Here is a 56,538-nt window from a genome sequence, read left to right on the forward strand (position 1 = left end):
TCGGAGCTGCTCGCCGTGAGCATCCTCAACGTGCCGAAAGATGCCGTGCTCTCCCACGGCACCAGGCAACCGGACGGGACATGGACCGTGCCGGCCGGAGATCTGACGGGCCTCAAGCTGTTGCCTCCGGCGGACTGGAGCGGCACGATGCACCTGACGGTTCAGGCCACCAGCACCGAGACAGGTTCCGGAGGCAGCGCCACAAGCAGCAAGCCGTTCACGGTCACGGTCGAACCCGTGAACGATGCGCCCGAGCTGTCCCTGACGGCTGCGGAGCATGCGGAGTCGGGTGCACATCACGCCGAGGCCATCGGCATTGCGCATGCACAGGACGTCGACAGCACCCAGCTCGGCGGCGCCGTCATCACGCTCTCAGGTGCGCAGCCGGGCGACAGGCTGGATCTCGACGGCTTTACCCTGCACAGCGAGAATGGCCGCACGATGATCGGCGATACGGGCATCGAGCTGGTGGGAGGAGCCGGGGCCGGCGATGCGGGCACGCTGACCCTCAGCGGCCATGCCTCCCCCGAAACATACGCGGCCGTGCTGCAGTCCCTCGTGCTCGAGAGCGGCGATCCGTCAGGGCTGGGCGCCGGCACCCGAAACATCGGGGTTGTGCTGATCGACAGCGACGGAGCCGCCTCGACCCGCCAATCCGTGGACGTGGTCGTCGACCAAGTGGAGTCCGCGGAGGCAGGCAATCACAACATCGGTGCGGCCGCATACGAGCCGACGCAGAACGACGCCGGATCGGACGTCATTCTCCTGATGGCCGATGAGAGCGCCGATACGAGCCACGGTGCGACCGGTTCATGGACGGAGCAGATCGATGGCGATCCATCCTCGACCTCTTCGGATCCCGTGGCTGCTTTCGACCAGCCGACGGCTGACAACATCCAGACTGTCGACGATCTCCACGCCGACGCATCCCGGATGCACTGGTCCTGAAGACAGGGCGGCACCTTTGCGCGCCGTCCTGCCGGAGCCGTCTCACTGGGTGCCCGGAGGCGGCACGTAGGGAACATCCGTAGGATCGGGACGCTCGTCAGAGGGCCGGTCGTTCTCGGTGGGCTCCACAGGGTCCAGTGAGGGAAGTTCGGGCAAGGGACCCGGAATATCGGGCGGCTGATCGGGCGGCTTCGGCGTGTCGGACATGGGAACTCCATTCGCTGGGTCGCTCCTTTGGGAAAGCGCAGGCGCCCGATGCGTTCCCTTGTGAATGGCAGATCCCCGCCGGTCGATGGGGAGCCGGCGTCAAGGCGCTGATGGATGGCGCTCACCGATCCTTGGAATTCGCAGGATCGTGATCTGGCCCGGTCAGGCCGCCCACACCTGTCCCGGCCGCATGGCCGTGAAGCGCCGTGCGGGGATGCTCCGGGCCTGCAGGGCCCGGGCGAGATCCCGGGGAGGCTGGTCGGCGCCCTCATCCGTGAGCCTGAAGGTTCCCCAGTGATAGCCCAAGGCGCTCTTGGCCTTGAGAATGCGGAAAGCTTGAACCGCATCCTCGGGGTTCATGTGGTTCGACTTCATGAACCAGCGCGGCTCATAGGCGCCGATGGGCAGCAGGGCGACGTCCGGCGCGGCATGGCGCGCAGCGATGGCCTGAAAATGCCTGCCGCCGCCAAAGCCCGTATCGCCGCCGAAATAGACGGAACGGCTGCCGCCGCGCAGCATGAAGGAGGCCCAGAGCGCATGATTGCGGTCGTTCGTGGCGCGGGCGGACCAGTGGTGCGCCGGCTCGGCGAAAACCTGAAGACCGGGCGCGAGCGAAACGCGCTCGCCCCAGTCCACGGTCGTGACGGCGATGCCCGGATCGTGCGCCCGGATGATGGCATCGTTGCCGAGCGGCGCCACGATCCGCGGGCGGTCGCGCTGCCACAGCCGCGCGAGGGTGGGCAGGTCCATGTGGTCGTAATGGTTGTGCGAGACGAGCACCGCATCGATCCGGGGCAACTGATCGAACGTGATGCCCGGCGGGTTGTAGCGCCGCGGCCCGGCGAAGGGCACGGGGCTGGCGCGCTCGGACCAGATCGGGTCCGTCAGAATGTTGTGGCCGGCGATCTGGATCAGGAAGGATGCGTGCCCGACGAAGCTGATGCGCAGGTTGCGCCCTCCGACGCGCACCGGAGGCGTGTCCTGGAACGGGCTCGGGTTAGGCTCGGGCCATGGCGCCGCGCTCTTGGTGAGCCGCCAGCGCAGGAAGTCGCCGAAGCCGCGGGAGGGCTCCCCGCCGGGATTGAAGAAGCGTTGTCCATCGAAGTGATCGCTGGGCGGGCCACTGTAATTGAAGCCGCCCTCCCGGGCCTTCGCGCCCGAAGCGGCGCCGATGAACGGGAGGGATCCGATCAGGTGTACGACTTGTCTGCGCGACAGCACGTCCTGCTCCAGCGGGAATGCGAGGGAGGCGGGAGCTTACGGCTTGGCTGAGGCCTGCACAATCACAAGTCGGAGATCAAGGCTCTGCCGCTCCTGAGCCTCGCGAACCGAGCCCTTGAGCCCGGCGGTCCCGCCTGTCCGGATATCATCCGGGTCTACTGTCGTGGCGTGTTCGCCGGCGCGTTTCCGGGAGTGTTCACGGTCTGCGGAGGCGGATTGGTGTTGCCTGCGGCGCCTGCGCGGCCGGCATCCATGCTGTAGCGGAATTCGGGGGCGTTCCGCAGGTCGGCCTTGGTCATTCTCACCATGGCACGGGCAGGGATGTTCGGATCGCGTGCAGTGCCAACCGTACTGCCGGTGCTTCCAGTGGTGGATGGCTGTGCCAAGCCGCCGGTTGCGGTGCTAGGCACAGCCGGATCGGCCGTGTTCGCGCCGCGCTGGCCGGCACCGGCGGAGGCCTGAACCTCCTGGCTCGACATCCACTGCACCTGATCGAAGGGGATCGCCACGTCCTTCCGGCCGATGCCCAGGAAGCCGCCGACCCCCACGACAAGGCCGTGGATTCGGCCCTGCCGGTCCACAAGAACCTCGTCGATGTCGCCGATCTTTTGGTTGTCGGCGCCATAGACGTCGGTGCCGATCAGCTGCGAGCCGCGCATCAGGCCGGGGGGCATCTTGGTCATGACTTGGCCGGGCGCGGTGGGCTGGGCCGGAGCGGCTGTCTGGGCCAGGGCTGCTCCAGTCAACAGGGCGGTGGCTGCAAGGCCCGCTGCAAGCTGCATCCTCAACATGGTGCTCTCCTTCGAACGGGCGTCCCGGGACGCTCGCAAGGGGAACGGATGAGCGCGGGCAAGGTTCTGCCGCTCCAGCGCCGCGCTCTTCCCGAAGGTTCAAGGGGCTCCCTTGAGCGCAAGCCTTGCCAGCTCGGTGGCCGTTCTGCGGACGTCATCGTCAGCATAGTCGCTCGCGTTCGTCTGGGCAGGGGAGACGGTGGGCTCCGAGACCTGATTTTCATGGACCGGGAAGGTGTAGGACCGGCCGTCCGGCGTGAAGGTCACGATGATGGTTCCGTCGCCCTGCTCAAGGCGGAAGTCGTCTGTCTTCGGAGACTGCATCTCTCCCCCTTCGATGGTGATTCGGGCGGGATCGTGAACCCCGCCCTGCATCGGCTGACAATCGAAGTCAGCCCGCCATGCTGCCAAGGGCAGCCTGACAGGCCTGCTCGCAGCGGCGGCACGACTCCGCGCAGATACGGCAATGCTCATGCATGCCGGCGTGACGCTCGCATTCCTCGCCGCACAGGCGGCAGGCGGTGGCGCACGCCTCCAGCATGCGGCGAATGACTTCCTCGTTCGACCCGGTCCGGCGCGTGGCCACGGAGCCGGTGGCGGCGCAGACGTCGGCGCAATCCAGATTCAGCCGGATGCACTGGGTGAGCTTCTGCACCATGTCCTCGCCCAGGCACGCATCGGCGCAGGACGTGCAGGTCTGGGCGCAGGAATAGCACTCTTCGATGCAGCGAATGAGCGCGTCGTTCGTATTGCCCTTCACATGGGGGTGGGTGCTGATCATCTGCTGAACGTGCATCACACAATCTCCAGGTTAAGCGTCGTGTCTCCGCTCGAGCAACCTTGCAGGACGTTTCGTTCTCGAGCGGGTGTGTAGACGGCGGACGCCGAGGCGGGCCATGCAAGTGTCGGAGCAACCTGTGTGCGGATGTCCTGTTCCAGGCCCTGTTCCTGATGAACGCCGATGCGCGTACGCTGGCGTACCAAGGGAGGTCGCGTCTGCCGCCAAGCCTTTGCCGGTCATTGACGCCGGCGCGTCGGCCGGAAGCCCGTATCCGATGACTCCTCCTCGTCTCCGCGCTCGATGGAGATTTCGTTCAGGTGACGGGCGGCGGGCGGGTTGTCGCCCGCAGGCCATCCTTCACGCTGACGCGAGCGATCCCCGTCTGCCTCCTCGGTCTGGTCGTGGAGGAGAACGACATTGGTCGGGAACGGCAGGTCGATCCCGGCTTCGCCCAGCGCCTGCCTGACAGCAAGGATCACGGAGCCGCGCACACTCACCACGTCGGCGCGATGCGGCTGTGTCCACCAGCGGACCTTGATGTTGATGCTCGATCCTGCCAGTTCCCATGGAATGGCCTCGGGCGCCGGGTTCTGCACGACTCCCGGCAGATCCTTCAGAGCATTGCGGATCACCTCGCAGGCTTTCCTGACATCGTCGCCATAGCCGACGCCAACGTCGTATTCGCTCCGACGCCGCTCGAAGGCGGTGTTGACCGTCACGGACTCGGTGTAGACGGAGCTGTTCGGGATGATCACCCGCCGGCCGTCATAGGTTCTGATCAGGGTCGCCCGCGCTTCGATCCGCTCGACCGTGCCTTCGTGCGTGCCGATCATGATCTGGTCTCCCTGACGGAACGGCTGACGCAGCAGGATCAGCAGACCGGCCAGCCAGTTCTGCAGAATGTCCTTGAAGGCAAAGCCCACGGCGATCGAGCCGATACCCAGGGTTGCCAGGACATCGGCGGGCTTGACCGAGGGAAACACGATGGTGGCGACGACCAGGAGGCCCAGGGCGATGGTCGACCAGCGCGCAAAGCCGGCGAGCAGGGCGGCGAGGTCCGGGCGGCCTCGGTGGTTGAAGAACCTGGATATTCCGATCCGCACGGCCCAGGCGGCGCCGAGGAAGAGCAGGAAGACGGCCAGCGCAATGCCAAGGTTGGGCAGGATCCACCAGAAACCCTGGATGAAGCTCTCGATCCGCTCCAATGTGATCCCCGGATCCGTTTCCATGGCACGCTCTCCCTCGCCGCAACTCGCACGATTCTGGCGAACGTGCGCAGGCGTAGGGTGTTCCCGGAATGTTGCTCGATCGGCCGTGGCGTTCGGGTTTCCGCAGCGATGACATAGCTACATCGTGATCTGCCGGCGGTGCAGGTTGAAGCTTGGGAGCCAAATGCGGGCTTTTCTTCTGTCCGCTGGTGTACCGCGTTACAGCGCGCGCCCGGAACGGGGAGATAGGCGCCCGGTTAGCCGTCCATAGGTTGACCCGAGGGTGCATAATGCTTCTGCGGATTTCGAGCTTGAAAGGCCTTTCGATCCAAGCCAGCGACGGTGAGATCGGGAGCATCAGCGATGTTCTGTTCGAGGATGACACCTGGCGCGCCCGCTGGCTCGTGGTCGATACCGGGCCGTGGCTGATGGGGCGCTCGGTTCTGCTTCCTGTCTCCCACACCGAGGCGCCGGAAGCTGGCGCTGCATCGATAACGGTCGATCTCACCAAGAAGCAGGTCGAAGACAGCCCGGGCACCGGCGTCGATCTGCCTGTGTCACGGCAGACTGAGACGTCGCTCTATGAGTCCTACGGATGGACTCCCTACTGGTCGGCCCCGGGAATTACCATCGTTCCGGCGACTGCATATCCTGTCATGCCGGTAGCGCCGGTCGCGGCAACCGGTGGTGTAGCCGGCATGGGCGCGGCTCCGGTGTCGTCGACAGCCGATGCAAATTTGACGGGGGCAGAGAGCAAGGAGCGTGGCGATCCCCATCTGCGCAGCGCCAAAGAGGTGATCGGCTACTATGCCCACGCCCGGAACGGAGACATTGGCCACGTGGAGGACATCCTGGTGGAGGGTCGCGACTGGTCCATCGGCTATTTCATCATCGACACGAAGAACTGGTGGCCCGGCAAGATGGTCCTCATACGGCCGGACTGGATCGATTCGATTTCATGGGGCCAGCGTCTCGTTCATCTCTCCCGGTCCAGAGAAGAGGTGAAGACGGCGCCGGAATACGATCAATCACAACCGATCGACAGCCGCTCCGGGTGACGCGACCGACGGCCCGGAGAGCACATGCAGCCCTCGGTCGGAGCCCAGTTTCAAATCATGCCCAATCCAATTGCCGATTGGGAGAGGAAGTGAAAGAGGAGGGTACCCGATGCCAACACGAGTATCGCTGGGGCTGCTTCTGGTAGCCGGATGCACGGCATTGTCTTCGAGCTGGGTCCATGCCCAGCTGAATCAGGAGAAGACGGAGTGCGACAGACTGATCAGCGTTCTGCAGGGCAAGACGCCTGCTGAAGCGCATGACGCGCTTCAGAAGATGCAGATTCATCGTCAGGAAGGTCAGTACCAAGCCTGCATCGCTGCCGCACAGGCGCAAGGGAGCCAGTCTTCACCGGGCGCGCTGAAGGTTGAACAGGCCGCCGGCATGGACGTCTTCAACGAGAAGGGGGAGCAGGTCGGGAATGTCGACCGCCTTGCCCGGGGAAGCGACCAGCGGGTCTTCGTGCTCATGACGTATCGCGGCCCGCGCTGGCCGGGAAACAAGCAGGTCGCCATTCCGCTCGACAACATGGCGATGCACGCCGGAAGGCTGCTGCTGCCCGGCATCGGGGAAAAGGACATTCTGGCGATGCCCGCGGTTCCGGAGGATGGCGGCACGTACCGTCCTCTGGATCAGAGCGCGACTGTGACTCTGCGGCAGCTCGATGCGTCGCCAAGTCAAACGGGAACGGTGAGGTAGCGGGGAACGAACGGGAGCGGTCAGGCTCGCCTGCGCAGCGATCTCAGGCATACCATGGCCGCGCCCCGATGCCACGGGATCTCCCCGCCTGCTCGTCGTCTCTGCTCTCTCGAGCATCGTCTCCATGAAGGCGCGACCGTTCGAGCCGTTGAATTCCGAGAAGTCGGAGTGCTGAAAGAAAACTGCTCCACCTGAAGGATCTCCAGGTGGAGCAGAGGCTAAGGATCTCTGACTTTTCTTCGTGAACCAATCGAGATTTCAACTGGACATCAGATGAGTTGCAGCAGCCACCTGATCAACTTCGGTCAGTTCAACAAGGCAACGCGGGAGCGTGCCTGCAGTTCGTAGGTGCGCCGATTGCTCTGTACGCCGGCGTACTTATCGGTGAGACAGATCAGGAGAGGAGCTCTCAGTGCCCCTCCAGGTCCGCGAGCCAGCCATGGGATGCCCCATACCGGACGATATCCGCTCGCGTCCTGAGCCCCAGCTTCTCCGCGGCTCGCGTCTTGTATGTCTCGACGGTCTTGATGCTGACGTCGAGGCGGGCAGCAATTTCCTTGTTGCTGTAGCCCTGGGCCGTCAGGCGCAGAACCTCGTCCTCGCGCTGGCTCAGCGATTCCGGATTGCTCAGCTGCGTGCTGCCCGATCTGCCGCCCCGCGCCGCATCGGAGATCGCCCGGTCGGCAATGGCCGGATCGAGATAGGTGCCCCCGGACGCAATGGCCCGTATGGCGCGCACGAGGTCCTCCGCGGCGGAACGCTTCAGAAGGTAGCCTCGCGCGCCTGCTTTCAGAAGGGGTTGGATATAGGCCCGGTCCTCATGCACCGTGAGAGCCAGGAGCTTGACGCTCGGGCAAGCCGTTCCGACCTTCGAGGCGAGATCGATGCCGTTCAGGTCCGGCATGGAAATATCGATGACCGCCACATCCGGCTGTCGGTCACAGATCATCTCCAGGGCTGCAGATCCTGTCGTGGCCTCGCCGATCAGCGTGATCTCGGGTGCTTCCTGCAGCAGCGCCTTGATCCCGGCTAGGACGACGGGGTGATCGTCCGCAAGAGTGACTCGGATCTGGGTCATGAGATGAGCTCGTGTTCAGGGAGCGGAATCTGGATGAAGAGGGTCGTGCCCTCTCCCGGCTGGGATTCGATCCACATGGTGCCGTTGACCAGAGACAACCGCTCGCGCATTCCGGACAGACCGAGAGGAGGTCGGCTGCGCCGCTCCTCGCTGGTCGCAACATCGATGTCGCTGATGGATTCAGGCCTGCATCCAACGCCATCGTCCTCGACGATGATATGGAGGCGCCGGCCGCGCTGCTCAAGGACGATGCTCAGGTTGTGAGCCTGAGCATGCTTCAGGACGTTGGTGAGGGCCTCCTGGAGAACCCGGTAGACCACCGTTTCGATTTCGGGCGCAAGCCTGTTGTAGACTCCGACGAACTGGATATCGACCACGAAACCGAAGCGGTCGCTCCAGTCGGATGCGAAGGCCAGGAGCGCATCCTTGAGGCCGAGATCGTCAAGCGCCGTCGGCCTCAGATCGGCCGCCGCACGATGGATGTCCCGGCCCAGTTCGGACGTCAGGGAGCGGAGCCAGTGCACCTGCTCCTGGCCCGGGAGCCCCTGCAGTTTCTGTTCGAGGGCCTTCAGGCCGAGCGAGAGGCCCGTCACCGTCTGGCCGACCTGATCGTGAAGTTCCCGCGCGATCCTGCGCTGCTCGTTCTCCTGAGCCTCCGCGAGACGCCTCAACAGATCGAGACGTTCCGCCTCTGCCAGCTTCTGAGCCCCGATATCGGCGATCACCCCGTGGATCACTTTCGGCGCGGGGCCGGCGAGTTGCGGGATGCGCCCTGTCACGCGCACCCAGTGCATGCTCTTGTCCGGGTGAACGGATCGGAAGGCCACGTTGACGGAGCGGCCCTCTTTGAGACAGCGCTCTATCGCGGCCTGAACGGTTGCGCGATCCTCGGCATGTACAGCTTCGAGGAAGTTTTTGACGGAGGTGCGGGATTCCGTTGCGCCGGCCAAGCCGTGCGGCAGGCCGAGCAGGTCCCAGGTGCGCCCCGATCCGATAACCTCGCCGTTTTCGGCATCCCAGCGCCACGTCCCGAGTTCCGCTGCCCCAATGGCGACAGCGCCACGCTCCTCGCTGACCGCAAGAGCGAGCGCAGCTCTTTCCGATTCGCTCCGTCTCCGATGGGCGATGTCCCGGGCCGTCAGGAATGCCAGGGCCAGGGCGAGGAGCAGGCTCACCACCCCGCCTCCTGCCAGAACATAGATGGAGCGCAATACGGGTGCGTTCAGGGTCTCGCTCGGCCCCCCGAGATGAACCGACCAGCCGCCGGTGTAGGGAAGCGACTGGTAGACCGTTTCGACCTCCACCCCCTCCAGGGTCCGGGCCACGTAGGAACCTGATGGGGCCTGCGCAATCGCCTGGCGAAGCCCCGGCGAGGCGGGGCGCCCAAGCTCGAATTCCTCGGCGAGGGTCCGTGCAATGATGTTCCCCTTGGCGTCGACAACAGCTCCGACCCAATCCTTCGGGGTGCCGGCGCCCTTCAGGATCGAGCTGATCGCATTCGGCACGAAGGAGACCGTGAGGACATAGCGCAGGCGGTCGTCACGGACGACGGGAGCGCGGATCGTCACGAGGCGCTGACCGGAGATCTGCCCGACGGGGCCGATGCCCCCAACCACCGACTGCCTCGTTCTCATGACCTGATCGAAGCTCTCCCGATCGGCTGTCGGGCCGAGAGGAGCGCCGAGGGGGCGCAGCAGATTGAGGGCCTGGAGGCCCGTCAGATCCGTCAGCTCGACCGTGGCCCAAAGCGGGTGAGCCGCCCTGACCCGTTGCGCCTCCACATAGAAACCCTCGAGAGAGGGGCCATCGAGGGCTGTCGAGGCGGCAAGGGTCTCCGCCACCTGCAGCTGGGCCGCCATCTCCGATGCGATTCGTTCGCTGACGTGCCTGACCGTATCCGAGGCATTCTGGCGGGCCGCCATGCGCTCACGGTCGGCCATGAGATAGGTCACCCAGCCCCCGAACAGCAGGAGCGGGATCAGGCCAGCCAGGAGCAGGGACAGCAGCGGCCTGCGGCTGTCGCCGAGCCGTGGCCAGTTGTCGTTCCTCCGGTGAAATGATGACTGCCGATCCAAGGTTTGCCTCTCAAGGCGTATTCGGGCGCCGAGCGCAGCCAGGGCCGGACCGCCGGTCTGTAGCTCCAAGGGAGCCCCTCCCCCTGGACTGGAGGAGGACATAGACCCTTGCCGGACCAAGACATCGCTCATGTTGCCCATTATGTCATGGTCCCCCTGACAGGTTTGCAAGGAAGAACCCACAGGCCTGTCAGGATTATCCTGACACCCCCTGCCGCAAGGCCCGACTGACATTCCGGAGACTGTTCACGCAAATATATAGGGCATGTCGATGCTGAAGTGACCGATCCCTCACACATGGCGAAGCTTCGCTCGCCGAGACAGGAGTTCCGGGAATGTTTAGCTGCACCGAAGAACTGACCCGCTACAGCCCTCAGGACCGCCTCAGGAGGCATTCCCTGAGCCTCAGGGCTGAGCGTGGGGCCCGAATAGCCGCCGACGAGAGCCGGATCGGCAACGGTCTCCTGCGGGCGCTCGACGGCGCTGTTCTGGAAGAGGTGATGCCGTATCTCGAGCGGGTTCCTCTGAAGAGGAGGCAGGTGCTCCATGAGCGAAACCTGCCGGTCATGTATGCCTACTTCATCGAGCAGGGGCTGGCCTCCCTCATGGCCCGTGCCGACGATCAGTGCATGCTGGAGGTGGGGACCCTCGGCCGTGAAGACTTCGTCGGCCTTCCCGTCGTCCTCGGAACGACACGGACGCCACACCGGTGTGTGGTTCAGGTTCCAGGGGAGGCATGGCGGATTTCAGCCGACGACCTCCAGGCGCTGCTCAACCGGATTCCGGCATTGCGGCAGCTTCTGCTGACCTATGTTCAGGCAACGAACGTGCAGAGCGCGCAATTGGTCGTGTGCAACAGCCGCCACAGCTTGCGGCAGCGGCTCGCCCGATGGCTCCTCTTCGCACACGATCAGGTCGAGGGGAACGAGATTGCCCTGACCCACCAGTTCCTGGGGCGGGCACTCGGTGTCCGGCGCGCCGGCGTGACCACGGCCATGGGCCGGCTGGAGGAGGCCGGGATGATCCTTCGCGGGCGCGGGCGGATCGTGATCCTGGACCGCGCACGCCTTGAGGGCGAGGTCTGCGATTGCTACCGGGCCATCCGGTCGGAATACAAGAAGATCACCTGCGACAGCGGATCGGAGCCGGCGTACCGCATTGCCTGCTGAGCCGGACGGCGAGCGTTGAATTCAACGGCAGAGACAGGCCGCAGCGGGAGCCATCAGAGCCCTGCTGCGGCCTGTCCCGTCAGAGCATTGCGCCCTTGAAGCGCTTGGGATCGATCCGAAGACCTGCCGCCTCCGCCTGGGAGTCGGTGATGAACGGCAGCCCATAATAGCTCGCACCCGGATCCCAACGTCCGACCGTCCCGGGGAACGCGAACGCAAAGGTTCCTCCGCCGGAGGCCGCGTCCCTGCTGACGAGCACGGCGATGAGACGGCCGCTCATGTCGAAGACCGCGTCTGTGACATAGCCGTATCCGTACCCTGTCTGCAGCCGGGCATAGTCGCCGAGAACTTCTGTCAAACGGAACTCGCGCGGCAGAGTCGGGACATTATCCGTGCCCGGAAAGAGCGTGTATTGCGGCCTCTTTCCATCGAGGAGCTCCGTCGCGATGCCCTCGCGTCCCGGCGTGAGGTCAACTTCGCTCCAGGGGATGCGGTAGAGAAAATCGGGGACATTCGAAGCTCCCCCGCCGGTCACCAGCACTGCCGCAAGACGCCCGTCCGCATCGATGATCAGATCGCGGATGGTGCCGACCTCCTCACCGTTCCTGCGAAGAGCCTTCTGTCCGATGAGCTGCTGCGAGCGCCAGCCCTCATAGAGGGCATCCGGTGCAAGATGGCTCATCCGGCCTTCAAGCGCAGGGCGAACCGCCGGGTTTGAGTCCTGGGCGAGAGCGGGAGCCGCAAACGCCGTCGTGACCAATAGTACGGCCGTGATCCGGGATAACTTCATGGTCTCCCCTCCTTGAGGTGGTGCCGGTTGCGCTCGCGCGCGTGGTCGAGGGGGAAAGCGCCCGGAGCGGTCCGGTTCTTTGCTTGGTCCGCCAACGTACCGACGGCAGACGCAAGTCCGGATTTGCCTGCGCTCATGGTGAAACGAGTCCTCATTTCGCCAGTTCGTAAAGGAGCATGCTCTGTGAACCATGCACCGGCATGGCGCGGACCCCACCGGCGCGGAACGCCGAAGAGGGTACGGCGAGCATTTCATGAATCGTGAGCGCAACGTCGCACGAGAACCTAAGCGATCAATACCCGGATCAGACCCAGCCGAGATGATGGAGCCTACATCAATGCCCAAGACGGAATCCGAACAGAACATCGAGGTCTTTGCACGCAGGCGGGAAGGCCTTCGCATCCGGTCTGCTCTCCTGGGTGCGGCTGCAATGGCGGCCATGGCAACGTTCGGCGGCAACATCGCCGGTCCTGCGCTTGCGCAGACCCCACTGACGGCAGCGCCCGCTCAGATGGTGCCGTCCTTCGCCGACGTGGTCGATCGCGTGAAACCGGCCGTCGTGTCGGTGAGGGCAAAGGCCGGTAATGCCCAGACGAGCGACAACCAGTCGGGTGGATCGAACTTCAATCTCCCCGACCTCAACCTGCCGGATGACCATCCCTTCCAGGAGTTCTTCAAGCGCTTCCGGGGGCAGGGCAGCCCGAACGAGGGGAACTCCCGTCCCGGGCCGAGCCCAAGGCGTGGGGCATCGCAGGGATCCGGCTTCTTCGTGTCGGCAGACGGCTATCTCGTCACCAACAATCATGTCATCGACAAGAGCTCTGACATCGAAGTGCTCATGGACGATGGCCGAACTCTGCCGGCCAAGGTCGTCGGTACCGATCCGAAGACCGATCTTGCTCTGCTGAAGGTGGAGGAGGGCGGGCCCTTCAAATATGTCGAGCTTGCGCCGGAAGCCCCGCGGGTCGGCGACTGGGTGATTGCGGTTGGAAATCCTTTCGGCCTGGGTGGAACCGTCACGGCAGGGATCGTCTCCGCTCGAGCCCGCGACATCGGGGCCGGTCCCTATGACGACTTCCTCCAGATCGACGCCCCGGTGAATCGCGGCAACTCCGGCGGTCCCGCCTTCAACCAGCGTGGGCAGGTCGTGGGCGTGAACACCGCCATTGCGTCGCCGTCGGGCGGCAATGTCGGCATCGCATTCGCGATTCCCTCGGAAACCGTTCAGAACATCGTCAACCAATTGAGGGAAAAGGGTGTCGTCGAGCGCGGCTTCCTGGGCGTTCAGATCCAGTCCGTAAACAAGGACATCGCTTCGAGCGTCGGCCTCGAAAAGCCTGAAGGCGCGATCGTCTCCCGCCTCGAGGACGATAGCCCGGCGGCGAAGGCCGGGGTCAAGACCGGCGATGTCGTCCTCTCCGTGAACGGCAAGCCCGTCGACGATGCGCGCGATCTCTCCAGAACGGTTGCATCCTTGAGCGCAGGCTCGACTGCCAATCTACAGGTCTGGCGCGACGGCAAGCGGCAGGACGTTTCCGTGACCATCGGCAAGATGTCCGACAGGACCGCGTCGGCGTCTTCCCAGCAGGACGGCACCATGGAAATGGACAAGCTCGGCCTTCGGCTTGCGCCAGGTGCAGCCGCCGGAGGGGACGTCAAGGGCGTTGCCGTCGTTGGCGTCGAACCCGGCAGCACTGCGGCCGAGAAGGGGTTCAAGACCGGCGACGTGATTGCAGAGGTCGGCGGCCAGGCCGTTCAGACGCCTGCGGATGTCAGGAAGGCCCTGGAGGACAGCCGTAAGACCGGCAGAAAGAACGTGCTCTTCCGGGTGGAAGCCGAGGCGGGCGCGCGATTCATCGCAGTTCCGGTTCCTGCAGCCTGATGAACCGGGAGGGCCCTTCAGCTCCGGACTGAGGGCCCTCCCGCCTTTTCGGAAGACAGAAGAGCAAGAGGAGTATGACGATGCTCAGACCTGCAACCTGCTTCATGGCATGCCTTATCGCCGCGGGGCATTTTGGGGCGGCCCTGGCGCAGACGCCGCGTCCGGGCGCTGGGCAGGCTGCCGTCACGCCGGTGGAGATCAGCGCAGAAACCGTCAATGGCGACCTCCGGTGCCGGCCGCCCCGCGCTCGACTTCCTGCCACCACGCCGCTTGAGCTTCGCGTCGTCAACAGGTCCGAGCTGCCTGTGGCCTTCGCGGCGCCGAAGTTCTTCAATGCCTCGAAGATCGTCGAGTCCGGCGGTTTCACGTGGAACATCGTCCAAGACACCTTCATCGTGGCTCCCCGAAGCACCGTGTGGGTCATGCTCCAGAGTCCGGTTCCCGGCGAATATTACTATTCCTGCTTCAAGCAGGGAGGGATTCCGACCAACGAGACAAGCGGCTTCCTGATCGTCGCTCCTGCAGCCGACGGGCGTCCGTGACGCGGCAGATCGTGCGTGTCCCTTCTTGCCGATGAAACCTAGGAGTCTGTCATGATCAGGTTGTATGTGATCGCCGGTGTGCTTCTCACCACGGCCGCCGCCGCCCAGGGCCAAGCGCCGGAAGTCGTGGTCGATACGCCCCCGAAAGTCGGGGTTTGGAGAGCATCGGATTTGATCGGGCGCAACGTCTTCGGCCCCGAGGGGGAGGATGTCGGCGAAATATCCGACGTCATCATCGACCAAAGCGGCAGGATCCGCGGATATGTTCTTTCCGTCGGCGGAACCTTTGGAATTGGCGATCGGAAGGTGGCGGTCAGCCCTTATGCCCTGCGGATCGACCCGATCGACACGACGGTGACGACCGGGACGGTGAGCGGCGGAATTTCTCCCAGCACGCCGGATGGGGCCCTGGTGCGGGAGGAGATGCGGTTGAGCAACATTCTCACGCCTGATCGGATCATCGTGAACGTGCCGAAGGGCCTGCTCGAGCTGGCGCCGCAGTTCGAGCAGCCCTAAAGGCCGCCTTGGTCGATTGGCGGCCCGACTGAGGAGCCTGTCCTCGGGAGGGTGGTCACCGCTCCGGTGGAACCGACGTGATCGCCGAACTCTCGGGGAGCGCCCCTGCGACGGACCCTGTTGCGCCAGGAGGTTCGTCGCGGTCCACGAAAACAACCCACAAAGTCGTACACAAGATCACGGCCACCACAGCGACCACGGAAAGGGCGATCCAATTGCGCCGTTTCATGTCGATCTCCCTGTAAGAACCCTGTCAATCACACGGGATGAAACGGGCCCGCTCGGATCCTGACATGCTTCAGATGACCTGCTGCCCAACGGTCCAGGCCAAAGTACAAAACACCAAGCCGACAACCAATGTGCCGAAAATCTCTCCAGCAACGATCGGCATCTCTCTCTTCCGGCGATCTGGATGAGGCACCATGAAATCTCCTATGATCACTCATAGAAGTAAACGCGATCAAGGCAGGGAAAGGAGCCCATCCGGCCGGAAGCACAGTTTGGCAGCGTACACGAATACTTAGCGTGCTTGCTGCCGAACCGGATATCTGGAGCGAAGACGCTATCGATTGCGCTGAATGACGGCACAAGCGATGCGGTCGCCGGCGCCTCCCGAAGGCTGGGAGCGATAATCGTCGGCTGTCGCGTGGACCACGAGGGCCGAGCCGTCCTGATCGAACAGAGTCCCTTCTCCGTCGAAGCCCACATGGGGATTGAAGACCTCGGCCAGGAGCTTGCCGTCCTGCCCCACGGTCTGGTTCGGCAGGTCGCCGGCATGGGGGCCACCTTCGATCCAGTAGCCGTGCTTGGCGCCACGGGGGTTGTAATGGCCACCTGCGGATTCGAAGCCGCCGCTTGCATCGCAGCGGCCGACCTCATGAATGTGGAAGCCGTGCGGGCCGGGAGGCAGGTTTGCGATGTCCGCCCGGATGAGAACGCCATTGGGGGTGTCGATCAGCGTTGCGCTTCCGATGGTCTTGCCTTCCTTGTTCATGAAGACCGCGCGGGCGTCCAGGGGAGTCGAGGTGGGCTGATTCTGAGCCGCGGCCGCTGTCGCCGATACGATCAGAGCCGCGCATGCAATGAGTGCTTTCATGGTGTTCATCCTCCTTACCCTCATCGGTTTGGGTCGATACGCCCGCAGATCGCCTCGATCCTGAATTCGGCGCAACGAGAGACGCTCCTGTCCTGGAGCGCTCGCGAGGGTGAACCGGAAGCCGGACGGGCCGTTCCCATTTTCCAAGAACGCTGCTTCCATATCCTGTACGCTCCAAGACCAAGGGCATCGGGCCGGCGACTGCGTCCTGCGCAGGCTAAGGGCCGGTTACGAGCGCCTGACGAATTTCCGCGCAGCAGCAATGCGCCTGAACGTCTCTTCCCGATCATGGCGGAAGGCAAGCCCCTCGGCCGACTGAGCGAGACCGTCGAGCTGCTGAAGCAGGACATCCTGCACGCGGGTCGTATCGACCGCCTCCGCAAGCCTTCTCAGCGTATCGGCAATATGAATGAGAATGGCAGGCTGATCCGAGGCTGATTGCCGGATCTGATTGAAGCTGGCCTCCACGAGGCCTTCCGCGTCCGAAAGGCTTGCGATCACACGCAGCTGTCCCTCGTCATCGTAGATATTGGGCTCCTGTGGAGCCTTCATCAGAAGAAGCTCGAGCGCCTTTCCGAGGTGGTCCACAACCGCGATGACCGTGAACGGGTCCTTGATGCCGGACGAAAGAGCCCGCAGCGCCACCTCGACGAGCTGCCGGAACGAATACTCCAGATCCTGTGCCGCGTTGCGTTCCTGGCCTATGATGAATGCCGGCCGGATCTTGCCGGATAGATCTTCCTCGACGGCGTGACAGGACAGGACCTCCACATGCTTACCGGAATGAAGCAGGAAGTGCCCGGCGCGGGCCGTCACGCGCAGAACGATGTCGTGCTTCTTCGCAACATGGACAAGCTGGCCGTAGTCGATAGTCTGGATATAGCCAGCCTTGCCGATGGATATCCAGCAGACATGGGCCGGGAGATCTGCTACGGAATGCTCCGCCGCAGGCTTCTCCTCGTTCGAAAGCAGGTCGTCGAGAGACTGCTGCAAAGCGTCGGCGACCCGTTCGACGACCGTATCGGCAATGATCGCCCGGGACACCTTGTGAACGTAGAACAGAAGCGAGAACAGGCAGACAAGGGTCAGGACGGTTGCTGTCGTAATCGCAAGGTGAGGAACGTTTTGAGGCCCCAGCGTGTCGTCGATGCTGCGCAGGACGACCACGATGTAGAAGATCGTCGCCAGAAAAAGTCCCAGGACAGCCTGGATCTGGCGATCCTCGATGAAGTTCCAGATGAGCCGGGGACCGAGCTGGTTCGCAGCCAGGGTCAGGGTGATGAATGTCATCGACACGACCAGCGATGTCATCGTCATCATGCCGGAGAGCAGGGTTGAAAGCAGGTCTCGCGCCGTTCCGGCATCGCCGCTGAACAACCACCAAAGCTCGGCCTCCACCAGATATTCGAACCCGAGCGCAGGGCTGAGCATGAGATACGCCAAGAGAAGCGCGCCCACGCACATGAGAGCCGGCAGGATCCACAGCTGACCGCGGATGCGGACCAGAATGTTTCTGATCCGTGTCATGATGCCGGATCCCCTGCCGTAGCGGGGCTGTATCGGGCAGGCGTCAGGAGGCGGGCGGCCAGAGCCAGGCAGGCCAGCAGATAGACCAGGGTCAGGGGCGCGCCCATGATCAACCCGGCGAGCTGCTGGTCCGCAAGGGGATCGAGGCCCCAGAGCATGGTGGATTCCCCGTACCAGACGTACAGGGGGCGAGGTGAGAAGGTGATCAGCGCGCTCAGGAAGCAGCCATGGAGCAGCGTGAGGAAGCCTGCCGCAATCCCGGCCGGTGCCGCCGAGGAACTGCGCAGGGCTGCCGCGATGCCGCGCCAGAACAACAGCGCCGTACCGAAAAAGGCCATGTGCTCGGCCGTATGGACAAGCTCCGACCTGAGGGCCACCTCAAAGAGCGCGGGAGCGTGCCACAGCCACAATGCGAGGCCATGCAAAACAGCCCCGGGGATCGGGCCGGCGAGGAACGCCATGCGGCGGCTTAAGGAGCGCAGAAAGGGGCTGCGTCCAAGCCCTCGTCGGTAGGAATGGGAGAGGGACCAGGTCAGCGCCGCCTCCGGACGGCTTGCGATCAGCAGCGGCGGGGCGACGGCAATCAGGATCGCATGCTGGACCATGTGAGCCGTCAGCAGCGTGCCGCTGAGCGCATCGAGAGGCGAGACCAGGGCGATGAGCAGGCAGAGGATGCCGGCGGCGAACAGCATCACGCCGGCAGGCGACACACCCCGCCCCATGCCAGCTCTGCTCCAGACGTTGCGCACCCCTCGCATATAAAGGGCCGAGACCACGACCAGCGGGACCAGAACCCAGGGATCGGTGCTCCAGTGATGCCACAGGTCGTCAGGGGAGACAGCCTGTCCGTCCGCGTGAGCGAAGGCTTGCTCCGGCAGCAGAACAAGCATGGCTGTTCCAAGGTGGATCCGCATGGTTCAAACCTCATCCGCAAGGCGGAATGAGAAAAGCCGGCAGGCCGTTCCATGCAATCGCCACCAGGGACAACCCGGCGATGGTGATTGTGGTATAGCGCATGAAGTCGTTGACCGGCTTCTCGTCGCGGGAGGCGGCAGCCGGTCCCTTCCGCCAGAAGGCGAGCAGGAGCACCAGGAGCGTTGCCGCGAGAGCCACGATGGTCGTTCCGATGACCGTCAAGGGAACGATCCCGATTCCGAGGATTTCGGTGCCGGCGAAGCGTCGGGCGCAAGCCAGGGCATTGAAGGTGTAGACCAGGCCGAAATGGATGCCCCAGATGATAAGCCCGCCGGTCATGAACAGGGATTTGCGGATGAAGTCAGTGTCGCCCATCGGTCTTACACCAGCAAACGTGGGAAGGCATGAATGATGAGAAGGGTCACGAGTCCCTGTGCGACCCCGTACTGCCAAAGAAGCTGTGTGTTGTCGAAGGTCGACCGCCGCACGCAGGTCAAGCGGCCGCTGAGGGAGCGAACAACCGTGTACAGCCCCATGATCGCCAGGACCGCGACAAGGAATCCCTGGTAGGACGCGAGGGTGTAGACGACCGCTCCATACCCGGATTCGGAGGGGCGCAGACCCGTCTCAAGTTGGCCGAAGACCTCGAGCGCAACACCCCCGATGAGCAGGGGAACTGCCAGGACGAGAGCGATGCGGGTTGGCCAGGAGCTTCGCTCGGGCACCTGCGACAACCTTCTCCCTGCGAACCAGACGAGAAAGCCGCTTGCAATGAAAAGTGCCGCGGCGCCGATGGGCCACCAGATGAGCGGCAGCGATGCTGCCGATGCCGGCCAGATGAGAGGGTTCACCGTCCAAAGATAAAAGTAGGAAAAGACGATGCAGCTGAACACCATGCCGGTCACGATCACCAGAATGATCGTCGCCCACCAGGAGTGATTCATCGGCCCTGTGACATAGGTCGGGAGTCTCAGTCCGCCTCCAATATCGATCTCGCCAGTTCCGGCAGGGCCCGGATCGGTGTCCCACATCCACCAGATGACGAAGGCGACGGCAAGGACCCCGCATATGAACGCGGGAATGTACAGCTTGATCGTCAGGCCGATAAAGAACGATGCGGTGAAGAATGCAGCAAAGACCGTGCGCCAGCTCGGCCCGGGGACCTGCAACACGTACTGAGGCACTGCGTCGATAGGGCTGGTGACGATGGTTTCACGTCCGCCCGTCTGGGCCCCCGGCAGGTAGTACCGGCCGGCCTCGACATCCTCGGACAGGTTGGGTTGGTCCCACAGCGGCTCGCGGCTGGTGACGATGGGAATCGAGCGTGTCTGATAGTTGCCGCTCGGGAGCCATTCGAGCGTACCGGCGTTCCAGACGTTGCCCAGGTCGCCCTGGTAGGGCCGGAAGTTCTTCGCCAGATCGATGAGGAAGACCAGCACGCCTGCGCCGATCATGTAGGCGCCCAGCGTAGAAATCAGATTGAGCGGCCCCCAACCCATTTCTGCGATATAGGTGTAAGTGCGCCGAGGCATGCCCATCAAGCCTGTGATGTGCATGGTGAAGAAGGTCACGTTCACGCCGATGAACATGAGCCAGAAGGCCCATTTGCCGAGCGTCTCAGACAGCGGGGTCTTCGAGGCGGTGGGCGCCCAGTAGTACAAGGCGGCGAACATCGGGAACACCATGCCGCCGATCAGGACGTAATGGAGATGGGCGACGATGAAGTAGGTATCATGGGCCTGCCAGTCGAATGGCACCATGGCGACCATGACGCCCGTGAGCCCGCCGATGACGAAGATGAACAGGAACCCGAGGATGAAATAGGTCGGCGTCTTGTTCTGCAGCTTGCCGGACGCGATCGTCGCGATCCAGGCGAAAACCTGAATGCCGCTCGGGATCGAGACCGCCATGCTCGCAGCCGAGAAGAAGCTCAAGGAAAGCTGCGGCAGCCCGGTCGTAAACATGTGGTGGACCCACAGGCCGAAACTCAGAAAGCCCGTGCCGATCACGGCAAGCACGACCAGGCGGTAGCCGGCGAGGGGCGTCTGCGCCATGGTCGGCACGATCATGGAAACCATGCCGGCGGCTGGAAGGAAGATGACGTAGACCTCCGGATGGCCAAAGAACCAGAACAGGTGCTGCCACAGCAGAGGGTCGCCGCCCTTTTCGGCGATGAAGAAGGGCCAGTGGAAGGCGCGCTCGAGCTCCAGGAGCAGCGTTGCCGCGATGATCGCCGGGAATGCAATGATCACCATCAGGGCGAAGATGAGCATCGCCCATGAATAGACCGGCAGCTTGTCGAGGCTCTGGCCCGGAGCCCTGGTCTTCAAGACGCCCACGATAATCTCGATTGCGCCTGCAATGGCCGAGATCTCGATGAAGCCGATGCCGAGGAGCCAGAAATCGGCATTGATCCCCGGGGAGTAGATGTAGCTCGTGAGGGGCGGATACATGAACCAGCCGCCGTTCGGCGCAAGCCCGAAGAAGAGGCTGCAGAAGAAAGCGAGGCCGCCGAAGAAATAAGCCCAGAAGGCATAAGCCGAGAGCCGCGGAAACGGGAGGTCGCGGGCGGCCTGCATGTTCGGCAGGAGGAAAACGCTTAAAGCCTCCACCACCGGCACGGCGAAGAGGAACATCATGATCGTGCCGTGCATGGTGAAAAGCTGGTTGTACAGCTCGTGCCCGATGAGCCGGAGCTCCGGTTGCGCCAGTTGCGTGCGCATGATCAGGGCCAGAATGCCTGCCAGAACGAAGAACAGGAGCGCGGTGCCGACATACCAGACGCCGACATAGTTGTTGTTCACGGCGGAGAGGAAATGGATGCCCTTCGGTTGATCCCATGCCCGCTTGAGCTCATCAAGCTCGGCTTCCGGGCGCGGAGCCGGATTCGGCAGCCGGACCGGCGCGCTCTCTTGCCTGACGCGCGTATCCGCTATTCCGCCTTGGAAGGTTGCATCACTCACTTGAGGCTCTCCAGATAGGCCGCGATCGCACGCAGTTCCTCGCCTTGCAGGTTGCCGAACGAAGGCATGAGATTGTCCGGCTTCAGGTGCTGGGCCGACGAGATCCAACCGGCAAGCGTCCCGACATTGTTCGGGTAGGTACCGGCAGCAATCGAAAGGCGGCCGCCCACATGGGTCAGATCAGGGCCGATGACCCCTTCGGCGGGCGTGCCCCGGATGGTGTGGCACGCCCCGCAACCGTTTTCGAGGAAGAGCGCTTTACCGCGGACGAGGAGCGGAATGACCGGCTCGGCCGGAGGGGTTGCCTCGCGGGCATACCAGGTCTCGAACTCGTCCTGAGGCAGCGCAACCACGTAGAAGGCCATCAGGGCGTGCTGCTCGCCGCAATACTCGGCACACTGCCCCCGGTAGATGCCGGGACGCTCGGCGGAAAAGCGGGTGACGTTCACGCGGCCGGGAATCATGTCGAGCTTGCCGGCAAGGCTCGGCACCCAGAAGGAGTGGATCACATCCTGGGTCTTGAGGACGAACTCGATGGGGCGGCCTGTCGGAATCCTGATCTCGTTGGCGCTGACGAGGCGGATTCGGCCCTCGGCGTCCACATAATGTACGCGCCACCACCATCTCTCCCCGATGACCTCGATGCGCAGGGCAGGGCTCCCGACCGTCACCAGGCCACGGGATATGAACAGCCCCCACACAAGCAGCGCCGTCAGCGTTACGATCGGAAAGACAATGCCGAGGCTGATGATGAATTTCCGGCCCGTCATCCAGCCCCGCATCCGCTCCGGTGCGAAGATGGCGAAGGTGGCAAGCACCATGACCAGCAGAAAGATTAGAAGCGCGCCGGCGAACATGACCCAGCTTAAGGTCTTGATGATCCCGGCGTGAGGCCCGTATGTCACCATCGTGGATTGGATCCACATCAGCGCCCTGTCGACGAGGCCGAAGGATTGGGCCGAGGCCTCGGTCACGCTGGCGATGGCAGCGAGCAGGCATGAGAGGAACGCGACCTGGTATCGATGACGCCTCATGTTCGTCACCGCAGCGTATAAAGATAGGCCGCCACGTGGCGAGCTTCGTCGTTGGACAGGCCGAGGTCCGGCATGCCCGTGTGAGGAGCAATGGAGGGCGCGTCCTGCACCCACCGAACGAGCAAAGATGGTTCGTTGGGAACGACGCCGCCGATGAACTGACGCCTGCCGAAATCCGTCAGCGGCGGCCCTACGATTCCGTGGGCCCCTTGGATCCCCGGGATGACGTGACAGACTCCACACTCATACGCCGCGATGATGCGGCGTCCCATCTCGGGCTCGCCGCCCACGACGCGGGAGACCTTCAGGTCATCAAGGGACTGTCCGACTTCCTGAGAGGAGCCGCTGTCGTTGCAGCCGGCGAGCATCATCAGAAGGGAAGCCACCAATGTTCTTCCGGTCTCACCCAAGCGGCCCCGCTGCATTAGCAGCATTCTTGACTCCTACGGCTGGTTGCGGACGGGGGCCCCTGTGGTGGTCGTGGTTCCACGTGGCCTTTCATCGACAGGAGGTGAGAGATAGGGCGGAAGAGCATTAGGGGGGAGCGGGCGCCGCGGGAGGCCCAATGGCAACTCCACCGTGGGGCTAGGAGGCCCGGCTGGCTCCGTTCCGGGAACCACGACAGAGCTACGGCCCGGCTGAGGGTTCTGCACGGCGCCGACATCGGTCGAATTCCCCATGGGCGATTGCAAGGACTGCACCGCCGGGGATCGTCCCGCATCGGGAGCATAGCGGACGTCCCGGGGAATTACGTCCCTCGGCCGCACGGAGGCATAGTAGAGCGAGACCGCCCGGATCTGCTCCGCCGTCATGGCTTTTGCGATCAGTTCCATGACGTTCATGGGGTCGCCGTCACGGCGGCCCTGTTTCCAGAGCATCAGCTGATGCTGCAGATAGGGAGCGAACTGGCCGCCGAGATAGGGATAGAGGGGCGCCTGGCCCACACCGTTCGGCCCATGGCACCCATCGCAGGCGGGAACGCCCTGGCTCGGTATGCCGACAGCCGCAATCGCTCCACCGATCTGCCGAGTCTGGACGTCCACCTGCAGCTCGGCCGGGTACGGCGCCTCTTTGATCGAGGCGTAATAGGCCGCCACGTCCTGCATCTGCTGTGGCGAAAGCGTCTGGGCAATCGGCCCCATGATCTCGCTCGGCCGCAGGCCGGATGCGTAGTCCTGGAGGGTCTTGAAGAGATACCAGCCCGCTTGGTCCGTGAGCCGCGGAAAGGCGCCGCTCGAATTGCCGCTCCCGTCGATTCCGTGGCACTGCACACAGCCGATCCGCTGGTCCGCGAACATGCCCCCGATGGTGATGAACCTGCCCCGGTTCGGATCGGCGCCGGGGCTCGGCTCGCGCCGGTCGGACAGGCCGAGCATGGACTGCGACAGAGCGGCTGTGGCGATGAGCGCCGCAGCCGTGGATGCGATGCCGATTTTGAATGCGCGGATCATGTCTGCACCAACGGCCCTGGATTTTTTATGTACTGCTTGATCATGGCATCGGCGGCCCAGTAGGCGAGAGCGCCGACCGTATCGGTGGGATTGTACCCGGCATTCTGTGGGAAGACGGACGATCCCATGACCCACAGATTGTGCAGATCCCAGGATTGCAGATAGCGGTTCACCACGCTTGTCTTCGGATCGGTTCCCATGATGGCCCCGCCCGTGTTGTGGGTGGTCTGGTAGGGAACGATCGAATAGTGATCGTCGAGCCAGCCTACGCCGATCTGCTTGCCGCCCATGGCCTGTGCGATGCCTGCCATCTTCTCGGTGATGTACCTGGCCATCAGGCGGTCATTGTAGGGAAAGTCGTAGGTGAGCATTCCGAGCGGCTGCCCGAAGGCATCCGTGTAAGTTGGGTCGAGGCCCAGATAATTGTTGGGATGGGGAGCGGAGGAGCCGTGGAACGAGAGGCTGACCGTGCTGTTGTAGTGGCGCCGAACCGCCTGCTTCCACCCAAGGCCCCAGCGCGGCGTCCCTTCCGGCACCGGATGGTAATAGATGGGCCGGCCGGTTGTCTGGTAAGCTGCGATGTAGCCGCCGCCGATGAAGCCCAACCCGGTATGATCGAAACTGCCGTTGTTGAAGTCGTCGATGGCGGTCCCGAGCGCGCCTGCGGCCATGAACGGATTGATGACCTTTCCCCCGTCGTAGAAAACCTCGGCCCCGGTCATGGTTTGATAGGTGTAGTTGCGCCCGACCATTCCCGTTCGCGTGGCGGGATCATAGGGCTGGCCGATGCCCGACTGGAGCATCAGGATCGGGTTGTGATGGGCGAAGGCGCAAAGAACGACCATGTTCGCCGGCTGGAAAACCTCCCGCCCCTGGGCATCCACATAGGTCACCCCCGTTGCGACCTTTGCCTGTCGATCCCACTCGACGCGCAGCACGTATGCGTGGGTGCGCATCTCGAAGTTCTTGTTGGCCAGGGCGAACGGCAGGATGCACACCTGCGGGCTCGCCTTGGCGTAGTGCTCGCAACCGAACGGGTCGCAGAAGCCGCAATACATGCACGGATTGATCTTGGCCCCGAACGGGTTGGTGTAATGCCGCGTCACATTTGCCGAGGGGACGGGGAACGGATGGTAGCCTAGCTGCGCGGCCGCCTGCCCGAAAAGATATCCGGATTGCGACTGCTTCATCGGTGGGTTCGGATAGGGCTCGCTGCGTGGGCCTTCGAAGGGATTGCCGCCGACCTGGATCTGACCCTTGACGTTGCCTGGCGCTCCGCTGATGCCCATCACCTTCTCGAAGAAGGTGTAGTAGGGCTCAAGCTCCTCATAGGTGATGCCCCAATCCTGGATTGTGACATCGTCGTCCAGGAAATCGGGTCCGTAGCGCTCATTGACCCAGGAGCGCAGGGCGAACCATTCAGGCTGGAAGCGCCATGTCTGCCCGTTCCAGTGAACGGCTCCTCCGCCGACGCCCTCGGCGGGCAGGAAGGAGCCAAGCTGGCGCATCGGCAAGGCCTGCTGCCCAACGAAGTTGCGGAAGGAGAGCGTCTGGACGCTGACGTCCTGTGCATAGGCGTGGCGCACGTCGAACTTCAGCTCGTCGTGCATCGTGGGCGACTGAAAGTCGGGCACCGTCTGGCGCATTCCGCCGCGCTCCAGCGCAACAACCGTCAGTCCGGCCTCGGCGAGTTCCTTGCCCAGAATGGCTGCCGTGAGCCCGCCGCCGACCAGGGCGACGTCCACCGGTTTCATACGCAGCACCATATCCTGCTCCTACCGTTTCTGAGCGCCATGGGTGTGCCCTGCCTGGGTGTGCCCTTCCAGATAGGCATGGCGGGCCCCAGTATCGCCGATGCTGATGGGCGGGCGCGTGAATGGCACATTGTAAAGTTCGACGAGATCGACGTACTGGGCGTAGGCGCCCGGGAAGCCGACCATGCGCCAGCCCACCATCTCACGGTTGCCGCCATAAACCGGGTCGGCAAAAAAGCCTTCGACCGTGTTGGCGAGCAGCGTCTCGAAGAAGACAGGAGATGGCATGGAAGGGAGCTGAATGGAGCCGCTCTCAAGACCCGAGAGCACCTCGTCCATCACTGGCGCATTCAGGTCCCAGAACTCGCGTCCGCCATAGTTCGCCGTGACATGTGCACGAACTTCCGCGATCCCGATCCGGTACAGCTGCGCCGGCGTGTAACGCAGCTGATAGCCCTGCTGCGGCGGTGCATCGGGAATCCACGGCCCTTTGAGATACATCCGCGCGCCCGCGCCATAGGCGGCGGCGAGCTGGCGGTCGATGAAGTTCAGCACTCCGGCCCATGCCGCTCCGGGCCACTCGGGCTCGGCCGGGATCAGGCGCTCGACGGCGGCTTCGATGAACCGGGCCTCCTCATCGTTCAGGAAGAAGAGCACCCCTCTCTCGACCGGCGCTCCCGGCACGTATGCAGGCGGCTGGCCCACCGCCGGCGGCAGGTTCGCCTGAGCGACCTGCTGGTGCGCTGCTTCGGTGGAGGCGGTCTCCGGCACGGTCGCCGCTACGCCGGCGACACCGGCGGCCTTGAGGAGATCACGGCGAGAGAGTTTCTCGGTCACTAGGCTGTTCCCCTTGTTCAATCTTTCAATGAGACCCAAAGGCACGCCTGGTACGCAGCAGGCGTATCCTTGTAGGGATCGCACAGGCTGGGATTCGGCAAAGGAGGCACCTGGATCTGCCCTGGCGCATTGCCACTGTTGCTCTTCGGACCACTGGTGCCTGTGGTCGACCCGTTCGTTGTCCCTGCACCCACCTGCGCAGCCTGTACCTTTGGTTTTCCGACCTCGGACTGTTGAGCCGTAGAGCTGTTGTCATTGGACCGGTTGCCGCTTCTGTTGGAGGAATCTTGAGCGAGAGCGGGCATCGCGGCGGCAGTGCTTAAGGCAAGGAAGGCCATGACCAGGGAGTGGCGTGCGACGTTCATAGCTATCTCCCCACAGGAGGCGCTGAGATTCGAGGGAGTGGTACGATTGGAGCCGCAGCTTCGACCTGTTCGGGAGTCACGGAGCGCGGGCGGATCGCGGCGTAGTACTGGGAGACCGCGTGGATTTCTTCATCGGTCAGACGCTTGGCAATGTTCTCCATGAGACCGAAGCCATCGCCTTTGCGCTCTCCGGTCTTCCAGGCCCTCAACTGCGCTTCAAGGTAGGCGGCGTTCTGTCCGGCCAAGTAAGGATAGGTCGGCGGCAGGCCGAAGCCGTCTGGTCCATGGCAGTTGATGCAGCCCTGCACCCCCCGTGGAGCATGCCCGACCGCCGCAATGGCAGCCCCATACTGAAGCACCGAAGGGTCGGCCTGTGGGCTTGGGCCATAGGGGGCATCCTTCTGGGCTGCATAATAGGCCGAGACATCCCGCATCTGCTGATCCGAGAGCGCCTTGGCAATGGGAGTCATGATCGGGCTCTGGCGGGCGCCTGAGGCGTAGTCCTGCAGGCTGTCATAAAGATACTTGTAGACCTGATCCGTCAGGCGGGGGAATGCGGCAGCCGCATCGCCTTTGCCGTCCATCCCGTGACACTGGAAACATGCGCCGGCCGGCGGTGTGACCGCGTTATTGCCCTGACCCGGCTGGGCGGCAAAGGCACCGACCACGACCGCTCGACCCCGCTCCACATCGGCCGTTCCGGCATCGTAGGCCATCACGCTGGTGGCGCGCCCGTCCTGGGCCTGGACCGAGGCCAGGGCCAAGCCGAACAGGGGAAGGGCAACGAGGATTGGAAACGGGCGCAGGGCGGGCAACGGAAGCCTCTTAAGGTCAAGCCTTCCGGTGAGAACGGTCCGCCGCAAACCCACGTTCCTTCGAGCGGCAGCGGGAAAGGGTGGTTCTGTACGCTAGCGAACGAAGTTGAGCTGCAAAGATCCTCTAGGGCGCCCTGATCCCTATCCGGCGCAGCCAGTCGGAGAAGCTTCTCGACGGAGGGGGAGGGGTGCGGGCGAGGAGAATGGCTCCCTCTTTCGTCTTGCGGATCTGCAGGGTGCGGGTGTGGAACTCCTCCAGGCCCGGCCTGTGCCCGATGGACAGCACGGAGGCGCCTGCCAGTTCGTTCTCGAACAGGGACAGCATGGAGGCCTGGTTGTCGTCGTCGAGAGCCGACGTGGCCTCGTCCATGAAGATCCAGCGCGGCTTGTGCAGAATGACGCGGGCGAAGGCGACCCGCTGCTGCTGGCCCAGCGACAGGGACTGGTCCCATCGCCTGTTCTCATCGATAGCCGCAAGGAAATCGCCGAGGCCGCAGCGCTCGAGGGCCGCCGTGACCTCATCATTGGTGAAGGCATCCGGCGCGGCAGGATAGCACAAGGCGGCACGCAGCGTTCCGAGCGGAAGATAGGGACGCTGCGGCAGGAACATCATCTGGTCGCCCGGAGGAATCTGGATCTGGCCCGAACCCCAGGGCCAGAGACCTGCGATGGCGCGAAAGAGCGTGCTCTTCCCCGAGCCGGACTCGCCGACGATGAGCACGCGCTCGCCGATTTCGACATCGGCAGTCGCATTTTCAAGAATGATGCTGCCGTCGCTGAGGGCAATCGACAGGTTATCGAACCGCAGCCAGCCCTTGGGGTGGGGCGTGACCTCGATCCTGCGATTCTCCTCGATGGTGCGGTCGAGGTCCAGGGCCGCCTGCCGGAAGGTGGCGATGCGCAGAAGCGCAGAGCGCCAGTCGGCGATCTTGGGAAAGTTGTCGACGAAGTACCGCAACGAGCCCTGAACCATGCCGAAGGCCCCGACCACCATCATCATCTCGCCGAAGCTGAGGCGCCCTGCAAAGTAGCCCGGCGCGGCAGCGAGGATCGGCACCACGATGGCGAGCCACCCGTATCCCGACGTGATCCACGTCAGGCGGGCGAGGGCGCCGGACAATCTGCGCGTCGCCAGGAGAACCGTGTCGACGGCGAGATTGAGGCTGCGCCGCTCGTCCTGCTCGCCGTTGTAGAGGGCAACGCTCTCGGAGCTCTCGTTCACGCGGACGAGGGCAAACCGCAGGTCGGCCTCCCGTGCGTATCGGATCGTGTTCAGGCGGATGAGGGGGCGCCCGACAAGCCAGGTCAGTCCGGACCCGATGCTCGCATATCCGATGGCAATCCAGACCATGTAGCCGGGAATGACGATTTCCTCGCCCTTGTACTCGAAACTCGCATAGGAGGAGAGCGTCCAGAGAACCCCGATGAAGCTGACGAGCATCAGGAACGCCTGCAGCATTCCGACACCGAGTTCCGTCGTGAACTCGGAAAAGAGCCGGCAGTCTTCCTGCATTCTCTGGTCGGGCTGCGCCCCTGCAAGACCCACATGGCTCAGCTGGTAGGCCCGGTTGGGCTTCAGCCAGGAATCGAGAAGAACGTGGGTCAGGCGCTCGCGCAGGCGGATCTTCAGACGCTCCTGGAGCCAGGTCTGGGCGACCACCATGACGAGAAGAAACGCGATGATGCCGAGAAACACGACCAGCTGCCACAGGAAGGCCGTCGAGTTGCGCTTTTCCACGGCGTCGAAGAAGGCGCCGTTCCAGGCATTGAGGCGCACCTGCCCGATCATGTTGCCGATGAGGATGACGAGGATCGCCAGCGAAAGGCGGATGATGGGCCATCCCTTTCCCTTCTCGAACATGTTTCGCAGCAGCACGTAAAATTCATGGATCGCGTTCTCGGATCTGTTCTCCCGTGTGGGCGCAGACCCGCGCCGCGTGCCGATCTCCGGACCCATGCTGCTGGGGCGGGGGAATGTTCCCTGAAGCTCAGATCCGACCGAACTGGCGGGCCGTTGGGATCCGAGGGATGTAGAATCTGTCATGATGGCATCACGGCGCTACGGGTATTCGCCTCCCTTTTGAACAAAGGTTCAAGCGTGCGCGGCAGGCGAAGTTCCAGCGCAGGGTCACTGCAGCGCAGTGCCAGCAACACCACAAATGCACTAAGTCCTATCTTCGTGCGATCCCGCACCAAATTCCTGGGCTGCCCTGGCAGGATGTCGGAACGGGTCGCGGGTGCAGCCGTTCCTAGGCCAACGTCTATTCTGGTGGCTCGGAGCCAAGGCTATCCCAGGACGAGGAGGCCCGCCAACACGACGAGGAGAAGGCCAAGAGCGCCGCTCGGCCAGAGACCCCAGGTGCGGCTGTAGGGCCAGACCGGAACGGTGGCGATGATGAACAGGACGACGATACCGATCAAAATCGCGCTGTTGGGCATGCAATACTCCCTCTCCCGGCGGATGCGCTCCACTGAGTCAATGTTGCGGCTGGACGGACGGTCAATGCCGGCAGTGCCCGACTGTTCCGAGGCACCGGAACTGCGTGGGCGGCCTCTCATCCTGAGGTAGCGGCGTGTGACGGTTTTTCCGTCCAAGGACATCCCGGGCCCGGAAAGGCTCTCAATCGATCAAGCGAACGTGAAAGGAGACCGAGCATGAGACCCTGGCTGATGCTGGCTGCCGCTCTGGTAGTCATGATCATTCTGCTGATCATCTCCCCCACGGCCTTTCCCGCTCAGGGGGCGCTCTAGGATGCTCGAACGCATATGTTCCGCCGTCGGCGCCGTCTCGGGACGCTGCCGGGCAGGACATGCAATGAGGCGCAGCCCCCGCCGTCAGGAGTTCGGCGTCAAGAAGTAGAGCGCAACCAGCCCGCACGCGAATACGACGATCGCAGTCAGCGAGTCGTATCCCATGCGCAGGATCGTTCTGTTCTTCCGCTCAAGCAGCCCGAGGATGAAGATGCCGGTGAGAACGAGCGCGAGAAGCGACGCGACGGCCTCGAAAGGACCCGCCTCGCGCAGAACAGGGCCGCCGGTATAGGCGACGTCGGCCAGGAAGATGAGTGCGATGTTGAAGAGGTTCGTACCGAAGATGTCTCCCATCGCCAGCTCGTAGCGCTTATGGCGCAGCGCAGCGACGATGGAGCTGAGTTCCGGGAGCGAGGTGGCGAACCCGATCAGGACGAGGCCGACGAGGCCGGCGCCGATCCCGGTCTTCTGTGCAAGTGCATCGGCCGTCTGCGAGAGAAAGAAACCGGCGACTACGATGACCGCTGCGGCGACCGCCGTCTTGACGGTGAGTTGTTGCAGCGATGAGGATTTCGCCGAATCCGTGGTGTCCTGTTTCCGCTCTCGCTTCTCTGCGCCGACTACAGTCCAGACGTGCCGGTGCTCATATCCGGATGCCAGCCAGATCGACCCGATGCAAAGCAGCAGCAGGAGGCAGGATCCGAGGCCGACATGCGCAACGCCGATATCGCCGGCGACGATGATGGCAGATAGTACGGCCAGCAGGATAATGCCGAGGACACCCTGAAGAAGAGTGGCTGGCTTTGCAACTGCTGTCGTGAGAGCTTCGCGTCCCAGTACCGCATCCGCGATGGCGAGCAGGAGAACGTTGATTGCGGCCGAGCCGAGCAGATTGTTGACGGCCAGGGCTGCGTTGCCGGTATAGGCCGAAGTCGTCACTGTGGATATTTCCGCCAGGGACGTGATGCCGCCAAGAAGGAGCATGCCTGTGAAAGCCTGTCCCAGGCCGGTTTTCTGTGCGATCCCGTCGACATAGCCGGCAAGCCGCGTCCCCGCAGCCCAGACTGCAGCGGCACTTACGGCAAACAGCAGAAGGTTCACCGAAATCGACCAATTGGCAAAGGCGAGCATGCCTTGGAACGGCTCTCATGATGGGCAGGTTCCCTTGGAGGAGCCGCTAAACGAAGCTCGGAGACGCTCTACCCGCTCGGACATTCCGGTCAGCAGGGATTGGTGCGTCAGTGTACAATGTCGAGGCTTGGCAGGGTTTCCTTGCTTCTCACATTGTGCCTGAATTTCCCTATCGATCCTGACGGATCCCGGTCACCGAGGAGCGGCGTGATGCAAGTTCAGAACGAGGCCCAGCTATTGATCCTGGAGACGAGCGACCTTGAAAAGGAGCTTCAGGATACCCTTGGGGCCCTGAAGGAGATCGAACGCTGGTATGACTGGGAGCACACGCTCATCCAATCTCATCCCACTCTGGTGAGGCAGAGAATGGAGGCGGACCTGGAGGAGCGCCGCCGTCAGAACCGCGAACCGTATGTCCAGCACCTGGCGCAGGTTTATCAGGTCCTGAACTCAAGGAGAATGTTCGAGGGAAGCAACCTCCTGTCAACAGGCGTACAAGCCAATCTCAGCCGGCATCGGGAGCGCCCTCGGCATTACCACTGAGGTCCATTCTCCCAACAGAACGGCCGACGGCGATCGTGCATTCCAAGTTCGGGCCTAGGGCAAAGCCGCCTTCGCCGCCTAGACGATGAAGAAATCCTTGTGCGTGATCGCAAGATCCTTGGAGAGCTTCGCGACCATTTTCTGGGACGCACCACCCGTTCCATCGGGATCGTAGTAGAGATAGCCGGTCTCGTCGTTGTATATGACGCGATCGTCCCGATCATGCGCGGCCGATCCGGTCCAGAAGGCCTTGGCCTTGAGGCCGCCTTTCAGGCCCGCCTTGGTGAAGACTGACTTGTCAAGATGGATGCTGTCGTATCTCACGGAGAAATCGGTGATCGTGTCCCTGTTGGATGATGTTGGGGAAACGTCGAAGACAAACCTGTCGCTGCCGCCCCCGCCCGTGAGAGTATCCTTGCCGACCTGCCCCATGAGATAGTCGTGTCCTGATCCTCCGATCAGCTTGTCGTTTCCTCGACCGCCATGAAGGTGGTCGTTGCCGTTTCCACCGCTTATGTAATCGTTGCCGCCATAACCTTTCAACTGATCACGTCCGGACCCGCCCAGGAGACGGTCCCGTCCCGAGTTTCCCAGAAGCCAGTCGTTTCCGGTGCCGCCGCTGATCGTCGTCGCTCCATAGTTGAAACGCGTGGAGGTCAGGTCGACCAGATCGTTTCCTGCGCCGACGTTGATCCGCGTGACATTCGTCAGGCGGGGGGTGTCGAAGCCTGTCTTGTCCAGAAAGATGAGATCGATATCCGATGTTCCGAAAAGCGTGTAGACATCGAGGCCATCACCCCAAGCAGCGATGTTGTTGATGCCCCATACTTGGCCGCCCATTGACTTGATCGGGCGGTCGCCTGGGCTTCCGACATCTGCCCATGAATCGACGATGAATGTTCCGGTCCAATTGAGATACTGCATGGCGCCAGCCTCGATATGAATTGAGCCAAGTTGTTTGGCGAGACGATAAAGCTCAACGATCATCAAGCTCGAATGCTTTGGCTTCGGCCTGAATATTCGACGTAGGTTAGGCTGCTGCGTGCTAGTAAGATATACCTCTTAGTGGAGGTTATCCGATAGATCTGACGATACCTCTATTGATAGCTGGAGTTGACCTGGCGCGCCTGCATGGGCGGGCGCCATATGAACAGCTGAAGCGGTGGGGACGGCGACCTCGGCCTTCATACGAATCCTGCTGGCTGATACAGGTTCATTTTTGCGGTAAGAGGTGCCTCTGGAGGGGTACTGGCAAAGCTCTATGTCACAGCCGCCGCTCGCGCCAGGCGAACTCCTCGCTCATTCCTGGCCTTTGGAGTGATCCTTCGCCGGTTGCGCCCCATAATCGGGCAGACGCTTCCGTTCGGCAGGCGAGGGTGTGATGCTGCCGGGCTGTGGCTTGTTCTCACAGCCGTTGAACACCCCGGTCTGGACGCTCGACGCGGCCTCCCATTGAGTTCTGCACGCCTTGCCGGAGCGGGGGCTGGACCTATAAGAGTCTAGCTCCTCTCTGTATCGCTTCACGAAGCTGGAAAGCCGGGTCTGAGTCGAAGTGGTGTCAGAATACCATACTTAAGCTTCAAGGGACCCCGATGGCATTGGTCAAGACGTCCGAACTTGCGGGCAAGGGCAACTCACGTCCGGTCGGCGATGAAGCCGCCAATGCCAGTATGAATCCTTCACCCCCCAGGGGGACGGCCTCCCAGCGGCGGACCCTGGAGCGTGTCAGGGCCCGGCAGCAGAAGGCTGCCGAGCGCATTGGCGCGGCTACGGAGGAACTGGCGAGCGGAGTGGCCGAGGCTTCGTCCGCAGCCGAGGAACTGCGGCGCTCCATGGAGCAGATCGCCAGCGGAGCCGAGGAGGCTGCCGGCGCTTCCCAGCAGTCGCTCTCGGCCATCATGAGCCTGAGCGCCTCGTTTGCCGAGGCGCGAACGCATGCAGAGGCGACCCGCAGCAAGACAACCGGCCTTCAGAGCCTCTTGATCGAGACGGGTGCCCAGATCGATGCTTCCGTAACCGCCGTGGAGACCAACGCGGCTCGCCAGCGGGCGATGGTCGAGATCGTCTCGCTCCTCGAGAAGCAGGCAGCCGAGATCGGCGAGATCACCCGCGTGGTCGGGGACATTTCCGATCAGACCAATCTTCTGGCGCTCAATGCCGCCATCGAGGCGGCGCGCGCCGGAGAGAGCGGGCGTGGCTTTGCCGTTGTGGCCGATGAGGTCCGGGCTCTCGCCGGCACGTCGGAGAAGAGCGCGCAGGACATTCAGGTCCTGGCGGAGGGGATCGTCAGCGAGGTCCGGTCCGTCGCGGAGCGGATCAGGGCATCAGCCGAGACCGCCTCCGGCGAGGCCCGGATCGGCCGCACCGTCGTCGCGGCCCTGGACAAGATCCGGGTCGATATGTCCCTCCTGGCCGAAGGAAGCCAGGCCATTCTCTTGGCGGCCGTCGAGGCCGAAGCGGCCATCCGTGAGGCGCAGCGCGGGGCGGAGCAGGTGGCCAGTGCCGCCGAGGAGCAGGCGGCCGCCGCCGCCGAGGCTCAGCGGGCCGTCCAGCAGCAGAGCACATCGCTCGATCAGAGCCAGCAGACCGCGCAGGCCTTGGCTGCCCTGGCGGACGATCTTCAGGGTGGCGCGGCCGGAGCTGCCAGTGCCGAGCAGGTCGGGTCGGCGGCCGAGGAGCTGTCTGCAGCCATTCAGGAACTCTCGGGCGCTGCCGGCGAGATCATGACGGCCGTCGACCAGATCAGCAGGGGCGCCCAGATGCAGGCTGCGGCCACGCAGCAGGCCAATGTGGCAATGGAGCAGATCGAGCGGGCGACCGCGGCGTCGCGGGACGCGGCGAGCGCTGCCGTCGAGCGCATCGAAACACTGGCGGCCAATCTCCAGGACAATCGCACCGCGACGATGCGGCTGGCCTCGGGCGTCGAGGAGGGCTTGCGCGAGACGCAGGCCGTGATCGGCCTGATGAGCGGCCTGGACGAATCCGGCCGCCGCATCGAAAAGATCGTCGATGGGATCGCCCTCGTAGCGGTTCAGACCAACATGCTGGCCGTGAGCGGCTCCATCGAAGCCGCCCGAACCGGCGAGGCAGGGCGCGGCTTTGCCATCGTGTCCGGCGATATCCGCAACCTGGCGCGGGATGCGTCCGAGAATGCCGACCGGATCAAGGATGTGGTGCGCCAGATCCGCGATCAGGTCACCATCGTCCGGCGGGACCTGGAGCAGAGCGCCGCCATTGCGCAGGCGGAGGTTGCCAAGAACACCCTGACGGCGGAGCGTCTGGGCACCGTGGAGGCCGACGTGCAGGCGATCCGTCAGGGAAGCACCGCCGTCCTGTCGGGCTCCGAGACGATTCTCACGGCAGTGCGCGAGGTCCGGCTCGGCACCCAACAGGTTGCTGCCGTGGCCGAGCAGGCCGGCAGCGCCGCCGCGCAGGCCACCATCGCGGCGCGCCAGCAGGCCCGGGGAGCCGAGGATCTGGCCGCCGCCATTGAGGAGATCGCCTCCCTGGCCGACGAACTTCAGATGACGGAGTCTTAAGGCCATGACCGAGGCGGCCTCTGCGGCTGTCGTCCAGTCGTTCCTGACGGTTCAGGTCGGCGATGAGCGCTTCGCCCTGCCGGCATCCGACGTGGCCGAGGTGATCCGTCCCCAGGCCGTGACGCGCGTTCCCCTCGGGCCTTCAAGCCTGCTCGGGGTGACCAACCTGCGAGGCGCGGTGATGCCCGTGGTGTCGCTGCATCGGCTTCTCGGGAGTGAGGGGAGCCCTTCGTCGAATGCGCGCGTGGTGGTGATCGACCGCGGCACCCCGGTCGGTCTCATGATCGACAGGGTGACCTCGCTCGGGGAGACGGGCGCCGATACCGGCGCGGGCACGCCTGCGCGGATGATCGATCTAGACGCGCTGCTGGCCAAGGACTTCGGGCGCTTCACCCGTCGGGCACAGCACCGGCAGGTCCAGACTGTCGCCGGCGGACAGGATCGAACCGCCGCGGAGCAGAACCAGGTTGCGCTCGTGTGCTTTGCCCTGGCCGGGCAGGACTTCGCCCTGCCCCTCGCATCCGTTCGCGAGGTGGTGGCCCTGCCGGAAGGTGTCGCCGTCGTCCCGCAGACAGATTCCGTCATGCTGGGCGTGACGTCCCTGCGCGGCCACCTGCTGCCGCTGGTCTCCCTGCGCGCGCTCCTCGGGCTCCGGGCCGGCGGGCAGGACGGTGACCGGTCCCGCGTGGTGGTGGCGCGGATCGGCCATGCACTTGTGGGTCTTGCCGTCGACGCCATGAAGGAAATCCTTCGTCTTCCCGACAGCGCCATCGATCCCGTGCCGGCGATCCTGACACGAGGCAGTGCGGAGGCCCAGATCCAGGGCATCTGCCGTCTCGAAGGCGGACGGCGCCTGGTTTCGGTGTTGTCGACGGACCACCTTTTCAGGGATCAGGCGCTGATCGAGCAGATCACGTCGCAAACGGAGATGAGCCGCGACATGGACACATCGGATGACCCTTCAGCGGGCGACGAGCAGTTCATCGTGTTCCAACTGGGCGGCGAGGAATACGGGCTGCCCATCGGGGCCGTCGATGAAGTGGTGCGCGTGCCTGACACCCTGACGCGGCTCCCCAAGGCGCCCGCCTTCATCGAGGGCGTCATGAACCTGCGGGGCCGCGTCGTTCCCGTGATCGACCAGCGGCGCCGCTTCAAGTTCGAAGGGCGGGGAGAACGGCGGCGGGAGCGCGTCGTCGTCGTCAGGATCGACCAAATGCAGGCCGGCTTCGTCGTCGACACCGTGTCGGAGGTTCTCAGCATCCCCCAAAGCCAGCTTCGCCCGACGCCCGATCTGGCCGCGGACGGGAACCAAGTCATCGACCGCATCGCGAATATCGAGGTCGAGGGGCGCATGATCCTCCTGCTCGATCCACGCGAGCTGCTGGACAGGGCGGAGAAGGACCTGCTCGCAGCCATGGGCGAGGGTCATCCGGAGCGGTCGTCTTCGTGATCCGGCTGCTCATCGTCGACGATTCTCCCCTGATGCGCCGCCTTCTCGGCGGCGTCTTCACGGCCGAGGGAGATTTCGAGATCGCCTTTGCCCGCAACGGCACCGAGGCACTGGAGCAGCTGCAGGCCTTCAAGCCGCATGTGATCACGCTCGATGTGAACATGCCCGAGATGGATGGCCTCGCCTGCCTCGACCGCATCATGCTGGAGCGCCCGTGCCCTGTGGTGATGGTTTCCTCTCTCACGGAGGCGGGCGCGAGCGTGACCCTCGAGGCGTTCGAGCTCGGAGCCGTCGATTTCATCACGAAGCCCGACCGGGCCATTTCGCTGGAAATGGAGACGCTTGCCCCCAGGCTCGTCGAGACGGTTCGCGCCGCATCGCAGGCCCGTCTGCCCAGCAGCCTGAGGCTGGCCGAACGGGTTCGGTTGCGCAGCGGCCTGGCGCAGCCGTCATCTGCCGTGGCGCCGCGACGGCGTGCGCCCGCCCCGCCGAGACGGCGGATCAAGGCTGCGCCGGCCCATGGTATCGTGCTGATTGGCGTCTCCACCGGAGGTCCTCCGGCGCTGGACACGGTGCTGTCACGACTGCCGGCCGACTTTCCGTGGCCGATCGTCGTGGCGCAGCACATGCCGGGCTCCTTCACCGGTCCCTTGGCCCGCAGGCTCGACAAGCTGTGCGCTCTCACCGTGGTGGAAGCCGCGCTGCCGATGCCGCTGGCCTCCGGCCATGTCTACATCGGCAAGGGCGATGCCGACGTCATCGTCAGCCAGCGGCCGGATGGACCTGTCGTCATGGCCGCGCCCTCGCTGCCGGAGCACCGCTGGCACCCGAGCGTCGACCGGCTGGTGGACAGCGCCATGCAGCACTTCGCGCCCGAACGCCTGGTCGGGGTCATGATGACCGGGATGGGCAGCGACGGAGCCGAGGCCATGACACGGCTGAAGCAGCAGGGTGGCCGCACCATTGCCGAAGCCGAGGAGAGCGCCGTCGTGTGGGGCATGCCCGGCGAACTGGTTCGACGCGGCGGCGCACAGGTCGTCGCGCCCCTGGAACAGATTGCCGACCGGATCATGGACATGGTGGAGCGCGCATGAGCAAGACGCGCAAGGCCCAGGCGATGTCCGCCGATGACATTCGGCGCCTCGGCGCGTTCCTCCACCGTCGCACCGGCATGATCTTCGGTGAAGCCAAACGCTACTACATCGAAAGGCGCATCGCGGACCGCATGGCTGCGACGGGAATGCGCACCTTCAATGCCTACTTCGCGCATATCGAGGCCGATGGTGTCGAAGTCGAGCAGCTGATCAATCTCTTCACGGTGAATGAAACCTATTTCTACCGTGAGGAGCACCAGCTGAGTTGCCTGAGCCGCTCGCTGCTGCCGGAGATCGTGCAGGGCAGAAAGCCGGGCGATCTCGTGCGGATCTGGTCAGTCCCGTGCTCGACGGGCGAGGAGCCCTATTCCATCGCGATCTGGCTGCTCGAAAACTGGCCCATGGTCGACGCCTACAACATCGAGATCGTCGGCTCGGATATCGACACGCAGGTTCTGCTGGACGCTCAGGCAGGAGACTATGGAGAACGTGCTCTTTCGCGCCTGCCATCCGACGCGGTCGAGCGCTACTTCGAACCGGTTCATGAAGGTCATCGCAGGCTGATCCAGGATCTGAGGGAATCGGTGAAGTTCACGTCGGCCAATCTCGTCGACTCCGCCTCCGTTGCCGCGCAGGGCCGTTTCGATGTCATCTTCTGCCGCAACGTTCTCATCTATTTCGACGACTCCTCCCGACTCCTTGCCGTCGACAATCTTTACGATTCCCTTCACCCGGGAGGCTATATCTGTCTCGGCCATACCGAGTCGATGACCCGGATCTCGAAGCGCTTCGACCTGCGCCGTTTCGAGGACGCGATTGTCTATCAACGGCCCGGGAGAGACCGCGATGGATGATCTTCTCCAGCATTTCATCGTCGAGGCCCATGAGCTGATCCAGCAGGCGACGGACGACCTCCTGGCCTTGGAGCGCGATCCTAAAGCCGCCGCGCCCATGGACAGCGCCTTCCGGGCCGTTCACACCCTCAAAGGGTCCGTCGGACTGTTCGACTTCGCCCCCATGGGGATCGCACTCCACGCTGCCGAGGACCTGCTGGGGGCCCTCAAGGAGAAGCGAGCCAGCATCGACGCCCATGTGATCGACAGCCTGCTCGCCTGCATCGATCAGACGGAGCGGTGGGTTGCCGCGATCGAACAGACAGGACAGCTGCCGCCGGATTCCGCGGAGGAAGGTTACCGCCTGGCGCGGAGTCTGCGCTCCCAGCTGGACGAGGATCCCGCACAAGCGGCGGATGCGGTCCCTCAGGCCGATCTCGACTGGGTCGAGCCGCTGCTGGCCCAGAACCGCAATGCTTCAAATCTGAAGGCGCGGAACGCCCCGTTGGTGGCGATCAGGTACACGCCGCGCGCCGATTGCTTTTTTACCGGCGACGACCCGATTGCGCTCCTGCGCTCGGTTCCCGACCTCGTGGCCATCCAGCTGTCGAACCGGGACCCTTGGCCGCCTGCGGCGGAGATCGACCCGTTCTCCTGCAATATGAGGATCGAGGCGCTCTCCGGTGCCGAACTCGACAGGGTCAAAGCCGTCTTCCGGTTTGTCCCGGACCAGGTAACCCTTCACGCAATCGCCCACACGGCCGAGGGGCAGGCGCCAGGCGCGGTACTCGGCGGTGGGGGCGCCGGCATCGCGGTGGGAGCCACCGGAGGAGCGGGCGCACGGACGCTTCGCGTCGATGCCGCGCGGATAGACCGGCTGGCGGATCTCATCGGTGAAATGGTCATCGCCAAGAACGCGCTGGCGCATCTGGCGGAGCAGTTCGACGAGGGGCTGGACCGGAAGCACGTTGCGCAGGGCCTGGTGTCGAGCCAGGCGGCCATCGAGCGCCTCGTGGCAGAGCTGCACGGCGCCGTGATGGATGTTCGCATGATGCCGATGCGAGACATCTTCCGACGCTTTCCGCGTGCCGTACGTGAGGCCGCAGGCCAGCTGAGTAAGGCGATCGATTTCTCCGTCGAAGGCGAGGAGGTCGAGGCCGACAAGGCCGTCGTGGAAGGCCTCTTCGAGCCTCTGCTCCACCTCCTGCGCAATGCCGTCGGCCATGGCGCCGAACCTGAGCATCTGCGTCTCGAGGCGGGAAAGCCTGCGAAAACCAGGATCGTGCTCAGGGCCCGGCGCGACGGCGACCGGGTCACGGTCGAGGTCGAGGACGACGGACGCGGCATCGATCCGGCAACGATCCGGAGGGTGGCCCGCGAACGCGGGGTGGCTTCAGCCGAAGCGCTGGATCGCATGAGCGATGCCGAGGCGATCGACCTGATCTTCGCTCCGGGCTTCTCGACCGCCTCGGAGGTGACCGGCCTGTCGGGTCGGGGGGTCGGCATGGATGCCGTACGCTCCGCGGTGGAGCGCCTGGGCGGCCACGCCAGCGTTCGGAGCCTCCAGGGCCGTGGCACGGCGATCCGCCTGTCCCTCCCGCTGACGGTTGTCATGACGAAGGTCATGGCCGTCCGACTGGGCCGTGAGCTCTACGGCATCCCCCTCGACGGCGTTCTCGAGACCGCCCTCGTGCCGGCCCACCGGGTCCTTCCGGTCCGGGATGCCGAAGCCTTCGTTCTGCGCGACAGGACGCTTCCTCTGGTGCGGCTTGCCGATCTCCTGGAGATGCCGCGCCCGCCCGAGCCCCCTCAGAGCCTGAAGGTCGTGGTGATGGCGGTCGGCGACGAGCTGGTCGGGATCGCGGTGGATGGATTTGCCGAGCGAATGGACGTTCTGATGCGGCCCATGGGCGGCATTCTCGCCGGCATGCCCGGCATCATGGGAACGACCCTGCTCGGGGACGGCAGCGTCCTCATGATCCTGGATATCCCGGAGCTGATCGGATGAGCGTGCGTTTGGAGGGGGATATTGTTCTTCTGGAAGGGCCATGCCGCGTCGAGGACGCGGAGCCGCTGCTCAGGTTGCTCCAGGCCGACAGGGGGCGGACAGTCGATCTGACCGGCGCCGAGCATCTCCACGCTGCCGTTGTTCAGGTCCTGATGGCCCTGCGCCCGGCCATCCGGGGAACGGCCGGGGATGCCTTCCTCCGAGACTGGATCGCCCCGGCATTGGCGGGAGAAAACCCTTCGGAATCAGGGCTGCAGGATGCCTGAGGAGTTGTCATTCCGCCCGCATACTCTAAAAGACACCTATAACCTTTTTCTCCGAGTCGGATCCGGTCATCCCGGCAGTCTGTCCCCCCAGCGGAGTACCTGAGTGGCCACAACGGTTCTGATCGTCGACGACAGCAAGCTTGCCCGCATCGTCGCAGCCAAGGCTTTGGCCGCGCTCCAGCCCGAATGGGACAGGATCGAGGCCGGTAATGCCCAGGAAGCCCTCACAGTCCTGAGCGAGCGGAAGATCGATGTGGCCATGATCGACTTCAACATGCCGGAGAAGGACGGGCTCGAACTGGCCGGAGAGATCCGCGCCAGCCACCCGACGATGCCGATTGCGGTCATCACGGCCAATATCCAGGACGAGGTGATCGCTCGGGCGCGCCAGGTGAACGCCACCTTCGTCAGCAAGCCCCTGACCGAGGAGGGGCTGAGAGGATTCATTTCCGGGGCGGCCCTGCGTCTGCGATCGAGCGCGGCGTAACGGACAGTGACTTGCAGGCACCGAGCGACACGTCGCGGCCGAGGTGGAAGATGATGGCGTCAACGATCTCGGAAGTGCTCAACGAGCTGGAGCTCGATGCTCTGACGGAACTCGTGAACATCGGCGTCAGCCGCGCCGCCTTCAGCCTTCGCGAGATGGTCGGCGAGCAGGTTCACCTGTCCGTGCCGGCGGTCGATCTCGTGCATCGCACGCGGGCCATCGAGATCCTCGAGGGGCGCGAGTCCGGCCCGCTCGTGGCCGTTCATCAGGTCTTCGAGGGCGACATCATGGGCCGCGCCCTGCTGATCTTCCCCGAGACCAAGAGCCTCGAACTCGTCAGGGCCGTGACAGGCGGAGAACTCTCCCTCGAAGATATCATCGAGCTTGAGCAGGAGGCCTTGGCCGAGACCGGCAACATTCTGCTGAACGGCTGCCTCGGCACGATCGCCAACATGCTCCACCGCAGCCTGAGGATGTCCCTGCCGGAGATCATCAGGGGAAAGGGACCCGAGCTCTTCAATCTTGCGCCTCCCCCCGAGGCTGCCGACGTGGTCATGTTCCTCTATATCAACTTCACGGTCCGGCAACGGGACATCAGCGGCTACATCGTCATGCTGATGGACATCCCTTCCCTGGCCGTGCTCAAGAGCCTGCTCGGCGAATTCATCGAGCGGGCAACCGACGGCATGGCATCCTGATCATATGCATCAGCTTGAAGATGAACTTCTATCGTCGGTCTTCGACGCCGTAGATACGGGCCTCATCGTTCTTGATGGCAGCATGCGGGTGGTCGCCTGGAACGCGTGGTTCGTCTCGGCCAGCGGGATCGCCTCCCAGGATGCTGTCGGAAGACAGCTGGACGAGCTGTTTCCCGGGGCGGTGTCGCCGGGGCTCAGATCTGCCATCACGGACACTTTGGAAGCGGGCTCCTCAAGGCTTCTGACCCATTCCCTGCACCCGTTCGTCCTGCCGCTGCAGACCCGCTCCGGCCGCCAGCTCATCCACAATGTCTCCGTGCGCCCGCTCGGTACGCGCCCCGATCTGCGGTGCCTCGTGCAGATCGTCGACGTCACGGTGGCCGTTCAGCGCGAACAGGTTCTGCGCGAGCGGCAGAACGCACGCTACGACGCCGTCGTGAACAGCGCTCCGGATGCCATCCTCACCCTCGACTCGCAGGGCGTGATTCAGCTTGCCAACCCCGCAGCCGCAAGCGAGTTCGGCTATGCGCTCAGGGAGCTTGTCGGCATGCAGATGGCCGCTCTCCTGAACGTGCCGGAGACCTGGAACGAGCTTTGGACAAGCCTCCTCGAAGGCACCGTCATGCACCGCTCCGTGGAGGTCACGGCCAGGCGCAAGGACGGCTCCGTCAGTTTCCTGGAGGTTTCCGCCGCACGGTGGCAGAGCGACATGCGCGTCTTCGTGACGTTCATTCTGCGCAATGTGAATGAGCGCCGGGCGGCCGAGGAAGCGCTGCGGGACCTGAACCAGACCCTGGAGGAGCGTGTCGACGAGCGGACGCAGGAGCTGCTGAGAGCCGAAGAGCAGCTTCGTCAGGCTCAGAAGATGGAGGCGGTCGGTCAGCTGACAGGCGGCATCGCCCATGACTTCAACAATCTCCTTGCGGGCATCGTCGGCTCCCTCGACTTGATGCAGACCCGCATCGCGCAGGGGCGCACCGAGCATGTCGAGCGCTATGCCAAGGCCGCGATGAGCTCGGCCCAGCGTGCGGCCGCGCTCACCCACCGCCTGCTCGCCTTTGCACGCCGGCAGCCGCTCGATCCGAAGCCGGTTAATGCCAACCAGCTCATCGCCTCCATGGAGGACCTGCTCCGCCGCACCATCGGACCGATGCATGCCCTGGAGATCGTCACGGCGGGCGGCCTGTGGACGACCCTGTGCGATCCCAACCAGCTCGAGAGCGCCATCCTGAACCTTGCCATCAATGCGCGCGATGCCATGCCGGAGGGCGGCAAGCTCACCATCGAGACGGCCAACGCCCATCTCGACGACGCCTATGGGGCGGCCCACATCGACGTCACGCCGGGGCAGTACGTGTCGATCTGCATCACGGATACCGGAGCGGGCATGACGCCCGACGTGGTCGAGCGCGTTTTCGAGCCCTTCTTCACCACCAAGCCCATTGGCCAGGGGACGGGGCTGGGTCTCTCGATGGTCTACGGTTTCGCCAAGCAATCCGAGGGACATGTCAAAATCTACTCGGAGGTGGGCCAGGGCACGACGATCAGGATCTACCTGCCGCGCCACCGCGGCGTCGCCCAGGAGGAGCCTTCCACGATCTCCCCTGCCGAGATGTCGCGCGCCGAGGCAGGCGAGACGGTTCTGGTGGTGGAAGACGAGCCGGTCATTCGCAACCTGATCGTCGAGGTGCTCCAGGAACTGGGCTACCGCGCTCTGGAAGCGTCGGACGGGCCTGCCGGTCTCAAGGTCCTGCAGTCGGGACAGCGAATCGACCTGCTCGTCACCGATGTCGGCTTGCCTGGCATCAACGGGCGACAGATCGCGGATGCGGCACGAGAAACCCGCCCCGGCCTGAAGGTGCTCTTCATCACCGGCTATGCGGAGAACGCGACGCTGGCGAACGGCTTCCTCGACCCGGGGATGGAGATGATCACCAAGCCCTTCGCCGTCGAGGCGCTGGCAACTCGGATCACAAGGATGATTCAGGGCGCTCGGTAAGCAAAGCGCGGGACGCTTGCATCTTCGCTCCCCTGTGGGCCAGCAGCTGCAATTCCGTTATCTGCCGAGAGCGCTCAGGCCTCCCTGCCGGTTTCCGCCAGAAGCGCGATCTTCAGTTCCCGGAAGGCCCGCTGGAATCGCGAGGTCCGCTGCTCTTCAAGCATCGTCTCAAGCTCATGCCCAAGTTCGCGCAGGCGGCGGTCGCCCAGACGCTGGGCCTCGATGAACATCGAGTGCTCCTCCGAGGAGGCGTGATGGTCGACGGCCTTGTGAAGAGCCCGCAGGTGCTCTTCGAACGCGGGGCTGGAGGTCGGCAGCTTCAGCGTCGCGGCCAGCAGATCCGCCAGTTGCTGGTGCTCCGCATAGGCCACCGAGACATCCTCGCTGACCGGGCGGACCGCCGGATAGAAGATCTCATCCTCGATGTGCTCATGAATCTCGAGTTCGGACGCAAGTGTCCGCATCAGGTCGCGGCGCTGCGGATCATCCGGCGACATGTTTTCGATCCGCCGGAACATGCGTCGCAGCAACTCGTGATGCTCGAAGAGCACCTCGTCCGCCTTCCGGCCCAGGGGAGCATCTGCCCGCGGGGCTTGTTCCATCTCTGCCGCGTGCTCGATGTCCTCCGGCGTCACTGCCTCGGCGCCGGGCTCCTGCCGCCGCCTGATTTCAATAACGCCACTGCGCAGGCGCACATCGTAGATCGGCTGCGGGCAGGTCGATGGGCCGTCGAGGGGCTGACCTGTCTCAAGGTCGTAGCGGGAGCCGTGCCAGGGGCACACGAGGCCGCCCCGCAGAAGCCAGCCTTCGTCCAAGGGGCCGCCCATGTGCGAGCAGCGGGCGCCCATGGCGAAGATGCGTCCGTGCTGCCGCACGAGGGCGACGGGAATGTGCGCCCGCTCCACCTCGTCCCAGACCTCCACTTTGCGCGGCTGCCCCTCCTTGAGATCGGCCGCAGGCAGAACAGGCTCGAAGCCGCGCGGTTCGACGCTGCGGTCGGCCTGATCGACCCCTTGCCGGAGGCGATAGACGAGATGTCCGCCGAGATAGGCCCCCACGAACATCACGCCCCAGGCTGTGGCGCTTGCGAGGCGTCCCTCGCGGCGTCGGCCACGCCGGCGCAGGGCGGTCGAGGTGAGCTGAAGGCCGAGCGCCGCGCTGTTGACGAGCGCATGGGCGAGGCCCACCCGGCGCGGGCGTCCGTGCGTCTGCTGCCAGTCCACCAACCCAGTGGCCGCCGCCGCAACCGCGCCGGCGGCGCCAGCCTGCACGGCTATATCGGCCGCCCTGCCATAGGCACGGCCATGTTCCGTTCCGAGGGCCTCGAGGGCGTCGAGCCCGAGGGCCAGCGTCCAGGTTCCAATCGGCAGCGTGACGAGCATCGGGTGCACGGGGTGCCCGAACCAGGTGCCATGCAGCGCGTTGCGAACTCGCTTGCCCGGCGTCCCGGCGAGGCGCTGCGGCAGGGCAACGGCATTGGCGAGCTGGAAGGCCGGCCCGTCGAGCCACTCCGCCGCCTCGATCCGGCCGATGGCGGCCCCCGTCACGCTGGAAGGTTTCATCTCATCCGGCCCTCCTGGTGCACCATGCGGCGGGCGGAGGGTTCCGCACCTTGTGGCAAGGCCTAGCTGCCGTTAAGCAGACAATCGACTCGGGCAGGTTTGGTTCGGTGCGTCGTCTGCTGTTTGCCTGTTTGCGGGCGGCCCTTTCGGGTGAGCGCATCCGGCAGTCCAGAAGAGCCCTCAGCCGCTTCTCCCCGGTCGTTCCGACGAGCTGACACTATCGGCAGGTGCACCGGATTCCGCTCACGGTCAGCTGCGGGGGCAAGTCTTCAGGGTGTTGTGGAACTGCTGCCCTATGGCTTCGAAACCTTACACCCAAAGGAGTAAGATGGCGGAGAGGGGGAGATTCGAACTCCCGATACGGTTGCCCGTATGCCGCATTTCGAGTGCGGTGCATTCAACCACTCTGCCACCTCTCCGGAGGGCGGGGGCCTTGGCCCCGCTGGTTGAGGCCGGGTGGATATCATGGGCTTGGCGGGTCTTCAAGCGCCAAAAGCAAGGTTTTTGATTGACAAAGACAGGGGCCGACCGTAGATAGGCGTCCTCTATGAGCGGGCACGAGTGCCTGCGCATATTCATGCGGCAGCTCAAGCTGCCGTGAACCGAAGCCGGAAACTGCCAAAAAGCCAATCCGGCGGGGGTGTCCCCGCTGAGAATTGGGTTTGAACACGAGGATCAAGATGTTCGCAGTGATCAAGACCGGCGGCAAGCAGTATCGCGTTGCCGCCAATGACGTCATCACCGTCGCCACGCTCGCAGGCGAGCCGGGCTCCGCCGTTACCTTCGACCAGGTTCTCATGGTCACGAACGACGGCAAGACCCAGGTGGGCGCCCCCCTCATGCAGGGCGTGACCGTGGCAGGCGAAGTGGTGGAACACACCCGTGGCGAGAAGGTCATCTCCTTCAAGAAGCGCCGCCGTCAGAATTCGCGCCGCAAGCGCGGGCATCGCCAGGACTACACCGTGGTTCGGATCACCGAGATCCGCGCGTAAGGTTTTAGGCGAGAGCCGGTCAGCGGCTCAAGTTTGGTAGAACACAAGGCAGCGGCCGAAGAGGCTGCGCCGGCCCCGCCGAAGGGCAGGGCTTAGTCAAGGAACACGGGAGTTACCCATGGCTCATAAAAAAGCAGGCGGTTCGTCTCGCAACGGTCGCGACTCCGCGGGCCGTCGTCTGGGCGTCAAGCGTTTCGGCGATCAGCAGGTTGTCGCCGGCAACATCATTATTCGTCAGCGCGGCACCAAATGGCATGCCGGCGCGAATGTCGGCATGGGCAAAGACCACACCCTCTTTGCCACGGCCAATGGCCGAGTCCGATTCCTGACGCGTCAAGGCCGAGCCTTTGTATCGGTCGTACCGGCCCAAGAGGCCGCAGAGTAAACGGCGAGAGCGAAACGAAGGAGCTCCCGCCGGCATCACACCGACCCGGCGGATGAAGAGCTCCAGACAGGCCCCTAAAAGGCCAAGCTCCAATCCGAAATCGACAGGGGAGGTGGGATGTCCACCTCCCCTTCGTGTTTTCCAGGGCCCAAGGAGGGCCCAACGGATCGGAGCAAGACGATGTTTCCCGACCTCACCCGTGACGATGTTTTCCGCCTCGAGACCCGCCGCCTGTGGCTGCGCTGGGCCCGTCTCGCGGATGCCCAAGCCATCGTACGCCTTGCCGGTGAAAAAGCGGTCGCGGAGATGACGGCGCGAATTCCGCATCCGTATCACCCGGACGCCGCCGAGCGGTTCATCTTCCAGTCCCGGCGGTCCAATGCGGACGGCCAGGGCCTGCAGCTCGCCATCACGCCGGTGGCTAAGCCCAACAGTCTGATCGGCATGGTGGGCATCGGGCCCGATCCGGAGACCGGCAAGCCCAACCTGGGCTATTGGCTCGGCACCCCCTACTGGGGCAAGGGCTATGCCACGGAAGCCGTCCGTGCCCTGATCGATGCCTTCTTCGCCTATGGCGACGGCGACGAGATCACCGCCTGCGCCCGGGTCATCAATCCGGGCTCCCGGCGGGTGCTGGAGAAGTGCGGCTTTGCCTATCAGGGCGCCGGGCTCTCCGAGCTGCCCGCCCGGTGCGGCCTCTATCCGGTGGATCACTTCCGGCTCGACCGGCGCACCTGGGAGAGCCTGAAGGCCTGGGGCCACACGGGCCTCGTGCGTGAGCCTCTCATGCTCGAGGTCGAGGTGGAGCGGTCGATCTCCCTCGCCAGCTGACACCGGAGCGCTCCCGAAAAGCTTTTCGGGAGCGCTTCTCTTTTGTCCGCGTTGCTCCCGCACGAGAGACGTGGATGGCTGCATTTTAACCGCACGAGCAGATCCGCTTTTGCGAAAAGTGCTCCAGTCCCGTAAAGGATGCGGGTTATGAAATTTCTCGACCAAGCCAAGATCTATATTCGCTCCGGCAATGGCGGTGGCGGCGCCATCTCCTTTCGCCGTGAAAAGTTCATCGAGTTCGGCGGGCCGGACGGTGGCGACGGCGGCCGCGGCGGCGACGTGTGGGCGGAATGCGTGGAGGGTCTCAACACCCTCATCGACTACCGCTACCAGCAGCATTTCAAGGCCAAGACCGGCGGCCACGGCATGGGCAAGAACCGGCATGGAGCCAAGGGCGCCGATGCGGTTCTGAAAGTCCCGGCCGGCACCGAGATCCTGGAGGAGGATGGCGAGACCGTCATCGCCGACATGACCCATGTGGGCCAGCGGGTGCTGCTGGCAAAGGGCGGCAACGGCGGCTTCGGCAATGCCTATTTCACCACCTCGACCAACCGCGCCCCGCGCCGGGCCAATCCCGGCCAGGAGGGGCAGGAGCGCACGCTCATCCTGCGCCTCAAGCTGATCGCGGATGCGGGCCTCGTCGGGCTGCCGAATGCGGGCAAGTCCACGTTCCTGGCGACAACCACGGCTGCCAAGCCGAAGATCGCCGATTATCCCTTCACCACGCTTCATCCGGGGCTCGGCGTCGTGCGGGCCTATGGCCGCGAGTTCGTGCTGGCCGACATTCCCGGCCTGATCGAAGGCGCGTCCGAGGGCGTGGGCCTCGGCGACCGTTTTTTGAGCCACGTGGAACGCTGCCGGGTGCTGCTGCACCTGGTGGAGGGCACGAGCGAGGATGCGGGCGAGGCCTACAAGACCGTCCGTCACGAGATCGAGGCCTATGGCCATGGCCTGGACGAGAAGCCCGAGATCGTGGCGCTCTCCAAGGCCGATGCCCTGGACGAGGACACGCTGAAGGCGCAGCTGAAGAAGCTGAAGAAGGCCAGCAAGCGGACGCCTTACGTGATCTCCTCGGCCTCGGGCCAAGGCGTGCAGGAGGTGCTGCAGGCGCTCCTCACCGTGATCGATCAGGCCAAGGTCGAGGACGAGCCGGCTCAAGCTCAGGAAGAGTGGCATCCGTGACCCCAAGCCTCAGCCAGTTCCGCCGCGTCGTCCTGAAGGTCGGCTCCGCGCTCCTCGTCGACCGGGCGCGCGGACGGCTGAACCATGCCTGGCTGGCGGCTTTGGCCGAAGACATCGCCGATCTCCATGCCAAGGGGGCCGACGTGCTCGTCGTCTCCTCCGGGGCCATCGCCATGGGGCGCACGGTGCTGGGGCTCCCGTCCGGACCCTTGCGTCTTGAGGAGAGCCAGGCGGCCGCGGCGGTCGGTCAGATCGCGCTCGCGCGCACCTGGTCGGAGGTGCTGGCCCATCACGGCATCACGGCAGGCCAGATCCTGGTGACGCTGGCGGATACGGAGCAGCGGCGGCGCTATCTCAATGCCCGCGCCACCACCCTGAAGCTTCTGGAGATGCGCGCCGTTCCGGTGATCAACGAGAACGACACGGTGGCGACCTCCGAGATCCGCTACGGCGACAACGACCGCTTGGCGGCCCGGGTCGCCACCATGATCGGCGCCGATCTCCTGGTGCTGTTTTCCGACATCGACGGCCTCTACACGGCCCCGCCCGCATCCGATCCGAACGCCGAGCACATCCCCGTAGTCGAGCGCATCACGCCTGCCATCGAGGCCATGGCCGGGGGCGCGGCCTCCGAACTGTCCCGGGGCGGCATGCGCACCAAAGTCGAGGCCGGCAAGATCGCGACATCCGGCGGCACGCACATGATCATCGCCGACGGCCGCACAAAAAATCCGCTGAAGCGTGTCACCGAGGGCGGGCGCTGCACCTGGTTTATCACGCCGTCCAACCCCGCCACCGCCCGCAAGACCTGGATCGCCGGCGCGCTCGAGCCGCGCGGCACGCTTGTCGTCGACGAGGGCGCGGTCCGTGCGCTGCAGGGCGGCGCGAGCCTGCTGCCTGTGGGCGTGCGGCGCATCGAGGGCTCGTTCCACCGCGGCGATGCGGTGACGATCCGCAGCGAGGCCCGCGTGCTGGGCCGAGGCCTCGTGGCCTATGACGCGGAGGATGCGGCGCGCATCATCGGCCGTCCCAGCCGCGAGATCGAGGGCATCCTCGGCTATCCCGGCCGCACCGAGATGGTTCACCGGGACGACATGGCCCTCAGCGACTGATCCGCGTCCAGAAGCCTCAGCAGGGTCTGCGCGTCGCCGGGCGCGGCGCTCTTGATGTCGTTGTCGAAATACACATAGACGCTGCGCTCGTCCTTTCGCCAATCGGCAATGCGCCGGGTCCAGTCCTGCAAGGTCTCGGCCGAGTAGCTGCCCGCATAGCGTCCGTTGGTGCCGTGCGCGCGCACATAGACGAAATCGGCCGTGGCCTCCCAGGGCGCAGGCGCATCAGCGTGATCGGAGATGCACAAAGCCGCATTGTGATCGCGCAGGACCCGGAAGGTGTCCTCCTCGTACCAGCTCGGATGCCGGAACTCGAAGGCGCAGCGGCCTCCCTGCGGGATGAGCGACAAGCAGCGCGCCACCCGCTCCCGCGTCTCCGTATCGGCCTTGAAAGTGGGGGGCAGCTGGAACAGGACCGGGCCGAACTTGTCCCCGAGAGCGTTCATGCGACTGAAGACGAGATCGATGCTCTCCTCGATGCCTTTCAGCCGCTTCATGTGTGTGATGAAGCGCGAAACCTTCCAGGCGAACAGGAACCGCTTCGGCGTGGAATCGTGCCAGGTCCGCACGGCCTGCTCGGTGGGGAGGCGATAAAAGGAGTTGTTGATCTCCGCCGTGTCGAAGCGCTGGACGTAGTAGGACAGGAAGTCCTTGATCTTCAGGCGCGCCGGGTAGAAAGGTCCGTGCCAGGACCGATAGTGCCAGCCCGAGGTTCCGATGCGGATCTCAGGCGGGGCGGAGCGGCTTGGCTCAGGGGCGGCCTGCCGTGCTATGGGTTCCAGATGAGGCATTCCCCCTGGGGTGTTCAGGGGCCGGGACTTGGACATGGACGACATTCGCGCCTTGATTTCAGAAGTGCTCGCCGACTACCTCAACGCACCAGGCGCGGCTTCGGTTGGAAATCCTGACATTCCGGCTCTCATGCGTGAGCTTGGGCGCCGCGCACGGACAGCCGCCCGGCGCGTGGCGCTGGCCTCCGCAGAGGACAAGAACGCCGCTTTGCGCGCCATGGCCGCGCGCATCCGGGCGCGGGCGGATGCGATCCTCGCCGCCAACGAGCAGGATCTGGCCGAGGCGAACGCCAAGGGGCAGCCTGCCTCCTTCATCGACCGGCTCATGCTGAATCCCGAGCGGCTGGAGGCCATTGCGGCTGCAGTCGAGAGCATCGCCGGTCTGCCCGATCCGGTCGGGCGCGTGATGGCCCGCTTCGAGCGTCCGAACGGCCTGCAGATCGAGCGCGTGGCGACGCCGCTCGGCGTCATCGGGGTGATCTTCGAAAGCCGGCCCAACGTGACGGCGGATGCGGGTGCCCTGTGCCTCAAGGCCGGCAATGCCGCGATCCTGCGTACCGGTTCGGAGAGCTTCCTCACGTCGCTCACCCTCGCCCAGGCGATGGGGGAGGGGCTGGAGCAGGCGGGCCTGCCGGCCGACGCCGTCCGCCTCGTGCCGACCCGCGACCGTGCGGCCGTGGGCGCCATGCTGTCCGGGCTCGACGGCAATATCGATGTGATCGTGCCGCGCGGAGGCAAAAGCCTCGTGGCGCGGGTGCAGGAGGAGGCCCGGGTGCCGGTCTTCGCGCATCTGGAGGGCATCTGCCACGTCTTCGTGCATGGATCGGCCGATCTGGAGATGGCCAAGGCCATCGTGCTGAACGCCAAGCTGCGCCGCACCGGCGTCTGCGGCTCCGCCGAAACGCTGCTGGTGGACCGGGCCTGCGCCGAAACCCATCTCAAGCCGCTCGTTGCCATGCTGATCGAGGCCGGTTGCGCCGTGCGCGGGGACGAGGCCGTTCAGGCGGCTGATTCGCGCGTGACTCCGGCAACGGAGGAGGATTGGCGCACCGAATATCTCGACGCCATCATCTCCGTCCGGGTGGTCGACGGGCTCGACGAGGCCATCGCCCATATCGAATCTTACGGCTCCCACCACACCGATTCCATCGTCACCGATGATGAGGCCGCCGCCGAGCGCTTCCTGGCCGAGGTGGATTCCGCCATCGTGCTCCACAACGCCTCGACCCAGTTCGCCGATGGCGGCGAGTTCGGTTTCGGGGCCGAGATCGGCATCGCCACCGGGCGCATGCACGCCCGCGGGCCTGTGGGCGTGGAGCAGCTGACCTCGTTCAAGTACCGCATCCGCGGCTCGGGCCAGACGCGCCCGTGAAGCCTTCGACCTCCCGCTTCCGCATCAGGCCCTCCGGCCTGGCCCGCCTGCCGCGGGTGGCCCCCGGCATGCGGATCGGCCTTTATGGCGGCTCCTTCAACCCGGCCCATGCCGGACACCGCCATGTCAGCGAGATGGCCCTGAAGCGGCTCGGGCTCGACCGGGTCTGGTGGATCGTCACCCCGGGCAATCCCCTCAAGGACACGGGCGAGCTCGCCACCACCGCCATGCGGGTGGAGGAAGCTCAGGCTTTGGCCGATCATCCCCGCATCGACGTGACCGCCTTCGAGGAGGAGATCGGGGCCCGCTATACCGTGGACACCCTGGCCTATCTCAAGCGGCGCTACCCCGATGTCCGCTTCGTCTGGATCATGGGAGCGGACAACCTGGCAGGCTTCCACCGCTGGCGCGGCTGGCGCCGCATCGCCCGGATGATGCCGATCGCCATCGTCGACCGTCCCGGCTGGACCCTGAAGGCCGTCCGGTCCCACAGCGCCACGGCCCTGTCCGAGGGGCGAATCGACGAGGCCGATGCCCTCGCCCTGCCGGGGCTCAGGCCGCCCGCCTGGGTTTTCCTGCATGGGCCCCGGTCCCACCTCTCGTCCACCCAGCTGCGGCAGATGCGACGAACTTCTCCGATAGGAGGACGTTGAAAAATGGGGCCTTCCCGCATTATCTTAAGGGTCGGCGCCATTTAAGCGCTGCTGAGAAAGGGTCTGAACCTGAACCGACTATCTTCCGTCGAAGCGGACTTGAACCCGCTTCCTCCTCTCTCTGGAGCGGACGCTCCTGCCGCAGAGGATATCCGGGCCGCTGCCCTGGCCTCCCTCGAGGATATGAAGGCCGAAAACACGGTCGAGATCGACCTGGCCGGAAAGACCTCGCTTGCCGACACCATGATCGTCACCTCGGGCCGCTCCGACCGCCATGTCGGCGCGATTGCCGAGCGCGTGATCAAGGACCTCAAGGACAAGGGGTTCGGCAACGCGCGCGTCGAGGGCCTGCCGGCCTGCGACTGGGTGCTCATCGATGCCGGCGACGTGCTGATCCACGTTTTCCGTCCCGAGGTTCGTGGTTTCTACAACCTCGAGAAGATGTGGGGCGCCGACCGCCCGCAGGATCGCGCGAGCTAAAAGCATGATCCGGGCAAGTGGGTACCGGTTGCCCGGCCAAGATCATGCGGCATTGAAAGGGTAAGGCCAGGATCGTGCGATTGAGCTTGCTGGCCGTGGGCCGTCTGAAGAGCGGCCCCGAGCGGGAGCTGGTCGAGCGATACAGGCAACGGGTCGAAGGCATGGGCCGGGCCTTGAGTCTGGCCGGGCTCGACATCGTCGAGCTGCCGGAGAGCCGCGCGCGCCGAGAGGATGACCGGCGCGCTGAAGAGGCCGCGGCTTTGCTCGAAAAAGCCGGTTCCTCCGTGCTGATCGTCTTCGACGAGCGCGGCAGGAGCCCCTCGAGCGAGGCTTTCGCCGAAAAGATCAGGCAGTGGCGCGACGAGGGCCGTGCGGGAATAGCCTGCGTCATCGGCGGGCCCGACGGCCTCGATCCCAAGCTGCGCCAGCGCGCTGACCTCGTGGTGTCCTTCGGGGCGCTCACCATGCCGCACCAGATCGTGCGGGCGCTCGTGGCCGAACAGCTCTATAGGAGCCTGACAATCATAGCCGGTCACCCTTATCATCGGGCCGGCCACGATGATTCCTGACCGGATGACCCGCTTCGAAACCTTCCTTTCCCGCAAGGCCCTCGGCCTTGCCGCCTTGATGATCGCCGCCAGCCTGAGCCCCGCCGGGGCCCAGCAGCCCACGCCTGCGCCTGCGGCACCATCCGTCCCGGCGGAAACGGCCGAGGAGAAGGCGCGGCGGGAGCAGGACCTGAAGGTTCTGGAACAGGCGATCACGGCCAATGCGGAGGCACGCCGGCGGCTTGAGGCCGAGATCGAGTCCATCAGGGCCGACCGGGCCAAGCTCAACACGGCCCTGATCGAGACGGCCGAGCGCGTGCGCGGCACCGAAGACCGCATTCGCGGGCTGGAGCAGAGGCTTCAGACCCTGACCTCCAGCGAAGCGGCCATTCGCCGCTCCCTGCAGAGCCGCCGGGCCGTCATCGTCGAGGTTTTCGCCGCCCTGCAGCGCATGGGCCGCCGTCCGCCACCGGCCGTGCTGGTGCGGCCGGAGGACATGCTCGAGGCGGTTCGGGCTTCGATCATGCTGGGCGCCGTTCTCCCGGAGCTGAGAGTTGAGGCCGAGATCCTGGCCACCGACCTCGCCGAGCTTGTTCGCCTGAAGGAGGCCATCACCGTCGACCGCTCGACCCTCAACAGCGAGCTGGCGGCGCTCACCCGCGAGCAGGAGCGGGTCGCGGCCCTCATGGAGGCCCGTCAGGGCCGCATTGCCGAGGTGGAGCGCGATGCGGGCGCCGAGCGGCAAAAGGCTGAGGAACTGGCCCGCCAGGCCGGAACGCTCAAGGAACTCATCGACCGCATGGAAGCGGAGATCGCTGGGGCGCAAAGAGCCTCGGAGGAGGCGCGCAAGGCTGCCGAGGCTCAGGAGCGCCAGACCCGCGAGAAATTTGCCCAGCTCGCCTTCAGGGATCCGGCGCGGCTGGCTCCCAAGATTCCCTTCGCGGAAGCCAGGGGCCTGCTGCCGCGGCCCGTCAGCGGCGAGACGACTCTGGAGTTCGGCGCCGCGGATGGGTATGGCGGAACGACGCGTGGCATTTCGATCACGGCCCGGCAGAATGCAACCGTGGTATCACCCTCCGACGGTTGGGTGGCCTTTGCGGGCCCCTTCCGGTCGTATGGACGACTCTTGATCATCAATGCCGGTGGTGGATACTATGTTCTTCTGGCCGGTATGGACCAAATCAACGTTGATGTCGGGCAGTTCGTGCTCGCCGGCGAGCCCGTTGCGACCATGGGAGAGGCTCCTCTCATGAGTTTGATCGGCGCCGCCATAGAAAAGAACAACCCCGTCCTCTATGTTGAGTTCAGGAAAGACGGCGGTTCGATTGACCCAAGTCCCTGGTGGGCAAAATCGCAAAGCGAAAAGGTTCGCGGATAATGCGCAAACTATCCCTCTTGATTCTCGGTGCGGCCATCGGCGCGGGCAGTGCGACCATGGTGTCGCAGACCAGCCTTATGTCGGGCATGAGCGCGGTTGCCGCCTCGGCCGACACGTACCGTCAGCTGAGCCTTTTCGGAGACGTCTTCGAGAAGGTCCGCACGGATTACGTTGAAAAGCCTGAGGAAGCGAAGCTGGTCGAGGCTGCCATCAACGGCATGCTCACCTCTCTCGATCCCCATTCGAGCTTCATGGATGCCAAGAGCTTCCGCGACATGCAGGTGCAGACCCGCGGCGAGTTCGGCGGCCTCGGCATCGAGGTCACCATGGAGGATGGCCTCGTCAAGGTCGTGACGCCGATCGACGAGACCCCCGCCTCCCGGGCCGGCATCCTCGCCAACGACATCATCACCCACATCAACGACGAGCAGGTCCAGGGCCTCAACCTGAACCAGGCGGTCGACAAGATGCGCGGTCCGGTCAATTCCTCCGTCACCCTCAAGATCCAGCGCAAGGAAGCCAAGGATCCGGTGGTGGTGAAGCTGACCCGCGAAACCATCAAGGTGCGCCCGGTCCGGGCCCGCGTCGAGGGCGACATCGGCGTCCTGCGCGTGACCCAGTTCAACGAGCAGACCTACGAGAACCTGCGTGCAGGCATCGAGAAGCTCACCAACGAGATCGGCGCCGACAAGGTGGCTGGCTTCGTCATCGACCTGCGCAACAACCCGGGCGG

General features: G+C 64.5%; 56 protein-coding genes and 1 tRNA gene (1 of these 57 only partly in view). 28 read left to right on the forward strand and 29 right to left on the reverse strand.

All coding sequences use genetic code 11. The features are described from left to right. The coding region (locus tag JAO75_RS16400) for a hypothetical protein (RefSeq protein WP_210340302.1) at positions 1–948 on the forward strand (948 nt) is incomplete at its 5' end. A 42-nt stretch (positions 949–990) separates the two neighbouring features. Here JAO75_RS16400 and JAO75_RS16405 read toward each other — a convergent pair. From JAO75_RS16405 to JAO75_RS16430, 6 genes are all read right to left on the reverse strand, one after another. Next, the gene (locus JAO75_RS16405) at positions 991–1,155 is read right to left on the reverse strand and encodes a hypothetical protein (protein WP_199050216.1); all 165 of its coding nucleotides are present in this window, start codon (positions 1,153–1,155) and stop codon (positions 991–993) included. 162 nt (positions 1,156–1,317) lie between these two features. Next, positions 1,318–2,373 carry an MBL fold metallo-hydrolase gene (locus JAO75_RS16410; protein ID WP_199050299.1) on the reverse strand — a complete coding sequence of 352 codons (1,056 nt, stop codon included), beginning with the start codon at positions 2,371–2,373 and terminating at the stop codon, positions 1,318–1,320. Between the two features lie 158 nt (positions 2,374–2,531). Beyond that, a complete protein-coding gene (locus JAO75_RS16415; protein ID WP_199050217.1) occupies positions 2,532–3,167 on the reverse strand; it encodes a PRC-barrel domain-containing protein in 636 nt (211 codons plus the stop codon). 99 nt (positions 3,168–3,266) lie between these two features. After that, positions 3,267–3,491, reverse strand: a complete 225-nt coding sequence (locus tag JAO75_RS16420; protein WP_199050218.1) for a hypothetical protein — start codon at positions 3,489–3,491, stop codon at positions 3,267–3,269. 67 nt (positions 3,492–3,558) lie between these two features. Then, a complete protein-coding gene (locus JAO75_RS16425) occupies positions 3,559–3,963 on the reverse strand; it encodes a four-helix bundle copper-binding protein (RefSeq protein ID WP_199050219.1) in 405 nt (134 codons plus the stop codon). Positions 3,964–4,184: 221 nt separating this feature from the next. Beyond that, on the reverse strand, positions 4,185–5,177 hold the full coding sequence (locus tag JAO75_RS16430; RefSeq protein ID WP_199050220.1) for a mechanosensitive ion channel family protein: 993 nt from the start codon (positions 5,175–5,177) through the stop codon (positions 4,185–4,187). A 269-nt stretch (positions 5,178–5,446) separates the two neighbouring features. Between JAO75_RS16430 and JAO75_RS16435 the strand changes: the two genes are divergently transcribed. Beyond that, on the forward strand, positions 5,447–6,214 hold the full coding sequence (locus tag JAO75_RS16435; RefSeq protein WP_281433523.1) for a PRC-barrel domain-containing protein: 768 nt from the start codon (positions 5,447–5,449) through the stop codon (positions 6,212–6,214). A gap of 109 nt (positions 6,215–6,323) precedes the next feature. Further along, positions 6,324–6,911: a PRC-barrel domain-containing protein gene (locus JAO75_RS16440; protein WP_199050222.1), complete on the forward strand. Its 588-nt coding sequence runs from the start codon at positions 6,324–6,326 to the stop codon at positions 6,909–6,911. Between the two features lie 409 nt (positions 6,912–7,320). Here the strand turns inward: JAO75_RS16440 and JAO75_RS16445 are convergent, their stop codons facing one another. Continuing rightward, on the reverse strand, positions 7,321–7,989 hold the full coding sequence (locus tag JAO75_RS16445; protein WP_199050223.1) for a response regulator transcription factor: 669 nt from the start codon (positions 7,987–7,989) through the stop codon (positions 7,321–7,323). Beyond that, complete coding sequence (locus tag JAO75_RS16450; RefSeq protein WP_246742564.1) at positions 7,986–10,133, reverse strand: ATP-binding protein; 2,148 nt, start codon at positions 10,131–10,133, stop codon at positions 7,986–7,988. Before JAO75_RS16450 ends, JAO75_RS16445 begins: the two co-directional genes overlap by 4 nt. A gap of 266 nt (positions 10,134–10,399) precedes the next feature. Between JAO75_RS16450 and JAO75_RS16455 the strand changes: the two genes are divergently transcribed. After that, positions 10,400–11,233, forward strand: coding sequence for a Crp/Fnr family transcriptional regulator (locus tag JAO75_RS16455; protein ID WP_199050225.1), 834 nt, complete (start codon positions 10,400–10,402; stop codon positions 11,231–11,233). A 79-nt stretch (positions 11,234–11,312) separates the two neighbouring features. Here the strand turns inward: JAO75_RS16455 and JAO75_RS16460 are convergent, their stop codons facing one another. Beyond that, positions 11,313–12,023, reverse strand: coding sequence for a PRC-barrel domain-containing protein (locus tag JAO75_RS16460; protein WP_199050226.1), 711 nt, complete (start codon positions 12,021–12,023; stop codon positions 11,313–11,315). Positions 12,024–12,360: 337 nt separating this feature from the next. Between JAO75_RS16460 and JAO75_RS16465 the strand changes: the two genes are divergently transcribed. From JAO75_RS16465 to JAO75_RS16475, 3 genes are all read left to right on the forward strand, one after another. After that, positions 12,361–13,905, forward strand: coding sequence for a Do family serine endopeptidase (locus JAO75_RS16465; protein WP_199050227.1), 1,545 nt, complete (start codon positions 12,361–12,363; stop codon positions 13,903–13,905). Between the two features lie 80 nt (positions 13,906–13,985). Beyond that, on the forward strand, positions 13,986–14,447 hold the full coding sequence (locus JAO75_RS16470) for a cupredoxin domain-containing protein (protein ID WP_199050228.1): 462 nt from the start codon (positions 13,986–13,988) through the stop codon (positions 14,445–14,447). 51 nt (positions 14,448–14,498) lie between these two features. Further along, the gene (locus JAO75_RS16475; protein ID WP_199050229.1) at positions 14,499–14,963 is read left to right on the forward strand and encodes a PRC-barrel domain-containing protein; all 465 of its coding nucleotides are present in this window, start codon (positions 14,499–14,501) and stop codon (positions 14,961–14,963) included. Positions 14,964–15,018: 55 nt separating this feature from the next. Here the strand turns inward: JAO75_RS16475 and JAO75_RS16480 are convergent, their stop codons facing one another. From JAO75_RS16480 to JAO75_RS16555, 16 genes are all read right to left on the reverse strand, one after another. Beyond that, positions 15,019–15,192: a hypothetical protein gene (locus tag JAO75_RS16480; RefSeq protein WP_199050230.1), complete on the reverse strand. Its 174-nt coding sequence runs from the start codon at positions 15,190–15,192 to the stop codon at positions 15,019–15,021. Positions 15,193–15,525: 333 nt separating this feature from the next. After that, positions 15,526–16,059 (reverse strand): superoxide dismutase family protein, encoded by a 534-nt coding sequence (locus tag JAO75_RS16485; protein WP_199050231.1) that lies wholly within the window; start codon positions 16,057–16,059, stop codon positions 15,526–15,528. 228 nt (positions 16,060–16,287) lie between these two features. Further along, positions 16,288–17,586, reverse strand: a complete 1,299-nt coding sequence (locus JAO75_RS16490) for a DUF2254 domain-containing protein (RefSeq protein WP_199050232.1) — start codon at positions 17,584–17,586, stop codon at positions 16,288–16,290. Beyond that, positions 17,583–18,500, reverse strand: a complete 918-nt coding sequence (locus JAO75_RS16495) for a cytochrome c oxidase assembly protein (RefSeq protein ID WP_199050233.1) — start codon at positions 18,498–18,500, stop codon at positions 17,583–17,585. The genes JAO75_RS16490 and JAO75_RS16495 overlap by 4 nt, the downstream gene beginning before the upstream one ends. A gap of 10 nt (positions 18,501–18,510) precedes the next feature. Then, positions 18,511–18,876, reverse strand: coding sequence for a hypothetical protein (locus tag JAO75_RS16500; RefSeq protein ID WP_199050234.1), 366 nt, complete (start codon positions 18,874–18,876; stop codon positions 18,511–18,513). Between the two features lie 5 nt (positions 18,877–18,881). Continuing rightward, entirely contained in the window at positions 18,882–21,437 is a 2,556-nt protein-coding gene (locus JAO75_RS16505; RefSeq protein ID WP_199050300.1) for a cbb3-type cytochrome c oxidase subunit I, read from the reverse strand. Positions 21,438–21,460: 23 nt separating this feature from the next. Next, complete coding sequence (coxB, locus tag JAO75_RS16510; RefSeq protein ID WP_199050235.1) at positions 21,461–22,498, reverse strand: cytochrome c oxidase subunit II; 1,038 nt, start codon at positions 22,496–22,498, stop codon at positions 21,461–21,463. Positions 22,499–22,503: 5 nt separating this feature from the next. Further along, complete coding sequence (locus JAO75_RS16515) at positions 22,504–22,884, reverse strand: c-type cytochrome (protein ID WP_199050236.1); 381 nt, start codon at positions 22,882–22,884, stop codon at positions 22,504–22,506. A 57-nt stretch (positions 22,885–22,941) separates the two neighbouring features. Then, positions 22,942–23,949: a c-type cytochrome gene (locus JAO75_RS16520; protein WP_199050237.1), complete on the reverse strand. Its 1,008-nt coding sequence runs from the start codon at positions 23,947–23,949 to the stop codon at positions 22,942–22,944. Continuing rightward, positions 23,946–25,715, reverse strand: a complete 1,770-nt coding sequence (locus tag JAO75_RS16525; RefSeq protein ID WP_199050238.1) for a GMC family oxidoreductase — start codon at positions 25,713–25,715, stop codon at positions 23,946–23,948. The genes JAO75_RS16520 and JAO75_RS16525 overlap by 4 nt, the downstream gene beginning before the upstream one ends. 9 nt (positions 25,716–25,724) lie before the next feature. Further along, positions 25,725–26,540 (reverse strand): gluconate 2-dehydrogenase subunit 3 family protein, encoded by an 816-nt coding sequence (locus JAO75_RS16530; RefSeq protein WP_199050239.1) that lies wholly within the window; start codon positions 26,538–26,540, stop codon positions 25,725–25,727. Positions 26,541–26,557: 17 nt separating this feature from the next. Continuing rightward, positions 26,558–26,905 carry a hypothetical protein gene (locus JAO75_RS16535; protein WP_199050240.1) on the reverse strand — a complete coding sequence of 116 codons (348 nt, stop codon included), beginning with the start codon at positions 26,903–26,905 and terminating at the stop codon, positions 26,558–26,560. A gap of 2 nt (positions 26,906–26,907) precedes the next feature. Then, positions 26,908–27,720 (reverse strand): c-type cytochrome, encoded by an 813-nt coding sequence (locus JAO75_RS16540; protein WP_199050241.1) that lies wholly within the window; start codon positions 27,718–27,720, stop codon positions 26,908–26,910. A gap of 124 nt (positions 27,721–27,844) precedes the next feature. Next, positions 27,845–29,596 (reverse strand): SbmA/BacA-like family transporter, encoded by a 1,752-nt coding sequence (locus tag JAO75_RS16545; RefSeq protein ID WP_199050242.1) that lies wholly within the window; start codon positions 29,594–29,596, stop codon positions 27,845–27,847. A gap of 410 nt (positions 29,597–30,006) precedes the next feature. Continuing rightward, positions 30,007–30,159, reverse strand: coding sequence for a DUF3309 family protein (locus JAO75_RS16550; protein WP_199050243.1), 153 nt, complete (start codon positions 30,157–30,159; stop codon positions 30,007–30,009). 396 nt (positions 30,160–30,555) lie between these two features. Next, entirely contained in the window at positions 30,556–31,602 is a 1,047-nt protein-coding gene (locus tag JAO75_RS16555) for a sodium:calcium antiporter (RefSeq protein WP_199050244.1), read from the reverse strand. A 210-nt stretch (positions 31,603–31,812) separates the two neighbouring features. Between JAO75_RS16555 and JAO75_RS16560 the strand changes: the two genes are divergently transcribed. Continuing rightward, complete coding sequence (locus JAO75_RS16560; RefSeq protein WP_199050245.1) at positions 31,813–32,145, forward strand: hypothetical protein; 333 nt, start codon at positions 31,813–31,815, stop codon at positions 32,143–32,145. Between the two features lie 78 nt (positions 32,146–32,223). On the opposite strand, the gene JAO75_RS16565 is transcribed toward JAO75_RS16560, so the two are convergent. Continuing rightward, positions 32,224–33,132, reverse strand: a complete 909-nt coding sequence (locus JAO75_RS16565; protein WP_281433524.1) for a calcium-binding protein — start codon at positions 33,130–33,132, stop codon at positions 32,224–32,226. A gap of 605 nt (positions 33,133–33,737) precedes the next feature. Between JAO75_RS16565 and JAO75_RS16570 the strand changes: the two genes are divergently transcribed. The 9 genes from JAO75_RS16570 to JAO75_RS16610 all read left to right on the forward strand — a co-directional run bounded on the left by JAO75_RS16570 (position 33,738) and on the right by JAO75_RS16610 (position 44,519). Next, entirely contained in the window at positions 33,738–35,684 is a 1,947-nt protein-coding gene (locus tag JAO75_RS16570) for a methyl-accepting chemotaxis protein (protein ID WP_199050247.1), read from the forward strand. Between the two features lie 4 nt (positions 35,685–35,688). After that, a complete protein-coding gene (locus JAO75_RS16575; protein ID WP_199050248.1) occupies positions 35,689–37,134 on the forward strand; it encodes a chemotaxis protein CheW in 1,446 nt (481 codons plus the stop codon). Beyond that, the gene (cheB, locus tag JAO75_RS16580) at positions 37,131–38,228 is read left to right on the forward strand and encodes a chemotaxis-specific protein-glutamate methyltransferase CheB (protein ID WP_199050249.1); all 1,098 of its coding nucleotides are present in this window, start codon (positions 37,131–37,133) and stop codon (positions 38,226–38,228) included. Before JAO75_RS16575 ends, cheB begins: the two co-directional genes overlap by 4 nt. After that, positions 38,225–39,082: a CheR family methyltransferase gene (locus tag JAO75_RS16585; protein ID WP_246742566.1), complete on the forward strand. Its 858-nt coding sequence runs from the start codon at positions 38,225–38,227 to the stop codon at positions 39,080–39,082. The genes cheB and JAO75_RS16585 overlap by 4 nt, the downstream gene beginning before the upstream one ends. Then, complete coding sequence (locus tag JAO75_RS16590; protein WP_199050250.1) at positions 39,075–41,069, forward strand: chemotaxis protein CheA; 1,995 nt, start codon at positions 39,075–39,077, stop codon at positions 41,067–41,069. The genes JAO75_RS16585 and JAO75_RS16590 overlap by 8 nt, the downstream gene beginning before the upstream one ends. Next, positions 41,066–41,335, forward strand: coding sequence for a hypothetical protein (locus tag JAO75_RS16595; protein WP_199050251.1), 270 nt, complete (start codon positions 41,066–41,068; stop codon positions 41,333–41,335). The genes JAO75_RS16590 and JAO75_RS16595 overlap by 4 nt, the downstream gene beginning before the upstream one ends. 103 nt (positions 41,336–41,438) lie before the next feature. Further along, entirely contained in the window at positions 41,439–41,822 is a 384-nt protein-coding gene (locus JAO75_RS16600; RefSeq protein ID WP_199050252.1) for a response regulator, read from the forward strand. Positions 41,823–41,872: 50 nt separating this feature from the next. Next, complete coding sequence (locus JAO75_RS16605) at positions 41,873–42,520, forward strand: chemotaxis protein CheX (RefSeq protein WP_199050253.1); 648 nt, start codon at positions 41,873–41,875, stop codon at positions 42,518–42,520. 4 nt (positions 42,521–42,524) lie between these two features. Continuing rightward, positions 42,525–44,519 carry a hybrid sensor histidine kinase/response regulator gene (locus JAO75_RS16610; protein WP_199050254.1) on the forward strand — a complete coding sequence of 665 codons (1,995 nt, stop codon included), beginning with the start codon at positions 42,525–42,527 and terminating at the stop codon, positions 44,517–44,519. A 74-nt stretch (positions 44,520–44,593) separates the two neighbouring features. Here the strand turns inward: JAO75_RS16610 and JAO75_RS16615 are convergent, their stop codons facing one another. Next, positions 44,594–46,081 (reverse strand): DUF2231 domain-containing protein, encoded by a 1,488-nt coding sequence (locus JAO75_RS16615; RefSeq protein WP_199050255.1) that lies wholly within the window; start codon positions 46,079–46,081, stop codon positions 44,594–44,596. Positions 46,082–46,410: 329 nt separating this feature from the next. Further along, a tRNA-Ser gene (locus JAO75_RS16620) sits at positions 46,411–46,500 on the reverse strand. A gap of 261 nt (positions 46,501–46,761) precedes the next feature. Between JAO75_RS16620 and rplU the strand changes: the two genes are divergently transcribed. The 5 genes from rplU to proB all read left to right on the forward strand — a co-directional run bounded on the left by rplU (position 46,762) and on the right by proB (position 50,583). Beyond that, complete coding sequence (rplU, locus tag JAO75_RS16625; RefSeq protein ID WP_199050256.1) at positions 46,762–47,073, forward strand: 50S ribosomal protein L21; 312 nt, start codon at positions 46,762–46,764, stop codon at positions 47,071–47,073. 118 nt (positions 47,074–47,191) lie between these two features. After that, on the forward strand, positions 47,192–47,458 hold the full coding sequence (gene rpmA / locus JAO75_RS16630) for a 50S ribosomal protein L27 (RefSeq protein WP_036355650.1): 267 nt from the start codon (positions 47,192–47,194) through the stop codon (positions 47,456–47,458). A gap of 180 nt (positions 47,459–47,638) precedes the next feature. Next, positions 47,639–48,289, forward strand: a complete 651-nt coding sequence (locus tag JAO75_RS16635; RefSeq protein WP_199050257.1) for a GNAT family N-acetyltransferase — start codon at positions 47,639–47,641, stop codon at positions 48,287–48,289. 147 nt (positions 48,290–48,436) lie between these two features. Beyond that, entirely contained in the window at positions 48,437–49,471 is a 1,035-nt protein-coding gene (gene obgE / locus JAO75_RS16640) for a GTPase ObgE (protein ID WP_199050258.1), read from the forward strand. After that, entirely contained in the window at positions 49,468–50,583 is a 1,116-nt protein-coding gene (gene proB, locus JAO75_RS16645; protein WP_199050259.1) for a glutamate 5-kinase, read from the forward strand. Before obgE ends, proB begins: the two co-directional genes overlap by 4 nt. Here the strand turns inward: proB and JAO75_RS16650 are convergent. After that, on the reverse strand, positions 50,553–51,374 hold the full coding sequence (locus tag JAO75_RS16650; protein ID WP_246742567.1) for a DUF72 domain-containing protein: 822 nt from the start codon (positions 51,372–51,374) through the stop codon (positions 50,553–50,555). The two genes, proB and JAO75_RS16650, sit on opposite strands and share 31 nt — an antisense overlap. Before the next feature lie 130 nt (positions 51,375–51,504). On the opposite strand from JAO75_RS16650, the gene JAO75_RS16655 reads away from it, so the two are divergent. The 6 genes from JAO75_RS16655 to JAO75_RS16680 form a co-directional block, all read left to right on the forward strand. After that, complete coding sequence (locus JAO75_RS16655) at positions 51,505–52,746, forward strand: glutamate-5-semialdehyde dehydrogenase (RefSeq protein WP_246742569.1); 1,242 nt, start codon at positions 51,505–51,507, stop codon at positions 52,744–52,746. Then, positions 52,743–53,399 (forward strand): nicotinate-nucleotide adenylyltransferase, encoded by a 657-nt coding sequence (locus JAO75_RS16660; RefSeq protein ID WP_199050262.1) that lies wholly within the window; start codon positions 52,743–52,745, stop codon positions 53,397–53,399. The genes JAO75_RS16655 and JAO75_RS16660 overlap by 4 nt, the downstream gene beginning before the upstream one ends. Positions 53,400–53,582: 183 nt before the next feature. Beyond that, positions 53,583–53,879, forward strand: coding sequence for a ribosome silencing factor (gene rsfS, locus JAO75_RS16665; protein WP_036355921.1), 297 nt, complete (start codon positions 53,583–53,585; stop codon positions 53,877–53,879). Between the two features lie 74 nt (positions 53,880–53,953). Then, on the forward strand, positions 53,954–54,448 hold the full coding sequence (gene rlmH / locus JAO75_RS16670) for a 23S rRNA (pseudouridine(1915)-N(3))-methyltransferase RlmH (protein WP_199050263.1): 495 nt from the start codon (positions 53,954–53,956) through the stop codon (positions 54,446–54,448). Between the two features lie 4 nt (positions 54,449–54,452). Next, a complete protein-coding gene (locus tag JAO75_RS16675; protein WP_199050264.1) occupies positions 54,453–55,805 on the forward strand; it encodes a murein hydrolase activator EnvC family protein in 1,353 nt (450 codons plus the stop codon). Then, a protein-coding gene (locus tag JAO75_RS16680; protein ID WP_199050265.1) for a S41 family peptidase crosses the window boundary here: on the forward strand, positions 55,805–56,538 show its 5' portion. It continues 589 nt past the right edge of the window; 734 of the gene's 1,323 nt are visible here — the first part of the coding sequence; it begins with the start codon at positions 55,805–55,807; the stop codon falls past the right edge of the window. The genes JAO75_RS16675 and JAO75_RS16680 overlap by 1 nt, the downstream gene beginning before the upstream one ends.

The organism is Microvirga splendida (assembly GCF_016427565.1).
Classification (GTDB): domain Bacteria; phylum Pseudomonadota; class Alphaproteobacteria; order Rhizobiales; family Beijerinckiaceae; genus Microvirga; species Microvirga splendida.

Excerpts from the sequence above, each read along its gene's own strand:
- rsfS (WP_036355921.1), top strand. The coding sequence starts at position 53,583 with ATGAAGGCCGAAAACACGGTCGAGATCGACCTGGCCGGAAAGACCTCG.
- JAO75_RS16655 (WP_246742569.1), top strand. The coding sequence starts at position 51,505 with ATGCGTGAGCTTGGGCGCCGCGCACGGACAGCCGCCCGGCGCGTGGCG.
- JAO75_RS16445 (WP_199050223.1), bottom strand. The coding sequence starts at position 7,989 with ATGACCCAGATCCGAGTCACTCTTGCGGACGATCACCCCGTCGTCCTA.
- JAO75_RS16520 (WP_199050237.1), bottom strand. The coding sequence starts at position 23,949 with ATGATCCGCGCATTCAAAATCGGCATCGCATCCACGGCTGCGGCGCTC.
- rpmA (WP_036355650.1), top strand. The coding sequence starts at position 47,192 with ATGGCTCATAAAAAAGCAGGCGGTTCGTCTCGCAACGGTCGCGACTCC.
- JAO75_RS16500 (WP_199050234.1), bottom strand. The coding sequence starts at position 18,876 with ATGGGCGACACTGACTTCATCCGCAAATCCCTGTTCATGACCGGCGGG.
- JAO75_RS16475 (WP_199050229.1), top strand. The coding sequence starts at position 14,499 with ATGATCAGGTTGTATGTGATCGCCGGTGTGCTTCTCACCACGGCCGCC.
- JAO75_RS16430 (WP_199050220.1), bottom strand. The coding sequence starts at position 5,177 with ATGGAAACGGATCCGGGGATCACATTGGAGCGGATCGAGAGCTTCATC.
- JAO75_RS16675 (WP_199050264.1), top strand. The coding sequence starts at position 54,453 with ATGACCCGCTTCGAAACCTTCCTTTCCCGCAAGGCCCTCGGCCTTGCC.
- JAO75_RS16425 (WP_199050219.1), bottom strand. The coding sequence starts at position 3,963 with ATGCACGTTCAGCAGATGATCAGCACCCACCCCCATGTGAAGGGCAAT.
- JAO75_RS16495 (WP_199050233.1), bottom strand. The coding sequence starts at position 18,500 with ATGCGGATCCACCTTGGAACAGCCATGCTTGTTCTGCTGCCGGAGCAA.
- JAO75_RS16405 (WP_199050216.1), bottom strand. The coding sequence starts at position 1,155 with ATGTCCGACACGCCGAAGCCGCCCGATCAGCCGCCCGATATTCCGGGT.
- JAO75_RS16485 (WP_199050231.1), bottom strand. The coding sequence starts at position 16,059 with ATGAAAGCACTCATTGCATGCGCGGCTCTGATCGTATCGGCGACAGCG.
- obgE (WP_199050258.1), top strand. The coding sequence starts at position 48,437 with ATGAAATTTCTCGACCAAGCCAAGATCTATATTCGCTCCGGCAATGGC.
- JAO75_RS16550 (WP_199050243.1), bottom strand. The coding sequence starts at position 30,159 with ATGCCCAACAGCGCGATTTTGATCGGTATCGTCGTCCTGTTCATCATC.
- JAO75_RS16490 (WP_199050232.1), bottom strand. The coding sequence starts at position 17,586 with ATGACACGGATCAGAAACATTCTGGTCCGCATCCGCGGTCAGCTGTGG.
- JAO75_RS16435 (WP_281433523.1), top strand. The coding sequence starts at position 5,447 with ATGCTTCTGCGGATTTCGAGCTTGAAAGGCCTTTCGATCCAAGCCAGC.
- JAO75_RS16440 (WP_199050222.1), top strand. The coding sequence starts at position 6,324 with ATGCCAACACGAGTATCGCTGGGGCTGCTTCTGGTAGCCGGATGCACG.
- JAO75_RS16565 (WP_281433524.1), bottom strand. The coding sequence starts at position 33,132 with ATGATCGTTGAGCTTTATCGTCTCGCCAAACAACTTGGCTCAATTCAT.
- JAO75_RS16650 (WP_246742567.1), bottom strand. The coding sequence starts at position 51,374 with ATGCCTCATCTGGAACCCATAGCACGGCAGGCCGCCCCTGAGCCAAGC.
- JAO75_RS16610 (WP_199050254.1), top strand. The coding sequence starts at position 42,525 with ATGCATCAGCTTGAAGATGAACTTCTATCGTCGGTCTTCGACGCCGTA.
- JAO75_RS16590 (WP_199050250.1), top strand. The coding sequence starts at position 39,075 with ATGGATGATCTTCTCCAGCATTTCATCGTCGAGGCCCATGAGCTGATC.
- JAO75_RS16455 (WP_199050225.1), top strand. The coding sequence starts at position 10,400 with ATGTTTAGCTGCACCGAAGAACTGACCCGCTACAGCCCTCAGGACCGC.
- JAO75_RS16465 (WP_199050227.1), top strand. The coding sequence starts at position 12,361 with ATGCCCAAGACGGAATCCGAACAGAACATCGAGGTCTTTGCACGCAGG.
- JAO75_RS16470 (WP_199050228.1), top strand. The coding sequence starts at position 13,986 with ATGCTCAGACCTGCAACCTGCTTCATGGCATGCCTTATCGCCGCGGGG.
- JAO75_RS16420 (WP_199050218.1), bottom strand. The coding sequence starts at position 3,491 with ATGCAGTCTCCGAAGACAGACGACTTCCGCCTTGAGCAGGGCGACGGA.
- rplU (WP_199050256.1), top strand. The coding sequence starts at position 46,762 with ATGTTCGCAGTGATCAAGACCGGCGGCAAGCAGTATCGCGTTGCCGCC.
- JAO75_RS16525 (WP_199050238.1), bottom strand. The coding sequence starts at position 25,715 with ATGGTGCTGCGTATGAAACCGGTGGACGTCGCCCTGGTCGGCGGCGGG.
- JAO75_RS16605 (WP_199050253.1), top strand. The coding sequence starts at position 41,873 with ATGATGGCGTCAACGATCTCGGAAGTGCTCAACGAGCTGGAGCTCGAT.
- JAO75_RS16460 (WP_199050226.1), bottom strand. The coding sequence starts at position 12,023 with ATGAAGTTATCCCGGATCACGGCCGTACTATTGGTCACGACGGCGTTT.
- JAO75_RS16535 (WP_199050240.1), bottom strand. The coding sequence starts at position 26,905 with ATGAACGTCGCACGCCACTCCCTGGTCATGGCCTTCCTTGCCTTAAGC.
- JAO75_RS16585 (WP_246742566.1), top strand. The coding sequence starts at position 38,225 with ATGAGCAAGACGCGCAAGGCCCAGGCGATGTCCGCCGATGACATTCGG.
- JAO75_RS16595 (WP_199050251.1), top strand. The coding sequence starts at position 41,066 with ATGAGCGTGCGTTTGGAGGGGGATATTGTTCTTCTGGAAGGGCCATGC.
- JAO75_RS16555 (WP_199050244.1), bottom strand. The coding sequence starts at position 31,602 with ATGCTCGCCTTTGCCAATTGGTCGATTTCGGTGAACCTTCTGCTGTTT.
- JAO75_RS16560 (WP_199050245.1), top strand. The coding sequence starts at position 31,813 with ATGCAAGTTCAGAACGAGGCCCAGCTATTGATCCTGGAGACGAGCGAC.
- JAO75_RS16635 (WP_199050257.1), top strand. The coding sequence starts at position 47,639 with ATGTTTCCCGACCTCACCCGTGACGATGTTTTCCGCCTCGAGACCCGC.
- JAO75_RS16570 (WP_199050247.1), top strand. The coding sequence starts at position 33,738 with ATGGCATTGGTCAAGACGTCCGAACTTGCGGGCAAGGGCAACTCACGT.
- coxB (WP_199050235.1), bottom strand. The coding sequence starts at position 22,498 with ATGAGGCGTCATCGATACCAGGTCGCGTTCCTCTCATGCCTGCTCGCT.
- JAO75_RS16615 (WP_199050255.1), bottom strand. The coding sequence starts at position 46,081 with ATGAAACCTTCCAGCGTGACGGGGGCCGCCATCGGCCGGATCGAGGCG.
- JAO75_RS16415 (WP_199050217.1), bottom strand. The coding sequence starts at position 3,167 with ATGTTGAGGATGCAGCTTGCAGCGGGCCTTGCAGCCACCGCCCTGTTG.
- JAO75_RS16480 (WP_199050230.1), bottom strand. The coding sequence starts at position 15,192 with ATGAAACGGCGCAATTGGATCGCCCTTTCCGTGGTCGCTGTGGTGGCC.
- JAO75_RS16575 (WP_199050248.1), top strand. The coding sequence starts at position 35,689 with ATGACCGAGGCGGCCTCTGCGGCTGTCGTCCAGTCGTTCCTGACGGTT.